This window comes from Pseudarthrobacter sp. NIBRBAC000502772, assembly GCF_006517235.1.
Classification (GTDB): domain Bacteria; phylum Actinomycetota; class Actinomycetes; order Actinomycetales; family Micrococcaceae; genus Arthrobacter.
On sequence record NZ_CP041188.1, the window covers coordinates 57,672 to 112,422 of the forward strand.

Here is a 54,751-nt window from a genome sequence, read left to right on the forward strand (position 1 = left end):
TCGTCAGGACTTTGGACCTGCCCTCGTCCAAGAGACGCCGCTTCGACGCCACTATGGTGCACAGCGAACGAAGTGGTGGGATTGTCGACTACCTCGGCACCCACCAGCATCTGGCCACCGACCTCGAACTGGAGGTCTTGGCCGATGGATCGCTGCACCTCCAATCAGGGGCGCAGCGGTTCTACGAAGGCTTCGCAGGATTCACGTTTCCCGCCGTCTGCACAGGTACTGCTGACCTGTACGAGGGCTTCGATGACATTCGCGGGGTGTTTACGATTCAGATGCAGGTGCGGAACCCCGTCGTCGGATTTCTCTTCGGATACCGAGGAGAGTTCACGTGCACGTATCCGTCTCTTTCCGGCACAGCGATCCCGGCGCACCTCAAGCCGCTAAGGGAGGAAAGCCGCGAATAGCGGCCTGGCGAATATTCCGTTAGGGTACAGCCACCACGGAATCAATCTGCACTTTGGCGCCTAGTGGCAGGGCAGCCACCTGAACAGTGGTGCGGACAGGATACGGTTCGTGCAAACGCCTGGAATAGACGTCGTTGATGGCTTGGAAGTCTTTGTAGTCAGTCAGATAAATGGTGGTTCGCAGTAAATCCTTCAGCGTCAGCCCCTGTTCGTCCAGCAGGACCTGGAGATTCGTCAGCATCGCATCGCACTGCTGGGAGACATCGTCAGAGACCAGCTCTCCAGTATCACGGCGCTGGCCGATGATGCCCGAGGTATATCCGGTATTTCGTTGTTCAACGTAATGGGAAAACGGGGCTGCAGATTGGTAGAGCTGAGGACTGAAGTGATAGCGGGGCATGGATTCCTTCGGGCGACCTCGGTCTGAAGCACGGATATTGTGTCACCAGTGGGGTCCGTCGCCTGCGCCCAACAGCCTACCCACCCCCGAGCAGCTGGCGTCGCAGGTCCTGGTCCGCGAGCCGCGACGCTGGAGCAGCGATCTGCCGACCGGCTACCTGCTGGTGCTGGCGGGAGCGTCGACGTCGGGTCCTGCCAGAGCCTTCAGCCCTTCGATGGTGAGTTCGTCGACGTCGGCCGCGGTGTCCACAAGCTCCCTATCACCGTACGCGGAATTTAGGCCGGACAAATGGAACAGCCAGGAGGACAATTAGGTACTGGTCGGCCTGGCCGTTGGGGATGGACCCTAAGGAACAGGCCTCGCCTCGTACTTCGTTGCTAAAACGGTGCAGGATATGTCGCAGATCAGAGCCCAGATTCCCGAGACCACCCAGCCCCTGACGGCCAGGGAGACCGAGGTGGCGATTCTCCTCGCGGACGGTCTGGACAGCGCCGAAATTGCCGCTCGGCTGAGCATCGCGCCCAGTTCGGTGAAGTGGTATCTACGTCAGGTATTTCATAAGCTCGGCGTCCACACGCGCCAGGATGCGGTACTGCGGGCACGTCAGTTAGCCCTGTCGGTCCCGGAGAACGCACCACTCGAGTCTGCGCCCCATCCTTCCGGCACCGCTCCCAGGCCCCTGACAAGCTTTATCGGCCGGAATCGTGAGACGGCCTCGTTGCTGAGCTGGCTGGATGCTGGTGCCACCCGTTTGCTAGTCGTCACCGGCGCCGCGGGATCCGGTAAAACGCGACTGGCGCTGGCTGTGGCGGCGAAGGCCGGAGAACACTCGAATCGGCAGGTCTACTGGACCGATCTCACGGGCACGGCCAACCCGCAGCTCGTGGCATCCACCATCGCATCAGCCCTCGGCGTCTTCATCAAGCCTGGCCAAGGCGAGATCCCGGCTCTTGCTGAACATTTAGGAGCTACGCCGGCGTTGTTGGTGCTGGACAACTGTGAGCATATCGCCCGGGAGTGCGCCAAAGTCAGTGTGGAACTACTGGCTGGCTGTGCGCGACTGCACATCCTGATTACCAGCCGAGTGCCGCTGCCTCTCGAGGCAGCAAGAACCTGGCAGCTTGACCCTCTGCCGGTGCCGGCATCCGAAGAACTTCCGCCCGCAGAGATCGCCGCGTGTGAATCAGTCAGGCTCTTCACCGAACGCGCCTGCATGGTGGTTCCGGGCTTCGCCGTAACCGCGCAAAACGCTGCCCCTCTGGCACGGGTCTGCCGCCGGCTGGATGGACTCCCTCTCGCCATCGAGTTGGCGGCGAGCCGGATCAAAATGCTGACGACGGCGCAACTCGCTGAACGCCTGGAGCTCGCCTTAGTGCTCCTCACCGGCAGCGGACCAGTCGGCGCACAGAGACATGCCACTCTTCGTGCGGCTCTGGATTGGAGCCACGGGCTCCTCTCTGAGTCCGCGCAGACGCTGTTCAGACGGCTGGCTGTCTTTGCGGGCCGATGGTCCTTGGAAGACGCTGAAGCAATCTGTCCAAGCGGGACGCTGGCGGCGGCGGACATCCTCACCGTGCTCTCCGACCTTGTCGACCAATCCCTGGTGGTGGTGGAACGGCCGCGTGGCGGCGCCCGGCGATTCCGGCTGCTCGAAGTCATCCGCCAGTACGCTGACGAGCAATTGAGGGCGGCGGAAGAAAGATCCTTGCTGCGCAGATCCCACGCAGCCCGGTTTGCTGCCGTTGCGATGGAGGCGCGCGGAGAACTGAACGGCCCAAAGCAGCCCGCCTGGACACTGCGCCTGGAGCAGGACCGGGACAATTTCAGGGCGGCGATGGCCTGGGGCCTCGACGTGCCGGAAGGAATAGAGTCCGGAGCCGAGATCGTTTGCACCCTCTCCCAGGTGTGGCAATTGCGCGGTGAATTCGCGGAAGGGCTGATGTGGTCCCGGCGCTACCTTGCCAGCCCCCATCCAATTCCGCATCAAGTCCTGGCAAGTCTCCACGAATCCACGGGATTCCTCGCAGTCCATGCAGGGCAAATTGATGAGGCGCGAACCCATTGGGAGGAAGCTGCCGCCATTTTCGCTGAGCTGGAAGATCCTGCGGCTGTGGGTCGGCAGCTGCACTATCTGGCCCACGCAACTATGGGCACGGACGCTCCACGGGCCGCGGCTCTGGCGGCACGAGGGTTGGCATTGGAACAGGAGGCAGGTGACCAGTGGTGGACCTCAGCTTGCCTCTTCGCTTTGGGAGATGCCTCGTTCCTGCAGGGAGACGTTGGCAAGGCAGCCGATTGCTACGAGAAAAGCCAGGTGCTCGCCCGCCAGCTGGGCCACTCATTCGCCATTGCACGGCGGTGCGTCCGGCTGGGACAAGTGGCCAGGGCCCGCGGTGACCTCGAAGGAGCCCGCCATCACCTTGGCGAGTCAATGCGGGTGGCACAGGACGGCAATGACGACTGGGGCGTCACCATGGCCTTGGCCGCCTGGGCTTCTGCAGCCGCATCAGTAGGGTCGCCCCGGACATCGGCGTTGCTGCTTGGTGCCGTACAAGGACGGCTCGACCAGTACGGTGCAGTGCTCTGGGCGTTTGACCGGGCCGAATTCGTCCGCACGGCGTCCACGGCCACGGCCCTTCTCGGAGAGGACGCCTTCCGCGAACACCTCGCGGCAGGCCGGACCCTGACGCCGCAGGAGACCGGTTCTTTAGTGAATGACCTGCTGGAGCCGCAGGCGCCTTCAGTTTTGCCAGAATCCCCCGGTTCACCGGCCGTCCGCCTAACACCACGCGAAGTCCAGGTGCTCCACCTCATTGCAGCAGGCGAGACCAATCAGACCATCGCCGTGGGGCTGGGGCTCAGCCTGCGTACGATCGAGAGGCATACCGCCAACGTCTACCTGAAAATTGGAGTGGATGGCCCGGCAGCCCGCACGGCTGCCGCCAACTACGCGTTCCGCCATGGTCTGGGGCCAGAACAGGACACCTTGGCAATCCCCCGCAAAAACCCTCCCCGACGTCACTGATTCCCCCCGCCAATTGGGTGCGTACACGGAGTTGGGCTGTGCCGCATGATCCTAATCTGTGCTTATCCGGAGATTCCCGGATAAGCACCGAAAGGGAAAGTCCAATGACTACTGACCAGAACAAGGAAGTGGTACGCACGTTCTTCCGGGCCTTTGAGGACCAAGACGAGGCCGCGCTCGCCCGCGTACTGTCGCCCAAACTCCAAGCGTACGTGCACGGAAACACTGAACCGGTGGACCGGGACACATTGCTGACGGCCATCAAAGGCTGGAACACCATGTTCAGCGGCACCAGTTTCACCCTGGAAGACCAGATCGCCGAAGGAGACCTGGTCGCATGCCGAGTGACTATGCATGCAGTGCATAGCGGCGGCGAATTCCAAGGGATCGCCCCGACCGGCGCTCCCATTACCAGCGAGAGCCTGACCCTGGAGCGGGTGGTGGATGGACTCATAGTGGAACGCCGCGTGGCGACGAACTGGGAGGACATCAAACAGCAACTCACCGCTGTGCCCTCCCAGGCACAAACCGCGGGCTAACCCCCTGAGTGCCTACTCCTTCCGCCGCACCACCAGGCCCGTGCCGGCGGGAGCACCGCCGTCGGGTCCTGCGAGCGCCTCGAGTCCCTCAATGGTGAGTTCGTCGACGTCGGTCGCGGTGTCCACCAGCACCGTGTCACCGTCCGCGATGTCGCCGGACAGGATTGCTTTGGCCAGGCGGTCGCCGATCTCCTTCTGCACCAGTCGGCGCAGCGGCCGGGCACCGTACGCGGAATCAAAGCCGGACATGGCCAGCCAGGCGCGGGCGCCATCGGACACTTCCAAGCTGAGCCGGCGATCGTGCAGCCGCCTGCCGAGCTCGGCCACCTGCAGTTCCACAATCTCAGCCAGCTCGTCAACGGTCAGGGCTTCAAACAGCACAATCTCGTCCAGCCGGTTCAGGAACTCCGGCTTGAAGGAAGCGTTGACCATGGTCATGACCGCGGTCCGCTTGGCCTGCGCGTCCAGCGACTGGTCCACCAGGAACTGGCTGCCCAGGTTGGAGGTGAGGACCAGGATGGCGTTGCGGAAGTCCACGGTGCGGCCCTGGCCATCGGTGAGGCGGCCGTCGTCGAGCACCTGCAGGAGGATGTCGAAAACCTCCGGATGGGCCTTTTCCACCTCGTCCAGCAGGATCACAGAGTACGGCCGACGGCGGACGGCCTCCGTCAGCTGGCCGCCCTCCTCGTAGCCGATGTATCCCGGAGGGGCGCCCACCAGCCGCGCCACCGAGTGCTTCTCGCCGTACTCGGACATGTCGATCCGCACCATGGCGCGTTCGTCGTCGAACAGGAAATCCGCGAGCGCCTTGGCCAGCTCGGTCTTGCCCACGCCCGTGGGCCCCAGAAACAGGAACGAACCCGTGGGCCGGTTGGGATCGCTGATGCCGGCCCGCGCACGGCGGACGGCGTCGGACACCGCGGCCACCGCCTTGGCCTGGCCGATCAGGCGTTTGCCGATCTCCTCCTCCATGTGGAGCAGCTTCTGGCTTTCACCCTGCAGCATGCGCCCGGCCGGAATGCCCGTCCACGCGGAAATGACCTCGGCAATGTCGTCCGCCGTGACCTCGTCAGCCACCATCGGGGCAGGTTTGTCCGTCACCGCCTCTTCGGCTGCGGCGGCGGCGTTCAGTTCACGTTCCACTGCCGGAATCTCGCCATAAAGGATCCGCGACGCCGTCTCCAGGTCGCCTTCACGCTGCGCCTTGTCCGCCGTGGAGCGGAGCTCGTCGAGCTTGGCTTTCAGGTCGCCCACGCGGTTCAGGCCAGCCTTCTCCGCCTCCCAGCGGGCGTTGAGTGCCGACAGCTCCTCGCCTTTGTCCGCTTTGTCCGCACGGATTGCGGCCAGTCGCTCCACTGAGGCCGCGTCCTTTTCGTTGGCAAGGGCCAGCTCCTCCATGGTGAGCCGGTCCACGGCGCGGCGCAGCTGGTCGATCTCCTCCGGCGCGGAATCGATCTCCATGCGCAGCCGGGACGCGGCTTCATCCACCAGGTCGATGGCCTTGTCCGGCAGCTGGCGGCCCGAGATGTAGCGGTTGGACAGCGTGGCGGCGGCAACCAGGGCGGAGTCCGCGATGGTCACCTTGTGGTGCGCCTCGTAGCGCTCCTTCAGGCCGCGGAGGATGCCGATGGTGTCCTCCACGCTTGGCTCGCCCACGTACACCTGCTGGAACCGGCGCTCCAGGGCCGCGTCCTTCTCGATGTTCTCGCGGTATTCGTCGAGGGTGGTGGCCCCGATCAGCCGCAGTTCACCGCGCGCCAGCATGGGCTTGAGCATGTTGCCCGCATCCATCGAGGACTCGCCAGTGGCACCGGCGCCCACCACCTGGTGGATCTCGTCAATGAAGGTGACGATCTGGCCTTCGGAGTTCTTGATCTCCTCGAGGACTGCCTTGAGCCGTTCCTCGAATTCGCCGCGGTACTTGGCTCCCGCCACCATGGAGGCAAGGTCCAGGGCGATCAGGGTCTTGCCGCGAAGGCTCTCCGGGACGTCGCCTGCCACAATCCGCTGGGCCAGACCCTCCACTACGGCGGTCTTGCCCACACCGGGCTCACCAATGATCACTGGGTTGTTCTTGGTGCGCCGGCTCAGCACCTGGATGATGCGCCGGATTTCGGTGTCGCGGCCGATCACCGGGTCCAGCTTGCCCGCACGCGCCATCGCCGTCAGGTCGGTGCCGAACTTCTCGAGCGACTGGAACGTGTTTTCCGGGTCCGGCGTGGTGACCTTGCGGTCGCCGCGGACACCCGGCAGGGCGGCGAGCAGCGCTTCATGGGAGGCACCGGCGTCGCGCATTAACCGCCCGACGGCGTCACTCCCGGCAGAGAGCCCCAGCAGCAGCACTTCGGTGGATACATACGTGTCACCCAGCCGGTCGGCCTCGTTTTTGGCGTTCTGGATGGCCAGCAGCGCGGGGCGGGACAGCTGGGCCTGCTGTGTGGAGCCGCCCGACGTTGCCGGCAGCGCCTTGATGGCGCCGCTCGCCTGCACGCTGACGGTATCCGGGTCTGCGCCCGTGGCGCGGAGAAGCGCGACGGCGACGCCCTCCCGCTGATCCATCAGCGCCTTGAGCAGGTGGGCCGGTTCCACCTGGGGATTTCCTGCCGTGGAGGCGTTCATGGCTGCTGCCGAAAGAGCCTCCTGGCTCTTGGTGGTGAATTTGACGTCCAAAGAGAGCTCCTTCCGGGGATGCGCATTTTCGCTAAGTTGAGTCTACAACGCTCAACTTTGAGGAGGTGCCCTCTATGCCCCATGTTTGCCGATGGCGAACTGCCTGTCCAGAGCCGCACCACGCCTATGTGGAAATCCGGGTCCACGGACTGGTGTAGCCACAAGATGCTCGCGAAGTGTTGTGCGGAGCTATGGGCAATCGTTAGACTCCACTCACTGCGGTTGGGGCCGCCCGACAAAGAAGCGGAAGGACCCTAACCATGAACCGTTTAACCCGCCTGGTCGTCGCCTCCGGCGCTGGCCTGGCTCTCGCCCTCACTGCCTCGCCGGCGCTGGCCGCGCCGCCGTCCGACCCGGGCAGCAACCGCGCCCAGGTGGAACACACCGAATTCAGCACCCCTGATGGGTCATACACCTATGAGTTCCGCGGCGCGACCCGAAACGTCGACGGCCACTACACGACCAACACCCGCGATCAGACGACTATCGGTCAGTCGTCGTTCGACTATGAAACGCACTACACCCTGACGGACAACGTGACAAAGCTGAGTAGCCAGAACACGTTTACCGAGGATGGCGTGACGTGCCGCGCCAACTCCCAGGTTGTCCTCACGAACGGTGAGACGCGCACGGAGAAGACGCATTCGAGCTGCTAGCACGGACTCCGGAGATCGCTAACTTCCGTAGCGACGATGCTGCACCACAGGTTTCCTCCTGCTGAGGGAAAACTGAGGCCGGCCCCTATGGGATGTAGCCAGCGGTCTGCGGGCGGTTTAGGGCTTTGCCGGATAGCCGGCCGCAGGCTTGGTTTCGATGTAGTTGATCACCAGGAACTCCCCCGCCGGGACGAGTTCCACGTACCAGCGGGTCGGTGTGTCCAGGTCCTCCCAGCTGCCCTGCCCGGCAACGGTGGGCCGGTAGACGGCGTCGAACTTCAGGAACGTGCCGCTGTCCGCGGCGCTCGAATCGATCTCCTGCAGCAGCTCAAACGTGCCGCGCCCGCCCGCCTCCGGCCCGGCAACGCGGACCGCCGCCAGGTTCTGCTGGTTCATCACCTTCACCGCCGCGAAGTATTCCTGCCACGCGACGTCGCTGTGCGTGGTGAACAGCGTGCTCGAATAGGCTTCGGCGTTTCTTGCAGCGAGGTCTGCGACGCAGTTTTCCGGGACGGCCTTGCCCGGGCTCCAGGCCGTAACCAGCTCGGAGCCGGCGTTGAGCCAGCCGCTGTAGGCGTTCAGGACGCTGCCGATGGTTTCGCGCGGCGAGCCCTTGGGGATCCGGACCGGCGACACGTCGTCACGGCCCACAAAGGGGCACTCCGGCGGCAGCACGGACGCGGGCGTTGCCGGGGCGATGTCCGGCAGCGGCGTCGGCAACGGGAACAGGCTGCACCCGGACAGGCCCGCCAGCAGCGCCAGGACGGCAGCCGCCGTCGTAATTTTATTCATGGTTCTCCCCCAATACCGCCGCCGCGTCCGGACGACGCTGACCAGCCTACCCGCGCATTCCGCCTCTTCAGCCGGGGTAGATGGCCACGGCACCGGCCTTGATCACGAAATACACCTGCATGCCCGGCGCCAGCCCGAGATCTACAGAGGCAGCCGGCGTGATGTCCGCGCTCAGCTGCCCGCCCTCCCCGGCGCGGACCCGGATCCCGTCCCCGTGCGGCTCCAGGTCCGTGATGGTCACGGCGAAGGAGTTCCGCGGGCTGCCATGCGCTTCGGTGAGGAAAACGGAAACGGCCGACGGCGGGAAGACAGCCACGCCCGGCTGCCCGGCAGGGAGCGGGGCGGCTGCGTCGTGGTGGCCATAGAGGTTCAGGGCACCGGCCCGCAGACCGTGTTCGGTCAGGTGGCCGGCCACAAAGTTGAGTCCGGCGAGTCCGGCCGCGAACCGGCTGCGCGGGCGCTGGAGGATGTCCCGCGTTGGGCCTTCCTCGCTGATCCGCCCGTTTTCGAGGATGACCACCCGGTCGGCCAGCATCAGGGCGTCGAGGACGTCGTGGGTGATGATGATGGCCCTTCGGCCGGCCAGCACGCGCTTGAGCAGGCGCCGGAGCAGCGGCGCGGCATGGATATCCAGCGCGGCCATCGGCTCGTCCAGGAGGAGGAGCCCGGGGTCGGCGGCGAGCGCCCGCGCCACAGCTACGCGCTGCGCCTGGCCGCCGGAGAGCTCGGCCGGGCGGCGGGCCTGCAGCTCCGTCGCTTCGACTTCCGCGAGCCACCGCAGGGCGGACTCCCGCGCGGCCTGCTTCGAAGCCCCCGCACTCCGGGGCCCGAAGGCCACGTTCTCCAGCACGCTCAGGTGCGGGAAAAGCAGCGGTTCCTGGGCCAGGAGCGCTGTGCCCCGCCGGTGCGGAGCCGTCCACTGGCCGCGCCCGGCGGTGAGGTCAAACAGCCTCCTGCCGTCCAGTTCGGCCGTGCCAGAGTCCGGGTGCAGCAGGCCCGCAATGACGTTCAGCAGGGTGGATTTTCCCGCGCCGTTGGCTCCCATAATGGCCACCGTTTCGGCTGGCCCCACCGCGAGGGAGACGTCGAACCCGCGGCCGGCCACGGCGGCCTGAACCGAGAACGTCACCGGACCGCACCGCCCTCGGCGGGCGCCGTCGTCGTGCGTTCCCAGCTGCCGGACGCAGCCCGTTCGGCGGCGCGGGGACTGCGGTACGCGAGCGCCACCACGGCAACCGCCACCCCCACGAGGACCAGGGCAAGCGCGACGGCGGCATCGGCGTCCGTTTCGCGCTGCAGGTAGATTTCCAGCGGCAGGGTCCGGGTCACGCCCTGCAGGCTTCCGGCGAACGTGAGCGTGGCGCCGAATTCACCCAGGCTGCGGGCGAAGGACAGCACCGCGCCGGACGCCAGTCCCGGCAGCACGAGCGGGAGGGTGACCCTGCGGAGCACCGTGGTGGGCCCGGCGCCGAGCGTCGCCGCCACCGCTTCGTACCGGTTCCCGGCGGTCCGCAGGGCACCCTCAAGGCTGACCACCAGGAACGGCAGGGCCACAAACGTCTGGGCCAGGATGACCGCCGTCGTCGAAAAGGCGATCTGCAGGCCAGCCACTTCCAGCGTCCGGCCCAGCAGCCCCTGCCGCCCGAACGTGTACAGGAGTGCGATGCCGCCCACCACGGGCGGAAGCACCAGCGGGAGCAGGACCAGTGAGCGGAGGAAGCGCTGGCCGGGGAAGCTGCCGCGGGCCAGGACCAGGGCCAGCGGCACACCGAGCACGATGCACAGGAAAGTGCTGGCCGCGGACGTGCGCAGGCTCAGTCCCAGTGCCTGCAGCGACGCTTCCGACGTGATCAGCGGGATGAACTGGGCCCAGTTGACCTTGGCCACCATGGCCGCCAGCGGCAGCACCACGAACAGGCCACCGGCAGCCGCAAGGACGTAAATCCAGCGCGGGACGCCGCCGTATCCGCCGTTCCTGGCCTGTCTCATGATCTCCTTGGGTGCGGCTTACTTACGGGGCGCCGAAGCCGGCCGCGCTCAGGGTTTTCTGCCCGTCGACGCCGGTCATCATGGCGATGAAGGCTGCCGCCAGTTCCTTATTCCGGCTCGAGCCTACTGTGGCGATGGGATACGTGTTGACTGCCTTGCCGGATTCGTCGAACGGGATCCCTTTGACCTTGCCTCCGGCGCCTTTGACGTCGGTGACGTAGACCAGGCCGGCGTCGGCCTCGCCCGAGGTGACCTTGCCCAGGACGTCCGTCACCGATGACTCCTCGCTGACCGGCGAGAGGCTCACGCCCGCGGCCTTTTCCACCGTGTCCGCGGCCGCCCCGCACGGAACCTGGCTGGCGCAGACGACCACCTTGACGCCTGGCTTGGCCAGGTCCGCGAAGGACGCGATCGACGCCGGATTGGACGGCGGGACGGCGATCTCCAGGACGTTGGTGGCGAAGTTCTTCGCGGTCCCGTCCAGGAGCTTGGCATCGGCCAGTTTGGTCATGTTTTTGGTGTCGGCGGAGGCAAAAACGTCGGCCGGTGCGCCCTGGGTGATCTGGGTGGCCAGGTCCGAAGAACCGGCGAAGCTCAACACGAGCTTGGTGCCGGGGTTCTTCGCCTCGAAGTCGCTGGCCAACTCTGTGAACGTGGCCTTGAGCGACGCGGCTGCGAAGACCGTGATGGTCCCGGACACCTGACCGGTGGCGTCCGGGGACTGAGAGGCCGGGGACTGCGCCGCGGCGGACTGCGTGGCCGTGGGCGTCGTAGCCGGTGCGCATGCGACGAGGCCCAGCATGAGGGCGGCTGAGATGATGGCGGGTGACCCGTGTTGGCGGGTGCTCAAATGATGCTCTTTCCCTGCGGCGTTTCGATGATGACTGTGGTTGCTTTGACCACCGCGGTGGCCACGGAGCCGAGTTCCAGGCCCAGGTCCCGGACTGCTTCGCTGCTCATCAGCGACACCACCCGGAACGGCCCGCACTGAAGTTCCACCTGGGCCATGACCTTGTCCGCAGTGATACCCGTGACCAGGCCAACGAACCTGTTGCGCGCCGAACTCCCTGACCGGTGCGGGTCCTCGGGAAGCTGCGCGAGCTTCTGGGCGTGCCGGGCCAGTTCCAGTCCGTCCACGGCCAGCCGGCCGGCGTCGTCCTTGACGGGGGTGAGGCTGCCGTTCTCTGTCCAGCGCCGGACGGTGTCGTCACTGACGCCAAGGAACCGGGCGGCCTCGGATACGCGAATAGTGGGCATTTCATGATTCTAGTCCGCATATGCGGTGTTTCTCAGTAGTTTCCACCGCGGATCCGAAGATGACTTTGCTCCTTCTTTCGCTCCCGCGCGAGGCTCCAGTTGGGCTTCCTCTGGAACGTCCCGGGCCGAAGTCCTACGCTATGGGGAAGGGGAGGGGCTGCAGTCGCTGAGGAGCGTTTGTGATGAAGTGGATCAGGCCTGACAGCCCCGACTATGACCCGGCCCGGAAGGTCTTCAACGCCAGCATTGACCGGCGGCCGGCGGTGATTGCCCAGTGTTCAAATGACGCGGACGTGGCCGAAGCCCTGCGCTACGGCCGGCAGAATTCCCTCGCCGTTGCTGTCCGGGCCGGCGGCCACTCAGTGGCCGGAATGTCCATGAACAATGACGGCCTGGTGATCGATGTCCGGCCCATGAAGTCGATCGATGTGGACCCGGAATCCAGCATCGTCACCGCCGGTGCGGGCCTGACGTGGGGCGAGTTCGACCGCGCCACCCAGGAGCATGCCCTGGCGGTCACCGGCGGACGGGCCTCCACCACCGGTGTGGCCGGCTTTACCCTGGGCGGCGGATCCGGCTGGCTGGAGCGCTCCTTCGGGTTCGCGTGCGACAGTCTCGTCTCGGTGGACCTGGTGACGGCCGACGGCGAGCGTGTCACCGCGAGCGCCCGGGAAAACCCCGAACTCTTCTGGGCGCTCCATGGCGGCGGCGGCAATTTCGGCGTGGCCACGTCCTTCACATTCCAGGCGCACCGGCTCGGCCCCGTGGTGCACGCCGGGATATGGCTGTGGCCCGGTGAAGAGGCCCTGGACGTCTCCCGCGCGTACAGGGACCTGGCCCTCGCAGCCCCCGATGGCGTCGGGGTGGGGCTGCTGTACTTGACCGCTCCGCCCGAGCCGTTTGTGCCTGAGCATCTGGTGGGAAAAATGGCCGTCGCCATTGGCTATGTCTACGCGGGTGAGCCCGAGGAAGGCTCCGAACATGCCCGGCCGTTCCGCGAACTCGGACCCGCCGTCGACCTGGTGGGTGACACAGGCTATGCAGAGTTCAACGGCTCCCTGGATGATCCTCCGGACCATTACAACTACTGGAGCGCGGACTACCACGACGAACTTCCCGATGCAGCTCTGGACCTCTTTGTTGAGTCGGCCCGGAACCTCCCCGATGCCACGTCCCAGCAGCTCATCGCCCGCTGGGGCGGCGCGGTCGGCGGAAGCGCGGGGGCGGCCACGCCCTTGATCAACCGGAATGCGGCCTGGGTGAGCCACCCCTACGGCATCTCCCCCACCCCCGAGGAAGGCGAGCTGGCCAAGGCCTGGGTGAAGGACTTCCGCCAGAAAATTGCGCCCTATGCCTCGGGCGGGGTGTGGCTCAATTTCATCGGCAACGAAGGCCAGGAGCGCATCCGTGCCGCGTTCGGCAACGGGAACTACGCCCGGCTGGCCAGGGTCAAGCGGGACTTCGATCCGCGGAACGTCTTCCAGGGCAACCAGAACATCCTGCCAGCCGGCTCCTGAGCGGGCCTGCAGCGGTTGGCGGCCCCGGCGCAGACCACCGCCGCACTAGACTTCCCCCATGGCGATTTACCTGGATCCGCCGCTCTGGCCCGCCCACGGCACACACTTTTCGCACCTCATCTCGGACACCTCGCTCCCGGAGCTGCACGCCTTCGCCGCCGCGGCCGGCATCCCGGACCGGGCGTTCGACGGCGACCACTACGACGTTGCCGAGCGCCGGTTCGACGACCTCGTCGCCGCGGGCGCCATCGCCGTGGAAGCCCGGATCCTGGTGCGAAAGCTCATCGCCAGCGGGCTGCGCATCCCGGCCCGGCAGCGGAACAAGTCCCTCAAGGTCCCGTTGCTGAACCGCTGGGAAGCCATCATGCCGGGACACGACGCCCTCTTCCTGGACCTGCTGGACCGCTGGAGCGAGGACCACCGCCGGTATCACGGCTGCACGCACCTGCTGGCAGTCTTGGAGGCCATGGACCTGCTCACCGACCCCGACGATCCGCCGCGGACCGTGCTGCTCGCAGCCTGGTTCCACGATGCCGTGTACCGCGGGATCGCCGGCCAGGACGAGGAGGAATCGGCCCGCCTCGCCGAGGAGCGCCTCACGGATGCGGGGCTTCCGGCCGCCGAAGTCGAGGAGGTGGCGCGGCTGGTCAGGCTGACGTCGGACCACCGCCCGGAACCAGGGGACGACGACGGCGCCCTCCTCTGCGACGCGGACCTGTCAGTCCTCGGCGGCGAACCTGAGCCGTACGCCCGGTATGTGGCCGCCGTCCGGGAAGACTATGCGCACATCGGCGACGCCGACTTCGCGGCCGGCCGTGCCGCCGTCGTCCGTCATCTGCTGGAACTGGACCCCTTGTTCCACAGCGACCGCGCACGGGAACTGTGGCTCGATGCCGCCCGCCGGAACCTTCTGGGCGAGCTGGCCTGACTCTTCGCGCAGCCGCCGGAAGCCTTTACGGGCGCCCCGGCCGGTGCAAGACTGCTCGGATGAACCTGCGCATCCAATCTGTCAGCGTCGACTCCACAGACCCCAAAGTGCCCGCCGATTTCTGGGAGAAGGCCCTGGGCTGGCGCCGCACCTATGAGGTGGAAGACGAAATCGTACTGGAACCCCCTGCAGGCAGCCCGGCAGACGGCGTCAGCCCGGACCTGCTGTTCGTGAAGGTGCCGGAGCAGAAGGAGATCAAGAACAGGCTGCACCTGGACTTGCGTCCGGATGACCAGGCCGAGGAGGTGCAGCGGCTGGAAGCCCTTGGCGCGTCGCGCATTTCTATTGGGCAGGGGCCGGAGGTGACCTGGGTGGTCATGGCCGACCCGGACGGCAACGAATTCTGCGTGCTGCGGGCGCTCCGGTCAGAGGAGCTCGAAGCCCAGGGCCTGGTCCCCGGGTTTAGCGAAGCCCCGGGGAATGCCGCCGGCTAACGGTACGCGGTAACGAACGGGCTGTTAGTGGGAACGATCTGCTTGCCCAGCGGCATCAGGCTGACCGGGATGAGCTTGAGGTTGGCGATGGCCAGCGGGATGCCGATGATGGTGACCGCCATGGCAAAAGCTGTGACCACGTGGCCGATCGCGATCCAGATGCCCGCCACCACCAGCCAGATGACATTCCCCAGCAGCGGGAACACGCCCGTGCCGCCCGGTTTGTCCACCACCATGCGCCCGAACGGCCAGAGCGTGTACGCCGCAATGCGGAAAGACGCGATGCCCCACGGGATGGTGACGATGAGCAGGCAGCAGATGATGCCGGCCAGGAAGTAGCCCAGAGCGAGCCAGAGTCCACCGAATACCAGCCAGATGATGTTGAGCAGAGTCTTCATCTGTCCATTGTGCCCCGCGGGGTCTGACAAAAACGTAGGGGTCTGCCCTGATTGGCCCCTGATCTTCGGCCATGGAACTTGGACCCTGGAACTTGGACCCAGAAACCTGGACCGGGCCTCAGCCCTTGGCGGCCTTCACGAAGGCGCGGATCTTCGCCAGGTCCTTGACGCCACGGGAAACCTCGACGCCGGAGCTGACGTCCACGCCCCACGCACCTGAGGCGGCGGTGGCGTGCGCCACGGTGTCCTGGTTCAGCCCGCCGGCCAGCAGCCACTTGCGGTCCTGGAGCGCCGTCACATCCACCATGGAGGCGTAGTCCCAGGCCTCTCCGGACCCGGGCACTGCGGCATCAATCAACAGCATTTCCTCGCCCCAGTTGGCGAACGCGTCCGCAGTGGCTGCCATGGTGACCGCCCTGATCAGCTTCATGCCGGCGTCGTGCACTGTTGTGACGTCCTCCGGGGTGAGGTCTGCATGGAGTTGGACCCACTCGAGTCCTGCGGCACGGGCGATGGCAATGGCATCGGCGACCGGTTCATGCCGGAAAACGCCGATGGCAAGTACCCCATCCGGCACATCGGCCAGAAGAGTGGAAACCTGCGACGGCGAGACCACCCGCGGGCTTGCGGTGAGGACAAAGCCGACGGCGTCCGCCCCGGCGTCTACTGCTTCACGGACGGATTCGGGCGTACTGAGTCCACACACTTTGACGAACATTCCGGCTCCTTCAGGCTGTCTACGCATAGTCCCCCGGGAGGAGACTAACAGGCAAGTACCCGCGGCGCCGATGTTGGCCGGTTCCATTTCAGAAGCCGGAGAGCATACGCTCCACCATGGTGCGGCCGGTCTGTTCGAAGGCGGCGTCGCCCAGCTGGTTGGCCCATACCACCGTGCCGATGGCCTGGTTCAGGTTCTCCAGCCGCCACACGTCAGTCTCGGCCGGGGCCACAGTCTTGCCGAGCCCCGCCTGGAACGCGTCCGCCAGGTCGGGCCTGCCAACGAACCGCTGATGGCTGAGCCGCACCAGATCGTGCACCCACGGACGCGGTTCAGCCCGGCCGAAGTCGATGACCTTGACCTGCCCGTTGTCCTGCAGCCAGTTCCTCGGCTGGTAATCGCCGTGCGTTGCCACCAGCAGCGCCACGCCCGGCCGCAGTTCATGGAGCGCCTGTTCAAAGCTGTCGAGCTGCGATTCGGGCAGCAGCCCGTGGGCACGGTCCATCCACGCACGGGTCTTGGCCGTGAGGGCTGTTGCATAGGTGGACGAGACCCCGGCGGGCCGGTGAATCCTCGCCAGCAGTGCCCCGGCCTGGCGGTACGTTTCCGGATCGTCCTCGGCCGGCGTCCCCTCCACCAACGTTCCCGGCAGGAATTCCGTCACCAGGATCCCGGCATCCGCCGAGGCATGCCGTAACGCCGGAATCCGCCCGTGAAGCCCCTCAAACCCGCCGGCGTGGGCGGCGATCTCGCGGTGGATATGGTGGCTTGTGGTGCTCGCCTTGACGATGAATTCGTCGCCCGACGGCGTGGCAACGTGGAGGACGTTCGTGTCCTGCAGGGGCCACGAGTAGTCCTTCACCACGCTGAATCCCCCGAGCCAGGACGTCAGCAGCCGGCTCTGTTCCTCGGTGATCCCCTGGCGCATTTGCCCAGCATGCCACGCGTGGCGGGGTCGCCCAAACACTGGAGAGGGCGCCCAAACAAACTAGGCTGGTCCGATGGAGATCATCCGCTTCGCAGAACTCAGGTCCGAACCGTGGCGCAACGGCGGCGGGGTGACCCGGGAGCTTGCCAGCCACCCGAAGGCCGCCTCTTCGCAGGACGGCGCCTGGGACTGGCGGGTCAGCATCGCCGATGTCAGCAAGGCCGGGGATTTCTCGGCGTTCCCGGGCATGGAACGTGTGCTGACCGTGATCGACGGCGAGCTGCTCCTTCTCACGGTGGATGGCGCCGAGCACCCGCTGGAAAAGTACCGGCCGTTCAGGTTCTCCGGCGAAGCTGCCGCGCACGGTGCCCTGCCCACCGGGGACATCCGCGACCTGAACGTCATCACCCGGACGGGGTCGTTCAAGGGCTTCACGTCCATCATCGAGCTCTCCAAAAAGCGCGCGCACCCGGTTTTTGAGGGCCAGCTTGCTGTGCTGCTGCAGGGCCAGGCCACCGTCAGCGCGGGCAACCTCAGCGTCAGCGCGGAAGCCGCGGGAGCCGCTGCCGCCGCAGAAGCCGACGCCGACGCCGACGCCGACGCCGACGATGCTGCCCCCAGCCCCACGGAACCCGAGGCACTCAACAGGTATGACGCCGTCGTCGGCTCCGATACCGGGACCCCCGAAATCCTGGGCCGCGGCTTCCTGGCCGTGGTTTCAATCGACCGCGTGACTGCCTGATCCAGCGCTGCAGGCTAGCCTCGCCTTCGTTATCTGAGCCTTCCCACACTGGTCAGCGAAACGCGGCCCTCCTAGACTCTGGCTATGACTTCCACACCCTTCAATGCGCTCCTGTCCACCCAGATCGGCAACGAGTTCGCGGCCTCGCAGCAGTACATTGCCGTGGCCACGTGGTTCGCCAACCAGGACCTCCCCCAGCTGGCCCGCTACTTCTACCGGCAGGCCGTGGAGGAGCGGAACCACGCCATGATGATGGTGCAGTACATGCTTGACCGCGACATTGAATTCACCATCCCGGGCGTCCCCACCGTGCGCAACGACTTCTCCTCCGTGACCGAGCCGCTGGCCCTGGCGCTGGAGCAGGAGAAGGAAGTGACGGCCGCGATCGAGGCCCTGTTCCGCGCCGCCCGTTCCGAGGACGACGCCCTGGGCGAGCAGTTTATGCTGTGGTTCCTCAAGGAGCAGGTGGAGGAGGTCGCCGCCATGACCACCCTCTATAACATCGCCGAGCGCGCGGACAACCTGTTCGACATCGAGAACTTCATCGCCCGCGAAACCGTGGGCAACGGGGGCCGCGACTCCTCCGCTCCGGAAACGGCCGGCGGCGCGCTCTAAAGGTCCCCCCACCCCCGCGGTGAGGTTGGCCACCAACCCGGCCACCCGCCGTCGGGCGTTGCTATGCTGGAAACAAGGCTCCGCACAGGACCCTCCGGACGACGGTTCAGTACCCGGCACGCGACAAGACTGGCCAAAGGATCTGTCATGTCGTGGTTAATCCTCATTCTTTCCGGGGCGCTGGAGGCCGTCTGGGCCGCAGCCCTGCACCGGACATTCCAGGCCTCCGGCCGACGCCGGCTCGCGCCCGCCCTCCTCTTTCTGGTCTCCGTCCTCGCCAGCATGGCCGGCCTCGCAATCGCTATGCAGTCCATCCCCACCGGCACCGCGTACGCCGTGTGGGTGGGCGTGGGCGTGGTGCTGACGTCCGCCTACGCGATCATCACCAGGGCGGAACGTCCGACGACGGCGCGCCTGCTGCTGCTTACCGGCATCGCCGCGTGCGTGGTTGGCCTGAAGGTGGTGGCGTAATGAATAAACGTTCCGCTGCGTGGCTGATGCTGCTGGCCTCCGCCGTGCTGGAAGCCGTCTGGGCCACCGCCCTGGGCCAGTCCGACGGTTTCACCCGCCCCCTGCCCACTCTTGTCTTCACGGTGACGGCCACCCTGAGCATGATCGGCCTGGGCCTGGCCATCCGCAGCATCCCGCTCGGGACGGCCTACGCCGTCTGGGTGGGGATCGGCGCTGCCCTGACGGTGGGCTGGGCGATGGCCACCGGCGTCGAACCCTACAGCGTCCTGAAGGTGCTGTTCATCGCCGGGATTGTGGGCTGCGCGGCCGGGTTGAAATCCCTGCCTGCTGGCAGGAACAATGAGCCAGCCACCGAGGACACGCCGGCGTCTGCCACCTTCGAATAGCCACCGTGCCCGTCAGGCCAGAGCGCCTTTGATGAGCAGGCTCACCCCGGCAACCAGACACAGGCTGAGGGCCGCGGGACGGAGGGCGGCGGCGGAAATCCGCTTCACCACCGGCCGCGATGCCAGCGCCCCGAGGGCAACGCCCGGCAGCAGCCAGCCGGTGAGCAGCAGCTCCTCCGTGCCGAAGGAACCGGCGCCCGCCAGGGCGAGCAACGAGACCAACGACGAAACCAGAAAAAACAGGGAGAGGTTGGCACGGTACCGGGCCGGGTCTTCGCTCCGGTAAACCACCACAAGCGGCGGCCCTGAGGTGGAGGCAACCGTACCCAGGACTCCGCCGAGCAGGCCGGCCGTGAACAGGGAGAAGCGGTCTTGCGGGATGCGGAACCCTGTGAGTCCGGTGAGCACGCTGGCCACCACCAGCCCGCCCACAATCATACCGGTCCATTTGCCGTTCAGCAGGGGCAGCACACACAGTCCGGCAACGGCACCGGGCAGGCACCCGGCAATGGCCAGCTTGAGATCCACGTGCCGCAGCCCCCTCCGGTTCTGCCAGCTCACGAACAGCATGACCACCACCGACACGAGAAGCAGCGGGCCGGGCACCAGCTGCGGGCTGATCATCAGCAGCAGCGGCGAGGAGACGATGCCGAATCCGGACCCGGTGCCGGCCTGTGCCACCACAGCGACGGCAACTATGAGAGCCGCGATGATGAGTTCCGTGGTGGTCATGGTGTCCATTCCTAGATGAATTGCACTCCCACGTAGGCGAGTACACCGATGAGGCCCCAGGAGAGCATGGCGACGACGACCGCCCTGCCGCTGGTGTGAAGAATTGACCGTATTTGCACGGACGCTCCCAGCCCGAACAGCGCCGCAGCGAGCAGAAGGTCCTGCGCGAGCGCAGCACCTTCCAGGACCGCATGCGGCAGGATTCCCAGCGTCCGCAACACGATCATCGCCATGAACCCGGCCACGAACAGCGGGATCAGGGGTGGGAATTTGAGCTTGCCTTCTTCGATGCCGGCGGCCGCCTTGCTGTGCTGGGAACGCTTGCGCCGGGAACGGTTGCGGCAGCGCTGCACCAAAGCGGCAGCGGTGACCATCGGGGCGAGCATCAGGACACGGGTGAGCTTGATGACCAGGGCCCCGGCCAGGGCCGCGGTGCCTGCCGTCTGTGCCGTCGCGACAACCTGCCCCACGTCATGGACGCTGGCCCCCACCCAATGCCCGAACTGCACCCCGTCCAGGCCGAGAGGACCCTTGAGGGCCGGCAGCACAGCGATGGCAAGGGTTCCGCACAGGGTCACGAGCGCGATGGGCACCACGGTCCCGCGGTGATCCGTCCTGGTCACTCCGCTCATGGCCCCGATAGCGGAGGCGCCGCAGATGGAAAAGCCTGCGGCCAGGAGCAAAGGCTGGTCTCCCGGAAGCCTGAAAGCCTTGCCCAGCAGCAAGGTGCCCACGAAGGTCAGCAGCACGATGCCCACCACGATCCCCAGTGTCGCCCAACCGAGGGCCGCGACGTCTATGAGGCTCAGCTTCAGTCCGAGCAGCACGATTCCGAGCCTCATGAACCTCTTGGCGGCCAGCACCAGCCCGGGCTGCATGACTCCTTCGACTGCCGGGCCGATCCCGGGCAGGTTGGCGGAAAGGATGCCCAGGATGACGGCCACCGTGAGGAAGGGGAGCACCGGGACGGCCGCGTGGACAAGCCAGGCGCCGGCCACCGCAGCGGCCGCCAGTGCGAGCCCGGGCAGCCGCCTGTCCCGCAGGCCTCGCGGGAGAAATCCACGCTGTTTGCCGTTTCCTTCCGGCTTGTCGCTTCCTACGGGCGTGGCAACGTCTTGTGTCATGGTCGTCTGCGATCCTCCCGGAGCGGGCTTGCGCCGTGCTCAGGCCGGATCTCCTTTCTTTCGAGTACGGAGAGCGATTGCATGGCGCTCAACAGGCCAACGGACGCGATGTCCCCGGCGCTGCAACCACGGGACAGATCGTTCAGGGGCGCTGCCAGCCCCTGCAGGATCGGGCCCACGGCCACGGCTCCCCGAGCCGTTCGGTGATCTTGTAACCGATGTTTCCGGCGTCCAGGCTGGGGAACACCAGCACATTTGCCTGACCCGCCACGTCCGAGCCGGGTGCTTTCGCCGCCCCGATGGCGGGGACCAGCGCGGCATCAAACTGCAGCTCGCCGTCCACGTGCAGCAGCGGGTGGCGGGTCCGCAGGATTTCCATTGCGGACCTGACCTTGTCCACGTGCGAGTGCATGGCGCTGCCCCGGGTGCTGAAGGACAGCATGGCCACCTTCGGCGGCTGCCCCGTCAGCGCCTGGTGCATGGCGGCTGCCGAGGCTGCGATGTCAGCCAACTGTTCGGCGGAAGGATCGGGAACGACGGCGCAATCGCCGAACGTCAGTTCCCTTCCGTCGGGCAGCAGCATCAGGAACGAGCTGCTCAGGGTGGTGCATCCGGGGTCCAGGCCCACCACGCGCAGCGCGGCCCGGAGCACCAGGGCCGTGGGTGTCCCGGCACCGGCAACACAGGCGTCCAGATACCCGGCCCGCAACGCGGCAGCGGCAACATGGACCGGTTCCTGACTGGCGTGGGGCAGCTGCTCGGGTTTGCGGGCGTAAGCCTCCCCGATCAGCGCGGCGATGCTGCTGTCGCCGGCCAGCCCGCCGACGTCGAGGATGGCGTCGCCGGGCAGCACACAGTCCAGTTCGGCCGCCACCCGCCGGATTTCAGGGCTGCGGCCAATGAGCCTGGGGCTGATGATTCCTTCCGCGGCCAGCGCACTGGCAGCGCGAACGGCACGCTTGTCCTCGCCGTCGGCGAATCCGACCACCCGGCCGCGGCCGGACAGCTCCTGGCGCCAGCGCTCAAACAGCGCGCTTCCCGCGGGCGGCGCTGCCTGCGGAATGCGCTTCTCAACAATCGCCGTCGCCATGGTTGTACCTCTTATCTCGAACCTGCGGAGGCCACATCGGATCCTGCGAAGGCGTCCACGAGGGGGCGCCTCCGCAGGCGAAGAATCGGATGCGGTGGTTAGGGCTGGATGGCCTTCTCGATGTCGGTGAGCATGCCGTCCACACCATGCAGCAGCGCGGACAGGACCTCTGCGTCGGCCACTAGCGGCGGGGAGATCATGATCATGGTGGCACCGCGGTCGTCCCCGCGCAGGATCACCTTGGTCCGCTTGAAGGACTCAGGAAGGACTTCGCGAAGGACCTTCAGCGACTCGGCTTGGGTCAGTTCGCGGCCGCTGAAACTGTCCGCCATGAGTTCGATCGCGTAGAAGAAGCCCGTGCCCCGGACTGCCTTGACGCAGCGGTGCGAGTTCTTCAGGGATTCCAGGGCCTCCATGAGCTTCGGACCCTGTTCCTGGACGTTTCCCAGGACGTTTTCGTCCCGCATGGCGGTGATGTTGGCGACCGCGACGGCGGTGGAGACCGGGTGCCCGCCCCAGGTGGCCCCGTGCGTGAAGACGCCGCCCGTGGAGGAGTTGAACAGCTCCTGGACCAGCTGCTCGCGGACGATCAGGCCGCCCAGGGGTGCGTAGCCGGAAGTGGAACCCTTGGCGAACGTGACCAGGTCCGGGACCACGCCGGTGACGCCGTAGCCGAAGAAGTGGCCAAGCCGGCCGAAGGAGCAGATGACTTCATCGGAGACCAGGAGGATCCCGTACTTGTCGCACAGTGCGCGCAGGGCCGGCCAGTAGCCCTCAGGTGCCACGAGGGCTCCGCGGCCGTTCTGGACCGGCTCGACAAAGATGGCCGCAACGGTTTCCGGGCCCTCTTCGAGGACCACCCGCTCAATGGCGCGGAAGCAGTCGAGCTCCGTGACCGGGCCGCAGTCGCCGGTGAAACCGAGGGTGTTCGGGACGCAGCGGATTCCCGGCAGGAGCTCGCCGAACGGTTCCTTGATCTTGGGCAGCTGCGTGATGGACAGGGCACCCATGGTGGTGCCGTGGTAGGCCATGTCGCGGCTGATGACTTTGGTGCGCTGCGGCTGGCCCTGGCTGCGGAAGTACTGGCGGGCAAACTTCAGGGCCGTCTCCACGGCCTCGGAGCCGGAGTTGACGAAGAACGTGGTGCCCAGGTCGCCGGGGGCCAGATCCGCGATGAGCGCGGCGGCCTCAATGGCCGGCGGGTGTGCCGAGCCCCAGTTGGAGGCGTAGGCCAGGGTGCTGATCTGCTCACTGGCAGCCTTGGCGATGTCCTGGCGGCCGTGGCCCATGTTTACGCAGAAGAGCCCGGCGAGGCCGTCCAGGTAGCGGTCCCCTTCGGTGTCGATGAGGTAGCTGCCTTCGCCCCGGACAAAAATCGGGAACTCGCTGTCCCAGGTGTCCTTGCGGGTGAAATGGGGTCCGAGGTGGCGCCGGGCCTGGGCCCGGAGTGTGGTGGCGTCCAAAACTATCTCCTTCTTGTCGAGGTGAGTAGCGATGATCGAAGCCTAGGCTGGCGGCCACCCCGGGCATCAGTGCCACATCGTGCCCGGCTGATGGGTCCAGTTTGGTCCCGTCAGCCGACGCACATCTGGTGCTTCTGGTCCCATCCTGGACCGGAACATACTTCGATAACGCTGCGCAGCCCGCACGGCGGACTTATTTGCAGAGCACCCATCAACAACATGGAGGTCACAATGAAGATCGGCATCCCGAAGGAAATCAAGTCCCACGAATACCGAGTAGCCGTCACGCCGGCCGGCGTCCACGAGCTCGTCGCCCACGGGCACGATGTGTTTATTGAGGCCGGCGCCGGAGAAGGCTCGTCCATCTCCGATGACGCCTACACGGTAGCGGGAGCCGCCATCCTTCAGACGGCCGACGAGGTCTGGGCCGCCGCCGATCTGCTGCTCAAGGTCAAGGAGCCGATCGCGCCGGAATACCACCGCATGCGGCCGGATCTGACGATCTTCACCTACTTGCACCTGGCCGCCGACGAGGCCTGCACCCGGGCCCTGCTCGACGCCGGCAGCACCTCCATTGCCTACGAGACGGTCCAGCTCGAAGACGGCTCGCTGCCGCTGCTGTTCCCCATGAGCGAAGTGGCCGGCCGGCTGGCTCCCCTGGTGGGCGCACAGTGCCTGACCCGCCCCGAGGGTGGCCGCGGCGTGCTGATCGGCGGCGTCTCCGGTGTGGCACCGGCCCGCGTGGTCATCATCGGCGCCGGTGTGTCCGGCATGAACGCCGTTGCCGTGGCTGCCGGCATGTGGGCGGACGTGGTCCTCTTCGACAAGAACGTGGACAAGCTGCGCGCAGCGGACCGCATGTACCAGGGCCGGGTCCGCACCCTCGCCGCCAACCAGCTCGCCATCGAGCAGGAGGTCATCCAGGCCGACCTCGTCATCGGCGCCGTGCTGGTCCCCGGGGCCAAGGCGCCCAAGATCATCTCCAACGAACTGGTCTCCCGCATGAAGCCCGGCAGTGTCTTGGTGGACATCGCCATCGACCAGGGCGGCTGTTTCGAGGACTCGCACCCCACCACGCACCAGGAACCCACCTTCCGCGTCCACGGCTCGGTCTTCTATTGCGTGGCCAACATGCCGGGCGCCGTACCCCACACCTCCACCTACGCGCTGACCAACGTCACACTGCCGTACGTGCTGCAGATCGCCGACAAGGGTGTGGAGCGGGCCGTGGCCGAGAACGCGGCACTGCGCGCAGGCCTGAGCACCCTGGGCGGGCGCCTGACGAACGCGGCCGTCGGCGCAGCCCACAGCATCGACGTCGCTGATGCACTCGAATCTTTGGCCCGTAGCTAAAGTACAAGGAGTAATTCTTGGCGGGGGAGTTCATACTGAACTCCCCCGCTTCTTTCGGTCCTGATACTTCATCGCGCTGCTTGGGAGGCGAAACGTGCCACGGACACTCATAGAGATTGACCGCAGCTCCAGCGAGCCCCTGTACCGGCAGGTCCGCCGCGTCATCGAGCACGGCATCGCCGTGGGCATCTTCGATTCGCGCCGCAGGCTGCCCAGCTCCCGGGAACTGGCCGCCGAGCTCAAGGTTGCCCGCAACACCATCAACCTGGCGTACCAGGAACTCCTCACCGAGGGCCTGGTACTCAGCCACGAACGCAGCGGAATCTTCGTCAACCCGGAAATGCTGGCCGCGGCGGAAGCCGACGTGCCGGCCACGGATTCGATGATCGATTGGTCCTCCCGGATGCGCCGCTACGCGGACGAGGGCGTCCCGGAGGTGGAAAAGAACGCGGACTGGCACACATATCCGTACCCGTTCGTCGCCGGCCAGGTGGACGTCCACAGCTTCCCCGCCACGGCCTGGATACGGAGCCTGCGCGAAGCCCTGTATCAGCCCCACCGTTTCGCCAGCCTCCAGGACAGCGTGGGCGCCGACGACCCGATGCTGATCGAGATGATCCGCCGCCAGATCCTGCCGGCACGCGGCATCGAGGCCGGTGCGGACGAAATTCTGATCACGGTCGGATCCCAGCAGGGACTGGACCTGCTGGCCAGGACACTGCTGGGCCCCCACCAGCGCGTGGGTATCGAGAACCCCGGCTATCTGGACGCTCGTCACATCTTCCTGCGCACCGGCGCACAGGTCTACGGGATCGACGTCGACCAGGACGGGCTCTGCCTCCCCGGGACCCTCAGCGGCACCGCCTTGCTCTACGTCACCCCCAGCCACCACCACCCCACGAATGTCACGCTGAGCATGGAGCGCCGCCGTCGCCTGCTCAAGCTTGCCGCCGCGTCGGGAACGGTCCTCATCGAAGACGACTACGACAGCGAGTTCCGGTACGAAGGCAGCCCCAGCCCCGCGCTGAAGGCCCTGGATTCCACCGGCGACGTGCTGTACCTGGGCACGTTCTCCAAGTTCCTCTCCCCCGGGCTGCGGCTCGGGTTCCTGGTAGGACCCGCAGAACTGATCACGGAACTGCGGCGCGTGCGGCGATACCAGGTGCGCCACCCTCCCGGGCACATGCAGCGCGCCCTCGCCCTGATGATCGACAGCGGCGATTACCACCGCGCCCTGCGCCGTCACCGGCGGCAGCTGAAGACGCGCTGGGAGACGGTCACCGAGATCTCCGCACTGTGCCTCCCCTGGGAGCAGGGCCCGTACCCGCCCGGTGGCGTCAGCCTCTGGATGGAGGGGCCGGCCCGGCTCGATGCCGTGGAGCTCGTGCGCCGTGCCGAAAAGCGCGGTGTGCTGATCGAGCGCGGGGACGTCTTCTTCAGCCAGGAAAATGCGCCGCGGAACTGCTTCCGGATCGGCTTCGGCGCCATTCCCACGCGCTCCATCCCGGAGGGCCTGGCCCGCGTGGGCGAGGTGGCCACGAAGCTGCTCGCCGAGGGGTAGTCCGGTCCCGTGGCGCTGGACCAGGCGCCGGTAACGGTCCGGCCTCTAAGCACCGGCAAAGCCAAAGACTCCCCGGACCTTTCGGTCCGGGGAGTCATGTGTCAGCTACGACCGGCTGTCCGGTCTACACGTAGTCCTTGTACTTCTCGAGCGTGCGGACCGGCTTCGCGAGGGCATCGCGGCGGAAGGGGTCTCCCAGTTCGCGGGTGCACATAATCTCGATGACCGTGGTCTTGCCCTCTTCCATCTGGGCGGCGAGCGCGCGCTTGAGCGCGGGGCCCACCTCGTCGAGCTGGTCGACCACGATGCCTTCGGCTCCCATGGTCTGGGCCATGGCGGCGAAGCTCTCGCCGTTGTCGAGTTCTCCGGCGATGAAGCGGCGGTTGTAGAACTCCACCTGGTTCTTCTTCTCCGCACCCCACTGGCGGTTGCGGAAGACGACGGCGGTAACCGGGATGTCGTGCCGCACGGCGGTGAGGACTTCGCCCATGCTCATGGCCCAGGCACCGTCGCCGGCGTAGGCCACGGCGGGACGGTCCATGGCTGCAGCCTTGGCGCCAATCATGGTCGGCAGGGCGTAGCCGCAGTTGCCGAAGCTCATCGGGGCGAAGAAGCTGCGGGGTTTCTCGAAGCGCAGGTAGCTGTGGGCCACGGAGTTGATGTTGCCGATGTCCGTGGAGATCATGACGTTCTCCGGCATCGCCTTCTCCAGCTCGCGGAGCACCTGGCGCGGGGACAGCCAGTTGCCGTCCTCGTTCTTGTGCTCCTCGAGCATATCGAGGCTGTACTCATCCTTTTCGTGCGTCCACGCGGTGAGTTCCTCTTCCCAGCTTTCCTTCTCCGCCTTGATGGTGGCGGCACGCCCGGCCTTCGTGGCGTCGCAGGCGAGGGTGAGCTGGTCCAGGCGCTTGCTCAGCTCGAGTGCCACGGCTTTGGCATCGCCGCAGATGCCCACGCTGATCTTCTTGACCAGGCCCAGCATGGTGTGGTCGGCGTCGATCTGGATGATCTTCGCTTCGGTGGGCCAGTACGCCTGGCCGTACTGCGGCAGGGTGCCGAACGGGCCCAGGCGGGTGCCGAGGGCGATCACGACGTCGGCCTGGGAGATGAGCTTCATGCCTGCCTTGGATCCCTGGTAGCCCAGCGGACCGGCCCAGAGCGGGTGGCTGGCCGGGAAGGAGTCGTTGTGCTGGTAGCTGTTGACCACCGGGGCGCCCAGGCGTTCGGCCAGGGCTTTGCATTCCTCGACGCCGTCGGCCATGACCACACCGCCGCCGGAGACAATCACGGGGAACTTGGCCGTGGCGAGCAGGGCTGCTGCCTCGTCCAGGCTCTTGGTACCGCCGGCGCCTCGATCCACGCGGCGCGGCTGCGGGATCTCGACAGTTATCTCCCCGTAGAAGTAGTCACGCGGGATGTTCAGCTGCGTGGGTCCGTTTTCAGACATGGCGCGGTCGAAGCAGCGGCCGGTGAATTCGGCCATGCGGGCCGGGTGGGTCACGTGGCCCTGGTATTTCGTGAATTCCTGGAACATGGGCAGCTGCTTGGCCTCCTGGAAGCCGCCGAGGCCGATGCCCGTGGTGCCGGCTTCCGGCGTCACGATGACCACGGGGCTATGCGCCCAGAATGCCGCGGCGATGCCGGTGACGCAGTTGCTGATGCCCGGTCCATTCTGGCCGATGACCACGCCGTGGCGTCCGCTGGCACGGGCATAACCGTCAGCCATGTGGGCTGCCCCCTGCTCGTGGACCACCGGAACCAGGCGGATGCCTGCGGGGGCGAAGATGTCCATGGCGTCCATAAAGGCTGAACCCATGATGCCGAAAATGTCGGTGACGTCGTTGGCGACCATCGTCTCCACGAAGGCCTCCGACGGTGTCATTTTCTGCACGCCCTTGGCGACTTCGCGGGCGGCCTTGGCCGGTGCTGCCTGGGCCGGGGCGTCTTTGCCCTGCCCCGCGGATGAGTCGGTGACGAGCGCTTCTGCCGTGCCGTCGTTGGCAACGGATGAGAGTTCGACGGTGTCTTGGCTCATGATGATTGCTCCTCCTCCAGGATTTCACCTAGATACGTTTGACTGTAAAAAATGGAACGTAGCGTTCCTGTTTTGGTGCTGATGCCGAGATTATGGCAAAAGAACAACAACGTCAACGGGTATTTCAATTATTCGGAACACTGCGTACGATATTCTTGAACCAGGCGCCAATTTCGGTGCGGCTTGATCACGTGGAGGACAAAAGATGGCTGAGATTCACAGGCTGGGCGAGCCCGCCCTGCAGGCGCCGACGGAGCTGGCCGGGGACACCCCCACCATGCGGCTGTTCTCCCTGCTGGAACTCATCGCCACCAAGGACCAGCTCTTCACCCTTCAGGGGCTGGTGGAGGAAACCGGCACACCCAAGCCCACGCTGCACCGCATGCTGCATCAGCTGGAAAGCTCCGGCCTTCTGATCCGGGAGAACAATGGCCGGCACTACGGCACCGGGGTCCGGCTGCGGCGCATGGCGGAGAATCTGCTGATCAATGACATGCACCACGGCGCACGCCACGCGGTGCTGCGGAACCTGGTCGCGGAACTGGGCGAGAGCTGCAACGTGACGGCGGTGTCCGGCAGCGAAGTGGTCTACCTGGACCGCATCGAAACCTCCGAACCGCTGCGGATCACGCTCCAACCCGGCTCCCGGGTGCCGGTGCACTGCTCGGCCAGCGGGAAGATGATCCTCTCCCAGCTCAGCCCGGCACAGCGCAGGCGCCTCATTGCCGCCGCGCCGCTGGAACGCTACACGAACAAGACCGTGACGGACCCCGAGCTGATCGAGGAGGAACTCCAGCGCGTCCGCCGGGACGGCTACGCGATCGACGACGAGGAATTCCTCCCAGGCATGGTGTGCGTGGCCGTGCTGGTTCCCACAGCGAACACCGTGTCCAACCTTTGCGTCGCCGTCCAGGCGCCGATCATGCGGCTCACCCCCGAGAAGGGACTGAAGCTGCTCCCGGCCCTGCAGCGTGCCGCAGCGGCGATCGGTCTGATCGAGGCCGAGGCCGGTTCCGGCACCGAGGAAGGAACCGCCGACCGCGGCAGCACGACCGGCGGCAGCACTGCCGGGGCGGCCGGGATCGACGCGGGCCGCACTGACGGCCTGGAGGACGAGTTGTGGACGAGCTGAGCCGCCTGATGCCGGACGAGATGGTTTCAGTCCGCGAGGTGTTCAATCTCGATTCGGACCTCAAAGTGGCGGCCTTCCGGGAAGCCGACGAGCATGTCCCCGAGGTGGACCCCGCCTACCGTTTCAACCACGACGTCACCCTGGCCATCCTGGCCGCCTTCACCAGGAACCGGCGGATGCTGCTCCAGGGCCTGCACGGCACAGGCAAGTCCACGCACATCGAGCAGGTGGCCGCGCGGCTGAACTGGCCCTGTGTGCGGGTGAACCTGGACGGCCACATCAGCCGCCTTGACCTGGTGGGCCGCGACACCGTGGTGTTGAAGGACGGCAAGCAGGTCACCGAGTTCCAGGAAGGGATTGTCCCCTGGGCCATCCAACGGCCGGTTGCCTTGATCCTGGACGAGTACGACGCCGGCCGCCCGGACGTGATGTTCGTGATCCAGCGGCTCCTGGAACGCGACGGCAAGCTGACCCTGCTGGACCAGAACCGGGTCCTTGACGTGCACCCCGGGTTCCGGCTCTTTGCCACGGCCAACACCGTGGGACTGGGAAACCTCAACGGCATGTACCACGGCGTGCAGCGGCTCAACCATGCGCAAATCGACCGCTGGAACATCGTCGCCGCCCTGAACCATCCTCCGGCGGAGGACGAGATCGGGATCGTGCTGGCGCGGGTCCCTGAGCTGGACGACGCAGCCGGCCGGAAACTGGTGGCGTCCATGGTGGCCGTGGCCAAGCTGACGCGGGACGGTTTCCGGGTGGGCGATCTGTCCACCCTGATGTCCCCGCGCACCGTCATCACCTGGGCCGAGAACATCGGGATCTTCGGCGATCCCGGCAAGGCGTTCCAGCTGTCCTTCGTCAACAAGTGCGATGAAGCCGAGCAGCCGCTCATTGCCGAATTCTTCCAGCGCTGCTTTGACCGGGAGCTGGAAGCGCCACGGACCTCGGGGTACCTGCCCGCCGAGCTGGCGCCAACCCGCGCCTTCGCTGCCGCCGCGGCCAGCTAAGGGCCGCCCATGGCCTCCCTGGCGGAACAGACGGAGCAGGCGGAGAGGGAACGGGCGGAGACCGCCTCCCGGCAGCTCGCAGCCACATCGCTGCGCCGCCGCAAGCAGACCCTTGAACTGTGCGCCGCAGCCATGCGCGGGCTCAGCGGGCAGGGCGGCCTGCACTTCCGCGGCCCCGCGCTGTACCGGGAGAGCACCCCGGTGGCCATGCCCGCACCCCATGTCCACCCGGGAACGGACGCCGTTACATTGGACGCCTTCCGCGGCGCGGCGGACGGCATGGCGCTGCGGCTGCAGCACAGCGATGCCGCTCTGCATGCGGAGTTCTGCCCCGCAACGCCGGCACGAATGCTGGTGTTTGAGATGCTCGAACAGTTCCGTACCGAGTCGCTGGCCGACGGCGCCATGCCGGGGGTCCGGGCCAACCTGAACCGCCGCTTCCAGCAATGGTCCCGGGATTTCGAGGCGTCCACGCTGGCGGACACGGACCTGGGACTCATCCTCTTCACCGTGGCCCAGGTCTGCCGGGCGAGGATCACCGCGGAGCCGATGTCCCCGGACTTCGAGGACCGGATTGAATCCACCCGGGCCGAGCTTGCCCCGCACGTCGGCACGCATCTGGCCGCCCTGCGGCTGGAACGGTTCTCCCAGCCGAGCTTCGGCCGCCATGCCCTCGCCATCGCGGAGACCGTCGCCGCCATCAGCGAGCACCTGGAAGCCCGGGAAGCGCGGCCCTCCCGTTCCGGCGGCCGCGTGCCGCAGTTCCAGCTGCTCTTCGATCAGGACAGCAACGACGACGCCGTCCCCACCGCGGGGTATGGGCGCAGCGATGCGCTGGAAGCCGGAGGCGACGGCTACCGAAAGTTCACCACGGCCTATGACCGCGAGCTCCAAGCCACGGACCTGGTCCGCGCCGAACTGCTGCGCGGTTATCGGCAGCAGCTGGACGACGACATTGCCAGGCAGGGCATCAACGTGCCCCGGCTGGGCCGTGCCCTGGGCGCGGCGCTGTCCACGGCCGTCCACGACGGCTGGGACGGCGACGCCATTGAGGGCCGGCTCGACGGCAGCAGGATCGCCCGGCTGGTCACGGCATCCGGGGACCGCAGGGTGTTCCGGACCGAACGAATCGAACTCCGGACCGACGCCACGGTGACGTTCCTGGTGGACTGCTCCGGTTCCATGAAGGAGCACAGCGCCGCCGTGGCCGCGCTGGTGGACGTCTACGCGCGCGCCCTGGAACTGGCGGGGGCCCGATGCGAAGTCCTGGGCTTCACCACAGCCGCCTGGAACGGCGGCCGTGCCGGGAAGGACTGGATCCGTACCGGTAGGCCCCCGCATCCGGGGCGGCTCAACGAGGTGCGGCACCTGGTCTTCAAGGACGCAGACACCCCGTGGCGGCGGGCCCGCCCGGCCATTGCCGGGCTCATGAAGAAGGACCTATTCCGTGAAGGAGTCGACGGCGAGGCGGTGGACTGGGCCTGCGCGAGGCTCGCCGATGCCGGGAACGGCACGGGGAACTGCGGCACGTCGAGCAACAGCTCCGAACGGCGGATCCTGCTGGTGGTGTCCGACGGGAGCCCGATGGACGGCGCCACCGCCCTGGCCAACGACGGCCACTACCTGGAACAGCATCTCCGGGATGTGGTGGCGGCGCACGAAGCCGCCGGCAACGCGGAGATCTTCGGACTCGGCGTGGGGCTGGATCTCTCGCCGTACTACCGCAGGAACATCACACTGGACCTCTCACGCGGAAGCAGTGCCGCCGTCGTCGGGCAGGTCCTGGCCATGCTTGCCGGACGCCGCTGACGCTACGCCCGTGCGGCGAAGCCGCTTAACGCAAGAGCCCGCCGCGGGGACGTGCCTCCATTGGCACTTCCCCGCGGCGGGCTTTACGGACCGGACGGACATCCGGCCTGAAGATCAGGGGCGGGCCGCCACCGGCTGCTTGTCGGGCTCCTCCTCGAGCCCTTCAGCCGAGGGGTCCAAGGACGGATCCCCCGGAAGGTCGGCGGCGTCGTTGCCGGCTTCTTCTCCTGGCTTGCGGCCGTAGCGCCGGCGTAGCTCGTAGCTGAGCAGGATGATCACGAGCGTCACGCCGCTCATCACGAACTGGGTCTGGGTGCTGGGCAGCAGGGCCATGGCGGCGATGACCAAGAGCATGAGCGCGATGGTTGCGTAGCTCAGCCATGGAAACAGCCACATCTTAAGCTTCAGCGCCCCGGGGTCGTCGCGGTCCAGTCTCTTGCGCAGCACCACCTGTGACAGTGCGATCGCCAGGTAGACGAAGAGCGCCACGGCACCGTAGGAGTTCACCAGGAAGGCGAACACCACATCACCCCACACGTAGACACAGACCACCGAAACGTAGCCCACGGTGGTGCCCAGCAGGATGGCACGGCGCGGAACGCCGCTCCGTGACAGCTTGGTGAAGAACTTGGGGGCATCGCCGTTGCGGGTGAGCGCAAACAGCATGCGCGAGGTGGTGTACAGGGCTGAGTTCAGGCACGAGAGCACTGCCGTGAGGACAATGAAGTTCATGATGGTGGACACCGCCGGGATACCCAGGACGTCCAGCACCGCCGCATAGGGGCTCACGCCGACGCTCTCGGCATCCCACCTCTGGATCGCCACCACCACGAAGATCGAGCCGACGTAGAAGGTCACCACCCGGGCCACGATGGAGCGCATGGCCTTCTTGACCGAACGCTCGGGGTCTTCGGACTCGGCGGCCGCGATGGTGATGATTTCCGCGCCGGTATAGAAGGCCACACAGGGAACGACGGCGGCCAGCACGGCACCCCAGCCCAGCGGAGTGAACCCGCCGTGGTCAAACAGGTTGCCGATGCCCGGCGTCGACTCGGGCCACAGGCCGGTGATCCACAGTACGCCCAGCCCCAGGAACAAGACGATGGCCACCACTTTGATGGAGCTGAACCAGTATTCGAACTCGCCGAAGGAGCGGGCCGAAGCCATGTTCGTGGCGCTCAGTACCACCATCAGGCCCAGGCTGAGCATCCACAACGGAACCATGGGAAACCACAGCTGGATGATCCGGCCACCGGCAATCGCCTCGACTGCCACCACAATCACAAAGAAGTACCAGTACATCCAGCCGGTGGCGAATCCGGCCCGCTGCCCCAGCGCCTGGCGTGCGTAGACATAAAAAGAGCCCACCACCGGACGCGCTACGGCCATTTCGGCCAGCATCCGCATGAGGAGCAAGGTGATGACACCTGCGATCGCAAACGAGACGATGGCCGCCGGGCCGGTGCTGCTGATAACAACGCCACTGCCGACGAACAACCCGGCACCGATGACGCCCCCAATGGCGATCAAATTCATGTGTCTGTTCTTGAGGCCCTTGCTAAGGCCGGCGTTGTCGGCCTGCCGGGGTTCGGCTTGATACACGTTTCCTCCAAGATGCTCTGACGAAACCCGTTGAAGTGCACTTCGGTGCCCGCGCCACGAAGCGCGAAGCCAGGTCCACCGGAGGTTCGGACCGTACTGCAATCACTGAGTGATTCAGATCACTCCTCCTGGTGTAGCCATAAACCTACGGAGCCGACGTAGGGGGTGCACAGGGCCAGATCAAGCGGAAAAGAGGGAGCCAGCGGTGAAAGCGTGGGTCCACGAAGTCTCTCATGGCTGCAGTCCGGTCCGAAGATGACTCTTGGGCTCGGACCCCGGCGGTGAGGTTGGCCACCAACCCGGCCACCCGCCGTCGGGCGTTGCCATGCTGGAAACAAGGCTCGGCACACGACCCTTCGGACGACGGTTCAGTACCCGGCACTCGACAAGACTGGCCAAAGGATCTGTCATGTCGTGGTTAATTCTCATTCTTTCCGGGGTGCTGGAAGCCGTCTGGGCCACCGCGCTGGGCCAGTCCGACGGTTTCACCCGCCCCCTGCCCACTCTTGTCTTCACGGTGACGGCCACCCGGAGCATGATCGGCCTGGGCCTGGCCATCCGCAGCATCCCGCTCGGGACGGCCTACGCCGTCTGGGTGGGGATCGGCGCTGCCCTGACGGTGGCCTGCGCGGCCGGGTTGAAATCCCTGCCTGCTGGCAAATCCGCGAGCGCTACGCCTCGCTCTTCTCCGTAATCCACCAGCCGATACCGAGGGGAATCAGGTACCAGAGGGTTAGGGACGACGCCACTTCCAGCGCCGTGGGTGCATCCGGTCCGCCCAGCAGTGCACCGACGGCCGTGATCGTGCTGAGGTAGCCACTGGCATCCGGGAGGAGGCTGAGGATAAGGCCGTTTCCCACCAGGCTGACCAGGATGACGGTGGTGATTGCCAAGGCGGTCCGGCGGATCGCTGCGGCAATGGCCACCCCGAACATGGTGCTCAGGAGGCACGATGCCAGCCCGTCCCACAGTTCCTGCCCCGCACCGTCGAATGCTCCAGCCCCGCCGCCCAAGGCTGCCGCCACCACGGCCGAGAGCAGGAACACGAAGAACTGCAGAGCGGCGGCAAGGAGGGCAGCAGCCAGGACCTTGGCCCAGAATTGCCCGGCCCGCCCCCGCAACAGGGGGTAGTAGACCAGCGTGGTGCGGTGCGCCGTGTCGGAGGTCATTCCCATGATTCCGATGAGTGGCATCGCCAAGGTGGTGAAAAGACCGATGCTCCCGGCAAGGCTGGCGAACGTGACGGGGGTGCCCTGGTTTGTACTGATCACGGCGAATCCGACCACCAGAGCCAGGGCAATGAACGCGAGTACTGCGAAGATCGCCAGGGAACTGCGGGTGTCCGCCAGCTTGCGGATTTCGACGGCAACCAGGCGCGTAAAACCGACCTGCCGGGTGTTCTGGTGGAGGGGTGCCGGCTGGAGGGTGGACTGGCTCATCGGATCTGCTCCAGGGTGTTGTTGCGGCTGTTGAATTCGCCGGAAGTCAACGCGAGGAACTTCTCCTCAAGCGCCGACTCCGTGATGTTGGACAGGTGCGTCAGCACCACGCCGTGCTCCAGGCAGGCCCGGCTGATCTCCTCGGGCGTCGCATCGATGAGAAAGTCCCTCCCCGAGAGATGGAAGGTCCACGCGCGCCTATTACAGACGTCCGCAAGGCGGTCCGGTTCGACGGCGGCGGCTTTGGTCCGGGAGCTGACGCTGAACTCCGCAGCGGTACCGGACGCTACGACCCGTCCGCGGTCAATCATGACGATGTGATCGGCCACGGCCTGCATGTCACGGAGGAGGTGGCTCGAAAGCAGCACGGTGCCGCCCTGGGCGCTGAAGTGCTTTAGGTAGTTCCGGACCCAGAGGGCGCCGTCGGCGTCGAGTCCGTTGGTGGGCTCGTCCATGACCAAGAACTGCGGCCCGGCGAGGAGGGCCAGGCCCAGGACCAATCGCTGCCGCATCCCGAGGGACAGCGATCCCACACGCTTTTTCCGTACCGTGTCGAGGCCCGCAAGGCTGAGCGCCTCCGCGACGGCGGAATGCGGCAGATCCAGCAGCATCGCGTTCAGCTTCAGGGTCTCCTGCAGCGAGCGGCCGGGGTGGAGGGCCGTGGGGTCCAGCACGAAGCCGATGGTTCGTCCCGGACGTTCCAGGTCTTCGCGCCGTCGGCCGTTGAAAAGGACTTCTCCCGCGTCAGCACGGGTCAGGCCGGCCGCAATCCGCAGCGTCGTGGACTTGCCCGCACCGTTCGGCCCGAGGAACCCGGTAATGGATCCGGGCGGGCAAGCGAAGCTGACGGAGTCCACGACGTTCCGGCCCGCATATGCCTTGGTGACTCCCGCGAAGGAAATCCCTGAACCGGCCTCAGACGCAAACCCCAATGGACAATCTCCTTCATACACGCAGGCGCATCCCCTATGGCCCCGTTGAAGGTACCACTAAAACCGATTTATTAAACGGAAATCCTATGACTTGACCGCCGCGCGCTCCTCCCCGCCGCCTGCCCGGGGCCGGGGAGAACCGGCTGCCGGTTTAGGCTTTTGCCATGGACTCCCCCGAAGTACAGCAGGCACTCGACGCCCTGCAGCACAGGCTCGACGGCGGCCGGCGGACGCTGCTGGGCATCACAGGCGCACCGGGCTCGGGAAAATCGACCTTTGCGGTCTGGCTCCAGCAGCAGTTCGGCGCCGAGCTGGCGGTCGTGGTGCCGATGGACGGCTTCCACCTGGGCAACGCGATCATTGAAGGCACGCCGCTGCGGCAGCGCAAGGGTGCCATGGACACGTTCGACGTCGGCGGGTACCTGTCGCTGCTGCAGCGGCTGGTGCGGCGGGACGAGGCAGTGGTGTACGCGCCCGAGTTCCGGCGGACTTTGGACGAACCGGTGGCCGCGTCCATCGCAGTCCCCGCGTCCGTGCCGCTGGTGATCACCGAAGGAAACTACCTCCTGGCGGAGACGCCTGGGTGGAAGGATGTCGGGGCGCAGCTGGATGAGGTCTGGTTCATGGATTCCCCTCCCGCGCTGCGGCTGGCCCGGCTGGCGGATCGGCACGTGGAGTTCGGTATGGAGCGGGCCGCAGCGGAGGCATGGGCGGCGGGCCCGGATGAGGCCAACGCACTGTTGATCGAGGCCACGCGGCAGCGAGCGGACCGGATCATCCCCTGGGGCTAGGAACCCGGAATAGTCCGGCCGAGACCGGGGTTCTTGGCTGGGACGAGAATCCACAAACAGATGGAGAGCACTCATGACTGCACCATTGGTACACCTCGGCGACGGCCTAAACGTCAGCCCCCTCGGCTTCGGCGGCATGGCCCTCACCCCGGTCTACGGCGAGGTTGACCCGCACGAGGCCCTCAAAACCCTGCACCATGCGGTGGATGCCGGCGTCAGCTTCATTGACACCGCGGACATCTACGGCGGCGGCAGCAACGAGCAACTCATCGCGCAGCTGCTCAGGGACCGGCGGGGTGAAGTGCAGCTCGCCACCAAGTTTTCCCTGGTGGGCTCGCCGGCTGATGGCTACACGGATGTCCGGGGAGATGCCGCCTACGTCCGGCAGGCCGTCGACGCCAGCCTGAAGCGGCTTGGCACGGACGTGATCGACCTCTACTACATGCACCGCCGTGACCTCCGCGTTCCGATTGTGGAAACCGTGGAGGCCATGGCGGGGCTGGTGCAGCAGGGCAAGGTCAAGCACCTTGGCCTGTCAGAGGTGACCGCGCAGGAGCTGGCCGAAGCCCACTCCGTGCACCCCATCGCCGCGGTCCAAAGCGAATGGTCCATCTGGAGCCGCGACGTGGAACGCAACGTGGTTCCGGCCGCGGCCAGCCTGGGCGTGGGCTTTGTGCCGTATTCGCCACTGGGCCGGGGATTCCTCACCGGCACGGTGGACGCTTCGAGTTTGGGAGCCAACGACTTCCGACGCCGGATCCCCCGGTTCGCCGCGGACGCCTTTGACGCGAACCAGGGAGTCGTGGCGGCCGTGCGGTCGGTCGCGGCCGAGCTGTCCGCTACGCCCGCCCAGGTTGCACTCGCGTGGCTGCTGGAGCAGGGCAAACGGCGGGGACTGGCCGTGGTCCCCATCCCCGGCACGCGCAAGACGCACCGGATCGACGAAAACCTGGGCGGACTGTCCCTGGACCTGACCCCGGCGCAACTGGAGGCGCTGGACCAGGCCGCGGACGCCGTCGTCGGCTCCCGCTCGGCGGACCCCAACTGGGTGTCCCAGGGCCGTGAATAGACTGAAGCCCATGGACACGCTCATTCACGACCTACGCGACATCACCATCCGCAGCATCTCCGTCAGCGAGATGAACAACAACGTGTACCTGCTGACCGCGAAGGCCAGTGGCGCGCAGCTGCTGATTGATGCCGCAGAAGACCTTCCGGCCATCCAGGCGATGCTGCGGGACGCCGCTGCGGATACCGCGGCCACAACCAGACTGGCGCAGATTGCAACGACGCACCAGCATTGGGACCACGTCCGGGCACTGCCGGCGTTGGTGGAAGCGACCGGCGCCCCAACCGTTGCCGGAAAGGACGACGCCGAGGCGCTGCCGGTACCCGTGGACCGGGCCCTGGAGCATGGGGACACCTGCGCCGTGGACGGCTTCGAGCTCACCGCCGTGCACCTGCGCGGCCATACTCCGGGATCAATCGCGTTTGTGTATCAGGACCCGGAAGGTCCTGCCCACCTTTTCAGCGGGGATTCGTTGTTCCCGGGCGGCGTGGGCAACACCCAGAATGATCCTGAGCGGTTCACGTCGCTGCTGGACGATGTCACCGCGCGGTTGTTCGAGGCCTACCCGGACGACACCGTGGTGCACCCGGGCCACGGCAGCCCCACCACCCTCGGCGCGGAACGCCCGCATCTTGAGGAGTGGCGCGCCCGCGGCTGGTAGGGCTTAACTCATCGAGTGCTCCATTACTGCCGTTATGAACCTTCTAAACGGCGGTTACGGAGCACTCGATGGCGGTTAAGGCTGGCTAGCGGCTGCGGCGTTCGTTGGAGGCCGGGGCCGACGCGCGGCGGGGACCGCTGCGTGCCGGACGGCCACTGCCGCCACCGTTGCCGCCACCGTTACCGGCGTACGAGCCACCGGACGTGCCGCCGGTGTTGGAGGACCAAACAGCCTTGTTCCCGGCGTTGCCGCCGTTGGCTGCACCAGCACCTGCAGAGCGCTGGCCTCCGCCTGTCCGAGCACCTGCACCTGCAGCGGCGCCCGCAGTGCGGGCCCCGGCTGCGCGCTGGCCCGTTGCCGGACGTCCGCCGCGCTGTCCGCCGGTGGTAGCCGGGCGGCCCGTGCCGCCACGGGGGGCATCGCTGCGGGTAACGCGTGAATCAGAACGGCCGTCTGAACCGCGGCCGGCCGCTGCACGGCCACCTGCTGCGGGGACGTCGTTGCGGTGCGTGGAGCCTGTGGCGCCGTGGCCGCGGGAATTGCGGCGAGCAGCAGCTGCTGCAATGGCGCGGTCCTCGTTCTGCTCAGCTACCCGGTCAAATGCTGCCCGTGCCTCGGTGCGGCCTTCGTAGGCAACAGCGCGGCGCTCGGCCCGCGGAAGATCGGTGCGGGTCGGCTCAGCGGAGACGCGTCCGCGTCCACCACGGCCGCCACGGCCACCGGCGGTGGGGCCTTCCTGGCTGCGGCGGGCGCGCTTGCGCTCGGCGTTGGCCCCCGTGGAGGTGCCGCCACCCTGCGTTGCGGACTTCTTGGCGAGAAGAGCGGCGCGGGTGCGCGGATCGATCTTGTCGGCCATTTCGCCCACGAGCTCAGCAACCAGCGGGGAGTTGGCGGTGACGCGCTCGAAGTTGACCTCGACGCCGGCAGCCTTCATCAGCTTCTTGACGTCGGACTGCTGCTCCGGGAGGGTCAGCGTGACAACGGTGCCGTCCGAACCTGCGCGGGCCGTACGGCCTGAGCGGTGGAGGTACGCCTTGTGCTCTGTGGGCGGATCCACGTGGATCACGAGTTCGACGTCGTCCACGTGGACGCCGCGGGCTGCGACGTCGGTGGCCACCAGGACGCGGACGTCACCGGAGGAAAACTCGGCCAGGTTGCGGTCACGGGCGTTCTGCGAGAGGTTGCCGTGCAGGTCGACGGCGGGGATCCCGGCGTCGGTCAGGGTCTTGGCCAGCTTGCGGGCGTGGTGCTTGGTCCGCATAAAGAGGACGCGGCGGCCGGCACCCGAGGCGAGCTCAACGATCAGCTGCTTCTTGACGGTCTGGTCATTGACCACCAGGACGTGGTGCTCCATGGTGGTCACCGCGGCCTGTGATTCGTCCACGGCGTGGGTCAGCGGGTTGGACAGGTAGCGCTGGACGATCTTGTCCACGCCGTTGTCCAGGGTCGCGGAGAACAGCAGGCGCTGGCCCTGGCTGGGGGTCATGTCCATGAGCTTCTTGACCACCGGGAGGAAGCCGAGGTCGGCCATGTGGTCGGCCTCGTCCAGCACGGTGATCTCGACGCCTTCGAGGGTCAGGATGCGCTGGCGGATCAGGTCCTCCAGGCGGCCCGGGCAGGCGATGACGATGTCGACGCCGGCGCGCAGTGCCTTTTCCTGGCGGGCCTGGGAGATGCCGCCGTAGATCACGGTGGTGGTCAGGCCCATGGCCTTGGCCATCGGCTCGATGGTGGCGTTGATCTGGGTGGCGAGCTCGCGTGTCGGTGCGAGGACCAGGCCCATGGGGCGGCCGGGCTTGCGGAAGTGCTTGGCTTCCCGCTCAGCGAGTCGTGCTACAAGCGGGATGGCGAAAGCGATGGTCTTGCCGGAGCCGGTGCGGCCGCGGCCCAGGACGTCGCGTCCGGCCAGGGTGTCCGGGAGGGTCTTGACCTGGATGGGGAACGGCTCAACAATTCCCTGGGCGGTGAGGGTGTCGGCAAGTTCTTTGGGCGTGCCGAGGGCAGCAAAAGTAGTCATATATTTCATGGTCTTTCAGGCGGTATCCGTGCGGATATCGGCCCCCGATGCCGGTTGGCTCAAGGGTTTCGCCGAAGAAAAGTCAGGTGATCAACCGTGCTGCTGCCCAATTCAGGGCGGCGGCTGGGACCAAATGGAACGCGTTCATCGACGCAGGATGTGCCTCTCACATGAAAAAACCCGCTTCCCAAATCAAGGGACGAGCGGGCATCACTGCACATCAAGTCCCCTAAGCGTACCATCCCCGCGCCTCGGCCTCTTTCAAGCACGTGGTGCAGGTGGTGCGGGCGTTGCCTTTGGGTGCCCGGCAGGCGCAGGCTTGAGGCATGACTGAACAGGGTGCCGACCACCACCACTCAACGGACGACGGCGACACGCGGCTGGGGGATGCACCGCAGCGCAGTGCCGCCGAGGCGTGGGACGAAACGTACCGGACCAAGCCGAAATTCTGGAGCGGGAAACCCAACCCGCAACTGGTCCGCGAAGGCGCCGGGCTGAAGCCGGGCAAGGCTCTGGACCTGGGCTGCGGCGAAGGGGCCGACGCCATCTGGCTGGCCCAGCAGGGCTGGACCGTCACCGCCGTCGATGTGTCCGCCGTCGCGCTGGAACGGGCGCTCGGCCACGAAAAGGCGGCCCTGGACCGCGAGAGTGTGCACGCGCAGGGAGCCGGTGAAATTCCCAGCCGCATCCACTGGGAACAGTGTGACCTGGAGGAGTGGCAGCCCGCGGCCACCTACGATCTGGTGTCTTCGCAGTTCCTGCATTCGCCGCACCTGGCGTGGCAAGGTCCGCTGCGGATGGCGGCTGCGGCGGTCAAGCCGGGCGGCACGCTGCTGATCGTGGGCCACCATCCGGACCACCTGCCGCCGTGGGGAAACCACACGAGGCCGGAGATGTTCTACACCCCGGCGCAGCTCGTGGCGGAGCTCGGCCTGGACTCGCCGGACTGGCAGCTGGAAGTCAACACCACACGGGAGCGCACGGCTTCGGGTCCGGACGGCGAGGAAGCCATCATCGGCGACACCGTGCTCCGCGCCACCCGGCTGGCTTGAGTTCTTGTCCAGATAAAGCGCCTTCCCGGGCGTGCAACTCGGATTATCTGGACAAAAACTCCGGGGGTTAGCGGGAAACCCGCGGCGCCACCGCAACCGCGGCGAGGGCCACAACCGCCGTCAGTGCGAAGACCCCCGCGAACGATTCCGCCGTCGTCGTAAATGCCGCGAACACGATGCCCGTGGCGGCGAGCGCCAGCGCCCCGCCCAGCGAGTCCGAGATGGACATCGCCGAGCTGTTGAAGCCTTCGTTTTCCTTGGTGGACAGGGCGAGCGTCATCACGCTGAGCCGCGGATACAGCAACCCCATGCCGCCGCCGGCGAAGAGCCAGCCGGCAATCGCGACGGCGGCCGGCCAGTGGAGCGCCGACGTCGCCAACGTGAGGAGAATGGCTCCCAGCACCAGCGCTGAGCCGATGCGCACCGCCACCCGGTGCTGCAGCCGGGTGCCGAGGCGGCCCTGGATGGCGGCAGCGGCTGCCCACGACAACGCGCCTCCGGTGAGCGCCAGGCCGGCGAACGTCGGCGGGAACTGGTACTCCTCGATCAGCAGGTACGGCAGGTAGACCTCGGCACCGAAGAATGCGGCAGACGCCAGGCCGCGGGTCAGGATCACGCTGGGCAGGCCGCGGCGCGCGAGCAGCGTTCCACGGGGAACCAGGGGCCGCACGGCCAAGAGGGCAATCACGACGGCGGCCGCGGCCACGAGTGCCGGGGCTGCGGGAACGCCCGCGATAGTGACTCCGGCGGAGAGGTTCAGCCCCAGCACAGCGAGCGCGGCGAGCGCCGCCCAGGCCAGGCGGCCCAGCGCCCAGGGCGGGACCGTGGCCTGCTCAGAAGGCCGGTCGATGCCGCGGAGCACCGGAACAATCATCACCACGGCGGGCACCACCAGGCCCACCACGCCCAGGAACACCCAGTGCCAGCTCAGGACCTCCGCCACGATGCCGGCTGCGAACGGGCCCACCAGTGACGGGATCACCCATGCGGCCGAGAAGGCGGCAAAAATCCCGGGGTGCAGGACGGCCGGGTAGACGCGGGCCACCACCACGTAGAGCGCAACCGTCAGCGCGCCGCCGCCAAGCCCCTGCACCAGGCGGCCGGCAACCAGCATGGGCATGGACACGGCCGTGCCCGCGATGATCAGGCCCAGCACGAACAACGCCACGGAGGCGTACAGCGGGACTGTTGGGCCGCGGCGGTCCGACCAGTTGCCGGCCGCCACCATCCCGATCACGCCGGTGGCCAGCGGCCCGGCGAAGGCCAGCGCGTACAGGCTTGCGCCGTCGAGTTCGCGGCTGACGACAGGCATGATGGTGGTCACGGCGAGCGATTCGAAGGCCGCGAGGAACACCAGGGCACATGCGCCGACGGTCACCCACAGGTACGGTCGCTGCAGGATCCCGGCGGTGGCGGCGGAATGCGTGGCCGGCAGGGCGGGTTCCTGCACGCTAGTGGCCCGACCGGCTGGAGCCGCCGATGTAGCGGTTCCGGCCCGCGCGGTAACCGAACACCGCGGCCAGCGAACCGACCACCAGGAACAGCACCCCGGCGGCCGTGAACGATCCCGTGGCCTGGTGCAGCTGGCCCACCATCAGCGTGCCGGTGGAACCCAGCCCGTAGCCCACGCCCTGCATCATCCCGGACAGGTGCGCGGCGGTGTGCCCGTCGCGGGTCCGCAGCATGATCATGGTCAGGGCCACCGCGGTGAGGCTTCCCTGGCCCAGGCCCAGCAGCGAGGTCCACACCCAGATGAGTTCCAGGGGTCCGAAGATGCTCAGCGCAAACCCGCCGCCGGTCATCAGCGCCACCACCACAGCGATGGCCCGCTGGTCACGGAACCTCGCCGCCAGTGCAGGGGCAAACAACGAACCCGTCATCTGGAGCACGATCGAAACAGAGACCATCAGGCCGGCCGTGCCGCCGTCCACGCCGCGTTCGCGCAGGATCGGCGCCAGCCAGGCAAAGACGCTGAAGGACATCATGGCCTGCAGCACCATAAAGATGGTCACCTGCCATGCCACCGCCGAACGCCACACGTTGACGCCGAGGTTGGCGGCCTGGTGCCGGACGGGGTGCTGGCGCAGCGCCACCGGGAGGAACAGCAAAAGTACGACGGCGGCAGGAACGGCCCAGAACCACAGCGCCGAGGTCCACTCCCCCGTCGCCGTGAAGACCGGGTAGGTAAAGCCGGCTCCGAGGGCGGCCGACGCGCAGATCGCCGTGGTGTACAGGCCGCCCATGAGGCCCAGCCGGTGCGGGAAGTCGCGCTTCACCAGCCCTGGCAGCAACACGTTGCACAGGGCGATGGCGGCACCGCAGGCAGCGGTTCCCGCCATCAAGGTAGGCAGGTGGCCGGCACCGGGCACCAGGCCGCCGATGTCCGCGGGCCGCAGCAGCAGCCCAGCTGTGAGCACTGCCATGGCGCCGAGCAGGACGCGTTCGGCGCCGAACCGGCGGGCCAGGACAGGGGCCAGCGGTGCGAAGACACCCAGGAGCGTCACGGGCACGGTGGTGAGCACCACGACGGCCCAGCCCGGTATGCCGGCGTCGGACGTGATCTCCGGAAGAACTGCAGCGAAACTGGAGAACACCGTGCGGAGGTTCAGCCCGATGAGCACCAGGCAGAGGCCTAGGTACACGAGCGCGCGTCGGCTGCCCTGCGGGCTCTCCGGACCGCCGCCCGACTGGCCCGGAAGGCGCGTGGGGGCTGCTGGGGGGATGTCGTCGATTTCGGCGTCGACCAGCAGTCCAGGCACTTCAACGTTGTCAGCACGGGTCACGGGACCCATTCTGTCATTGCGCGTCCTTGAGCCCTGACGCCCGGACTTGCCTTGGCGCCAGCCGGCCCTTGCGAAGTTATCCACATAGGCCAGAAAGGGCCTGGTGACCCGCCTGGAGCGAACCTAGTTTGGGATCAGCAAGCGGTATCCAGCCACAGCATTCGGGAGAAACCATGAGCCTCGCACCGTTGCACGATCCGTCCATTGCGCCAGCCCCGGCCTCGCCGAAGGCCCACGGCAGCGGCGAAGGGACAGCCAGCCTCGCCTTCAGCCTCATTGCGCCCGCCAGCATGTATTTGACTGGGCCTCTCAGCCTATTGGCGGCCCTCTTCACGAGGCCTTCCGAGGGCCCTGGGCGGCTGGACTGGGTTGCACCGTTGGTGCTGTGGAGCTATCCGGCGCTGTTTGGCCTGCTCGCAGTGACGCTCGGCATTGTTTCGCTCCGCGTATTTGTGCGTCGGTCAAACGGTTGGCGGGCTGGTGTGGCTGCGTTGTGGATATCGGCGGCCGAGGTTGCAGTGGGCCTGGTGCTCGTGCTCAGGGACGGGGACTTTATGATCCTCTTCTGAGATTTCATGTCTGCCTTGCAGAGCGGCCATTTCGAATTTCCGTCGCGTCCCGTTCGTGGCTCAGGTGAGTTCCCAAGCCGTGCGCGTGGGCCCCGGGTATTCTGGAAGGGATGAGTGAATCCCCAGAATCTCCCCAGCCTCCGCATGTCCCGCGCCCGGTAACGCCCGGTACCCAGGCGTCTTTCGGCACGTACGGCGGCAGGCCGGTGAGCTTTGTGCGCCGCGGAACCCGCCTCCAGGGGCGCCGCCAGACGGCGTGGGAAGAGCACTCGGACCGGTGGGCGCTGGACGTGCCCCGGCACATCGCGAACACGTCGGTCCACCCGGACTACACTTTCGACGCCGAGGCCGAGTTCGGCCGCAAGGCACCGCTGATTGTGGAGATCGGTTCGGGGCTGGGCGATGCCATCTGCCACGCGGCCGAGGAGAACCCGGACACGGACTTCCTGGCGGTCGAGGTCTATACACCGGGGCTGGCCAACACCATCATCAAAATCAACAGCCGCGGGCTGAACAACGTCCGGGTGGTGGAAGCCAACGCGCCCGAGGTCCTCGCCACCATGCTGCCGGCAGGATCCGTCAGCGAGCTGTGGGTGTTCTTCCCCGATCCCTGGCACAAGTCACGGCACCACAAGCGCCGCCTCATCCAGCCGGAGTTCGCCGAGCTGGCGGCACGGGCACTCACCAAGGGCGGACTCTGGCGGGTCGCCACGGACTGGTCCAACTACGCTGTCCACGTCCGCGACGTCCTCGCGGACTCGCCGGACTTCGAAAACCTCCACACCGGCGAGCGCCACGGCCCGGAAAGCCCGCTCACCCAAGTGTGGCAATCCGGCGTCGAAACCCTGGTGGGCGGCGCGCCCGTCCGCGAAGGCCGGGCGCCGGTGAGTACCGCGCATACAGGCCCCAACGAGGGTGTTGATGAAACGGGCGGCTGGGCGCCACGCTTCGAAGGCCGGATCCGCACGAGTTTCGAGGCGAAGGCCCACGAAGCAGGCCGGCTGATCTTCGACCTCTGCTACCGCCGGCGCTGAGCCACGGAAACCGGGTAGCAGCAGGTGCCGTTTTGAGCCGTCATTACGACACTTAGTGCTAGTTAGTTGGGGTCAGTTCACGCTGATGGAGGCGACGATCTCCTTGAGCATCCCCAGCCGCGGCTCGACCTCCGGGTTCACGTACGGCCAGATCACCACAACACCGATGAAGCGGCTGTTCTCCCAAACACCCACAGTGGCCGCGACCCTCGCCTCGCCTGCCGGATCCGTGTATCCAACCACGACGGCGTACGAGGACTTACCGGGTACGTTCAGTTCGCCTTCGGTGAGGATGGTCCCGGCCCGGTCTTCAAGGTAGAAGCCTGACATCAGGTGCGCCCAGCCGTTAGCCTGCGCGGCGCCGGTCACGGAGGTGTCGTCCTTGATGACCGTCACCAGGACACCGCCCAGCAGGCCATACTGCTCGGTGTTTGGCCCGGCGGCGGAGTCCTCCAGAACCTGGGTGTGCTCGGGGAAGTCTGCCGTGAATCCCAGCGGGGACTCGATATGAACTGACATGGTTGCTCCTTAGCGGTAAGTCTTGGCTGGGCTGGCTGGAACGTGCTGATCCGGCACGGGTCGTCAGAGCTTCTCGAGCTTGGTGTCGTTCGGGACCTTATAGTACGTGGACACGTTGGTGGTTGCCTTGTTCTCGGTTTTGACCTCCACCTCGCCGGCCTTGAGGTCAACGCCGAACTCGTTGGACGCTGTCACCACACTGTTCACCTGGACTGTGGCGGAACCTGCCGCGTAGAGCTTGGCGGCGTCGTGGCCGGCCGCAACCGTGTCTCCCAACGCCATATTGCGCATGTAGCTATCGATCACAGGCGCGTTCTCCGGCGAGTACTCAACGTCGATCTTCACGGTGCCCTGAGTGCCCACTGTCACGCTGGACTCAGCCTTTGCGCCCTGGAGGTCGGCACCCGCGCTGGCGCCCTCCGCAACCGTGCCCTCCATGGATACGGCGACCGATTCCATGTTGCCGTTCTTATCCAGGTTCACTTCCAGGCCGCCCTTGCCCGAGGCCTCGAACACCTTGCCGTCAAGGTCCAGCTTGCCCTGGGCCGACACCTCGGCGCTGGCGGTGGCCGTGCCGTCCGTCAGGTTCCGCTCGTAGGCAAGATCCAGCTTCGCCGAGCCCGAAGCCGGGCCGGATTCACCTTTGGCTTCGAGGGAGAGGGTTCCCTTGGCTTTGTCGTCGTGGCCGGTGGAGCCGTTGTCGTCCGCAGCATCGTTGATGGTCTCCAGAATGTAGCCGGGCGGGTTGCCCGCCGCGTCCTTGATCTCACCGACGCTGTCCGGCGGGAGATCCGTATAAATCTGGTTGCGGGCGGCCATGGCCTCTTCCAGGCTGCCGAATTTGTATTCGCGCGAGGCCTCTCCGTTCAGCGTGACCCCTGCCGTGCCGGTGGTGTCGTTCACCCCTACGCCCACGTTCCCGTGGACCTTCATGGTGGCCGAACCGTCTGCATTCTCTACGACGACGGTGCCCACCTCCGCGCCGGCGTGGAACCAGGCAACCCGGGCATCAAGGGAGGCCTTGCCAGACTCCGTGTATACAGGAGTTTCCGTCTTGGCGAGTTCCCGGAGGTGGGCGCTCGCCTGATCCTGGGCGGACTGGGGAATCCCGCCGTCCATCCTCATGAGGTCCTCGGCGAACGGGCCGTTCTCGTCTTCGCCTTCGATCAGGTATTTCCGGTCCGCCTCGGACAGGCTGGCCCACCACTTGGCTTGCTCTTCCGGGCTGGCCTTGAGCATGTCATCCATGCCCTGCATCAGCTCCTGGCGATGGGCCTCAGCCGCTGCCGCCTTCGCTACCTGTTCCTCCAGCCAGTTCTGGGCGCGGCTGCCCAGGTCCTTGATTTTGTCCAGGACGCGGGTCCCGCCACCGCCACTGCCGCCGCCGGTCGCGGCAGAGGACTGTTCCTGTTCGTTTGCGTGCTGCAGGAGCAGCTTGGAGTTGTGGCGGAGGCTGGATGCCACCCGCTCCAGGCTGGGGCGGTGGTTGCCGGACCAGTCCTGCCGGAACAGCTCGCCGTCGGCACCCTTCCATGGCGCGGACTGGATCTGGCCCTGCAGGGAGCTGGCCCGGCTGCTGAGCAGCGCGGCCGCCTTGTCAACGGCCCTCGCCAGCTCCCGCAGCTGGCTGACGTCCGCGCCGTAAAAAGTCATGGTGTCTCCCCCGGAGAGTATTAAGAGTTAGTTCTATCGCTGGACATATCGTCGCATGGTGGCAATTCTCCCGCGATGGGGAACACTCCCCATCGCCGGGCACACCAACGCACACGCAGTTAATGTCGGTCCGCGGTGCGCAAAGTTGGTACTGTTCGCGGCCGGCGCCGCGTGGCACGATTGGGGTTGTGCGGGGGGGCACACAAATCTGCGCCCGTGCGGCGCTGGCCCGAAGGAAGCGCCATCAAAAGAGAACTCAAAGACGCCGCAGGCGCGGCGGAGGACGTCACCAACTCGCGGGCCCTGGAATTGCTGGCGAGGGTCGGTTTCGCGGTAAGCGGCCTATTGCACTTTCTGGTGGGCGCCATCGCAATCCGCCTTGCCATGGGCGGTTCAGGGAATGCTGACTTCAGCGGGGCTGTTTCCGAACTGGCCAGCCAGCCCGCCGGGCCGTTCCTCCTGTGGGCAAGCTTTGCCGCCTGCGCGTCCCTTGCCGTCTGGCAGGCCAGCGACGCCGTCTTCGACTACAACCGACTGCCCACCAAGGACAAAGTCGGTAAGAAGGCCAAAGCGGCAGCGCAGGCCGTGGTGTTTGCCGGGCTCGCCGCGACCCTGGCCAGCTTCGCCATGGGCACGGGGTCCGGAGGCGACAACCAGCAATCGGCGAGCGACCTCACCGTCGCCGTCATGAAGGCCCCCGGCGGCGTAGCACTGCTGGTCCTCGTGGGTCTGGGCATGGCCATCACCGGGATCATCTACGGCATCCGCGGCATCAAGAAGACCTTCGAGAAACACCTCACGATGCCCGTTTCCCGCCCTGCCCGGACGGCCGTCTCCACCTTGGGCGTGACCGGCTACGTCGCCAAAGGCATAGTCCTGCTGCTGACCGGAATGCTCATCACCATCGCCACCCTGCAGGCCCATCCGGGTGAATCCACGGGCCTGGACGGTGGGCTCAGGGCCCTTCGCGACCAGCCCTTCGGCGTTTACCTGCTGGCCGCCGTGGGCGCCGGCCTCATCTGCTACGGCGTGTACATGGTGGTCCGGGCTCGCCTGGCCAAAATGTAGGGGGCGCCATCACCGGGCCCCACCTGGAACACCCGGCCCAGCGCGGAACACCCGACCTCCGGTTAGGGTGGGTCCATGCCCCAGGTACGCGCCGAACGCCTCATCCGCCTCGATCCGGAGACAGTTTTTTCCCTCTCCCAGACCACGGGTGCGTTCCGGCTCCAGTGGGACCCGTTCATCTCCTCCCAAGGATTCCTGGACGGCGCAACGTCCGCCGGAAAGGGCGTCCGGACACGGACCGTGTCCCGCCTGGGCCTGGTGATGGTGAGCGAGTACGTTTCCTATGCGCCACCCAGGAACGTGGGTATGACCATGGTGTCCGGACCGTGGTTCTTCGGGAATTTCGGCGGCGGCTGGCGTTTCACCGCGGACGACGGCGGCACGCGCGCCGTCTGGAAGTACACCTTTTCGTGCCGCCCGGCCTGGTTGCGGCCGGTGGCGGAGCGGTTGGGCGCCTGGCTCCTGGGCCGTGAGATCAATATGAGGATCGAAGCGTTTGCCCGCGCCTGCGAAAACCCAGCTCTGGTGGCCGAGCTCCGCGCCCTCCAAGCGCCGTAACCACAGAGCCGTAACCACAGCGCCGTGACCACAGAGCAGTAACCAAAGAGCCGTGATCACAGAGCCGTAATCTCCGGCAAAGAGATCACGGCAAAGAGATCACGGCACCGTAATCACAGCCACGGCGTGCTGGGTTTCGTCCCGCAGTTCCAGGCTGGCGATGCTGGCCAGCTGAACGGGAGTGGCGCCCATGACCTTCACCCTCCCGCTCGGCGTCGCGGTCCAGGCACATGCCCGGTCCTCGCCGCCGTCCCGGTCCCGGATCCAGAGCGAGAGGGTTCCGTCCAGCGGCAGTTTGCTGCCGTTCACGGCCAGCTCGGTGCCCCATGTTTTCCGGGCAAGGTCGATGCTGAACTGCAGGCCGTTGCCGGACTGGACCGAGTAGCTGGCGTCCGGCTCCGGCGGCTGGCTGAGCAGCGGGGCCGCGGCCACCCCCAAGGCGAGGGACGCCGCGGCGACGGCGCCCACCACGGCCGCCCACCGCCGTCGTAATTTACGACGCCGGGTGGCCAGTTCATCCAGGACCCTGCGCGGCACGGAGCTGGCTGGCTCGGGCGCCACCCCGGGGCGGGCGCTCCCGGTGAGCGCCACCGCGTCCGGGACGGGAAGCGCATCCAGCAGGGCCGGCAGGCTTTCAAGCTCGGCGAGTTCGGTCCGGCAGTCCGCGCAGTCCTTGAGGTGGGCTTCGAAACGTTGCGAATCCGCGGGGTCAAGCCCGCCGAGCACGTAGGCGCCCAGCAACTGGTGCAGCTCAGAGGCGTTCACCGCTCCACCCCCATCTCATCGAGGATGGTCCGCAGCGCCCTAACGGCGTAATAGGCCCGGGACTTCACGGTTCCGCTGGGGATGTTCAGCTGCACGGCGGCCTCGTTGACGGTGAAACGGCGGTAGTGGAGGGCGACGAGGACATCGCGGTGTTCGGTACTGAGCCGCAGCAGCGCCTCTTCCATCAGCACGCGGTTCAGGAGTTCATCCACGCGTTCCACGGCCTCGGCGGGATCGGCGAGTTCGCGTTCCATCACTTCGGCGGGGCGCCTTTGGGCTTTGCGGTAGTTGTCGATCATGATGTTCCGCGCTGTACGGAACAGGTAGCTGCGGAGGCTCCCGGTGATGTCCGGGGCCTGCTGCCAGACGCGCAGCACGGTCTCCTGGACCACGTCCTCTGCCAGCTGTGGGTCGCGGGAGGCGCTGAGCACAAAACGGCGGAGGGCGGAGCCGTGTTCGCGGTAGATCGCAGCCACCACGTCCTCGTCCAGCGGCATGCCGCCCTCCTGTCCCTGATCCTGTCTGCGGTTACAAATGCGCGACTACGTTACAAATGCGCGACTACAACGACGCTGAAGCTCCGTGCACTCATGCGATATAACGTCGGCGGACGGAAAACGGTTCACTTTGAACCATTCTTCACCCTGGTGCGTCGTACGGGTTAGCGTCCGGTGACCTACGCCGGGCCCCAGCCGAGGAGCATCCCATGAAACAGCATTTGTGCACAGGTCTTGCCGCAGCGGCTCTCATAGCCGCACTTTCCGGCTGCGGCGGCAGCCCCGGAACCACCGCAACCACTCCGGCGGCCACCAGCCCGGCCACCACGTCCGCCGCCCCGACCACCGGCTCCCCCACCGCAGCGGCCGCCGTCGACCTCAAGACAGCATCCTCCAGCGCCGGCAACATCGTGGTGGACGCCGCGGGCATGAGCGTCTATTTCTTCACCAAGGACGTGAAGGATTCCGGTACCAGCGCCTGCACGGGAGCGTGCCTGACCGCGTGGCCACCGGTCCTCACCACCGCGGCCAAGCCTGCCGCCGAAGGCGTCACCGGCACGCTGGGGACAATCACGACGCCGGACGGGGCCAAGCAGGTGACCCTGAATGGACTGCCGCTGTACTACTTCGCGCAGGACAAGAAGCCCGGCGACGTGCTGGGGCAGGGCGTCAACGGCGTCTGGTACCTGGCCTCGCCGGCCGGGGAAATGATCCGGACAGCGGCGTCAGGCTACTGATAGTTCTGGCTACTTGACGGTTCCGGCTACTGGCGGTTCTGGCTACTGGCGGTTGTGGCGCTTACGGATCGACCGCCCACGGACGAACCGCCTACCGATTGACCGCTTAAGGGTGGAGGCCCGGCAGCGGGACTGGAGGCGTGGCCGGCAGGGGCAGAGCCGGGGGCTGTCCCTGGCCGTTCAGCGGCCCACCCGGCATACCCGGTGTGACGTTTTCGGGGAGGGGAAGGTCTGGCAGGGGCACTGCCGGCGCTGAACCTGAAGGGGCCGGAGCGGGCTCCGTGGCCTGGCTGGAACCGGATCCCGGTACGGCCGGAACTGGCACAGTGTCAGCCGTCCCGGTGGGTCCTACGGCAGGGACGGCGGGCTGGCCCGGTCCCGGAGCCGGGGTCTCCACCGGCGCGGGCGCAGGCCCGCCGCCAACGGTGGACACGAAGGATGTAACTGCGTGGTTGACCTGGCCGAGGGAATCCCGGATCCCCTGGTCGGAGGCCACAGCAACGGCGCCGCCGGCCGCCAGCGAGACGGCCACGGACAGGGTGGTGAAGGTGATCCTGCGCTTGGCACGACGGCGGGCGGCAAGCTCGTCGGTGGCCGCCGTGACCTGGCCGGTTGCCTCGGCGGGGGCTACGGCGGGCTCTGATTGAGGGGATGCCGCCACCGCCAGGTGACGGGTCGGTGCCGCGTGGCTCGGTGCAGGCGTCGGGACAACAGTCTGTGCCACGACAGGAGTCTGTGTCACCGCAGGAGTTTGTGTCACCGCAGGAGTTTGTGTCACTGCAGGCCTCATAAGCGCGGCAACCGCCTCGGAAGGTACCGGCTGCTCGGCTGCGAGCGCCCGGAGCTCCAGCAGAACGGGGCGGAGGCCGCCGTCGTCGTCCAGCCCTGCCTCCAGCAGCAACCGGTCAACAGACGCGTCCTCGCGGGAACCGTTGCGTGAGCCTGCGGTGTCACTCATGATCTGCCTGGTTTCTTCTAAGAGTCTGGTCCTTGAGGTTTTGCAGCGCCCTGCGTTGGAGCTGCTTGATGGCACCCTGGGACTTGCCCATGATGCCGGCCACCTGTTCGATGGAAAGGTCGGCCACCACCCGCAGTGCCAGCACCTCGCGGTGTTCATCGGCGAGGCCTTCAAGCAGGGCAGCCGCGCCGCCGCTGTGGCCCAGGGCGTGGTCCTCCGCGGACGCCGTGCTGCGCCCGTCCTGCAGGGGGTCGTACGGAGTGAAGTCCGGCCGGCGTTCAACCCGCCGGTAGTAATCCACCATCCGGGCGTGGGCGATGGAGAACACCAACGACTTGGCGCCCTGAAGGCCGCCAGTCAGCTCACCAATCTTGGGGAAAAACGCCAGGAACACATCCTGGGTGACAGCCTCGGGATCATCCACGCCACGGGCCTTGAGGTAACCCAGGACCGCTCCGGACAAGGTTCGATAGACAGCGCCGAAGAGCACAGCCGGATCAGCACCGGCTGTGTCTGCAAAAGTATCTATGTCTTCTTCGGCCAAAGTGTCTAGCACCAGTGGCTCCTCCATCCCGGGCAGCGTAGTCGCTCATCCCGGTATTCGGCGCGGCGTGCTCCGCTGCTGTCGGTCAGCTGCGGTCGGTCAGCTATCTGGCTGCCATGTGGACTGCGGGAATCCGGTCCGTCCTGAGCCGGTTCCCGCAGTCCACACTAGCTGAGCAGGTCCTAGTGGCCGGAAACGGCGGGAACGTCTACAACGTCGCCCGGTACGGCGGGAACAGCAGGAACGGCGGGAACGGAAGGCTCGCCGTCGACACCCGGAACTGCCGGTACGGCGGGGACTGCTGGCACTGCGGGCAGTTCGGGGCGCTCAGCCTTTACGGCGGCGGAACCCTCGCCGGAAGCGTCGGCGTCAGCGGAACCGGCACCCTTCGCAACAACATCAGCGCAGAAGGCGTCAACGTTGGTTTCGCCCTCAGCGGCGATGACCAGCGAGGAGAAACCCTCGGAGGCTTCGTTCAGTCCACCGTGGGTGAAAGCGGTGCAGAGGCCAAAGGCTGCGGCGCCAGCTGCGTCCACTGCGGTGCCGGCAGCGGCGGAGGCGTTGGCCTCGGCTGCGACCTCATCGTCGGAGACGGCTGCTTCGCCGGTTACTGCTGCATCGCCGGAAGCGTTTGCGGAAGCCGACTCGGTGGCGTCAGCGGCCAGCTTGGGGGCGGGGGCGCCGAGCAGTTCGTGGGCGGTCTGCTGTGCATCGGCCGGGAGGACGCCGGAAGCAGCTGCGACGCCGGTTCCACCGACGGCCAGGGTGCCCGCGGCGAGTACTCCGGCGGCGATTTTGCTGGTGGCGAGAACAGTGAACAACGACATATGACACTCCAAAACCTAGAGAACAATTCAGATCCGGCTCCGTGAGGAACCCTTCACCCCCTTCATCGCTGGCCGGACCGGGAAAGTTACGGCTGCCCCAAAATTCCTTCAACAGGTGCCCCAGTCCGCCACTACGATCGAAGCATGCCCAACACCCAGGGACCCCGGAAATCGGCCAAGACCTGGCAGACCATGGTGGACAGCAACAAAGCCCTGCTCCTTCGAAAGACGGGGCACGACGTCGGGTACTGGGCCGAGCAGGCACGCTCCGCAGGCTTGAGGAACGACGCCGAGCTATGCCACTGGATGCGCGACGAGCACGGCGTCACAGGCTATGCGCAGTACGCCGTCTCGTGGGAGCTGTTCGGCTACCCGGAATTTATGCTGCGCGACGCCGACGAGCTCATCGACGGCCAGTACATCAACCAC

At 66.7% G+C, this 54,751-nt stretch carries 54 protein-coding genes, 1 pseudogene and 2 riboswitches (2 of these 57 only partly in view); of the genes and pseudogenes, 27 read left to right on the forward strand and 28 right to left on the reverse strand.

The genetic code is table 11. From position 1 onward, the window contains the following. Positions 1 to 413, forward strand: partial view of a DUF4166 domain-containing protein gene (locus NIBR502772_RS00325; protein WP_141138606.1) — the 3' portion only. 271 nt of this gene lie to the left of the window's left edge; the window shows 413 of its 684 coding nt (coding positions 272-684); its start codon lies beyond the left edge, outside the window; its stop codon occupies positions 411 to 413. Positions 414 to 432: 19 nt separating this feature from the next. Here NIBR502772_RS00325 and NIBR502772_RS00330 read toward each other — a convergent pair whose 3' ends face one another. After that, the gene (locus NIBR502772_RS00330; RefSeq protein ID WP_141138607.1) at positions 433 to 813 is read right to left on the reverse strand and encodes a RidA family protein; all 381 of its coding nucleotides are present in this window, start codon (positions 811 to 813) and stop codon (positions 433 to 435) included. Positions 814 to 1,207: 394 nt separating this feature from the next. Here NIBR502772_RS00330 and NIBR502772_RS00340 point away from each other — a divergent pair, with 394 nt between their 5' ends. Both NIBR502772_RS00340 and NIBR502772_RS00345 read left to right on the forward strand, forming a co-directional pair. After that, positions 1,208 to 3,838 (forward strand): LuxR C-terminal-related transcriptional regulator, encoded by a 2,631-nt coding sequence (locus NIBR502772_RS00340; RefSeq protein ID WP_141138609.1) that lies wholly within the window; start codon positions 1,208 to 1,210, stop codon positions 3,836 to 3,838. A gap of 104 nt (positions 3,839 to 3,942) precedes the next feature. Next, positions 3,943 to 4,377, forward strand: coding sequence for an ester cyclase (locus tag NIBR502772_RS00345; protein ID WP_141138610.1), 435 nt, complete (start codon positions 3,943 to 3,945; stop codon positions 4,375 to 4,377). Between the two features lie 12 nt (positions 4,378 to 4,389). Here NIBR502772_RS00345 and clpB read toward each other — a convergent pair whose 3' ends face one another. Next, positions 4,390 to 7,047 (reverse strand): ATP-dependent chaperone ClpB, encoded by a 2,658-nt coding sequence (gene clpB, locus NIBR502772_RS00350; RefSeq protein WP_141138611.1) that lies wholly within the window; start codon positions 7,045 to 7,047, stop codon positions 4,390 to 4,392. Between the two features lie 260 nt (positions 7,048 to 7,307). Here clpB and NIBR502772_RS00355 point away from each other — a divergent pair, with 260 nt between their 5' ends. Continuing rightward, a complete protein-coding gene (locus NIBR502772_RS00355; RefSeq protein ID WP_141138612.1) occupies positions 7,308 to 7,703 on the forward strand; it encodes a hypothetical protein in 396 nt (131 codons plus the stop codon). A 117-nt stretch (positions 7,704 to 7,820) separates the two neighbouring features. Here the strand turns inward: NIBR502772_RS00355 and NIBR502772_RS00360 are convergent, their stop codons facing one another. From NIBR502772_RS00360 to NIBR502772_RS00380, 5 genes are all read right to left on the reverse strand, one after another. Further along, positions 7,821 to 8,495 carry a hypothetical protein gene (locus tag NIBR502772_RS00360; RefSeq protein WP_141138613.1) on the reverse strand — a complete coding sequence of 225 codons (675 nt, stop codon included), beginning with the start codon at positions 8,493 to 8,495 and terminating at the stop codon, positions 7,821 to 7,823. Positions 8,496 to 8,562: 67 nt separating this feature from the next. Next, positions 8,563 to 9,624, reverse strand: a complete 1,062-nt coding sequence (locus NIBR502772_RS00365; protein ID WP_141138614.1) for a sulfate/molybdate ABC transporter ATP-binding protein — start codon at positions 9,622 to 9,624, stop codon at positions 8,563 to 8,565. Further along, positions 9,621 to 10,484, reverse strand: coding sequence for an ABC transporter permease (locus NIBR502772_RS00370; RefSeq protein ID WP_141138615.1), 864 nt, complete (start codon positions 10,482 to 10,484; stop codon positions 9,621 to 9,623). The genes NIBR502772_RS00365 and NIBR502772_RS00370 overlap by 4 nt, the downstream gene beginning before the upstream one ends. A 22-nt stretch (positions 10,485 to 10,506) precedes the next feature. Further along, positions 10,507 to 11,286, reverse strand: coding sequence for a molybdate ABC transporter substrate-binding protein (modA, locus tag NIBR502772_RS00375; RefSeq protein WP_141141862.1), 780 nt, complete (start codon positions 11,284 to 11,286; stop codon positions 10,507 to 10,509). Positions 11,287 to 11,330: 44 nt separating this feature from the next. Beyond that, entirely contained in the window at positions 11,331 to 11,741 is a 411-nt protein-coding gene (locus NIBR502772_RS00380) for a molybdopterin-binding protein (protein WP_104061539.1), read from the reverse strand. Between the two features lie 182 nt (positions 11,742 to 11,923). Between NIBR502772_RS00380 and NIBR502772_RS00385 the strand changes: the two genes are divergently transcribed. From NIBR502772_RS00385 to NIBR502772_RS00395, 3 genes are read left to right on the forward strand one after another with little or no spacing between them, the layout of a single operon-like run. Beyond that, positions 11,924 to 13,258, forward strand: coding sequence for an FAD-binding oxidoreductase (locus NIBR502772_RS00385; RefSeq protein WP_141138616.1), 1,335 nt, complete (start codon positions 11,924 to 11,926; stop codon positions 13,256 to 13,258). 58 nt (positions 13,259 to 13,316) lie between these two features. Further along, positions 13,317 to 14,186, forward strand: coding sequence for a DUF4031 domain-containing protein (locus tag NIBR502772_RS00390; RefSeq protein WP_141138617.1), 870 nt, complete (start codon positions 13,317 to 13,319; stop codon positions 14,184 to 14,186). Between the two features lie 59 nt (positions 14,187 to 14,245). After that, positions 14,246 to 14,680 (forward strand): VOC family protein, encoded by a 435-nt coding sequence (locus NIBR502772_RS00395; RefSeq protein WP_141138618.1) that lies wholly within the window; start codon positions 14,246 to 14,248, stop codon positions 14,678 to 14,680. Here NIBR502772_RS00395 and NIBR502772_RS00400 read toward each other — a convergent pair. The 3 genes from NIBR502772_RS00400 to NIBR502772_RS00410 form a co-directional block, all read right to left on the reverse strand. Next, complete coding sequence (locus NIBR502772_RS00400) at positions 14,677 to 15,078, reverse strand: YccF domain-containing protein (protein WP_104061535.1); 402 nt, start codon at positions 15,076 to 15,078, stop codon at positions 14,677 to 14,679. The two genes, NIBR502772_RS00395 and NIBR502772_RS00400, sit on opposite strands and share 4 nt — an antisense overlap. Positions 15,079 to 15,196: 118 nt before the next feature. Next, the gene (locus NIBR502772_RS00405) at positions 15,197 to 15,796 is read right to left on the reverse strand and encodes a phosphoribosylanthranilate isomerase (RefSeq protein WP_141138619.1); all 600 of its coding nucleotides are present in this window, start codon (positions 15,794 to 15,796) and stop codon (positions 15,197 to 15,199) included. Positions 15,797 to 15,884: 88 nt separating this feature from the next. Beyond that, positions 15,885 to 16,724 (reverse strand): aminoglycoside phosphotransferase family protein, encoded by an 840-nt coding sequence (locus NIBR502772_RS00410; protein WP_141138620.1) that lies wholly within the window; start codon positions 16,722 to 16,724, stop codon positions 15,885 to 15,887. Positions 16,725 to 16,797: 73 nt separating this feature from the next. Here NIBR502772_RS00410 and NIBR502772_RS00415 point away from each other — a divergent pair, with 73 nt between their 5' ends. The 4 genes from NIBR502772_RS00415 (at position 16,798) to NIBR502772_RS00430 (ending at position 18,938) form a co-directional block, all read left to right on the forward strand. Further along, positions 16,798 to 17,466, forward strand: a complete 669-nt coding sequence (locus tag NIBR502772_RS00415) for a HutD family protein (protein ID WP_141138621.1) — start codon at positions 16,798 to 16,800, stop codon at positions 17,464 to 17,466. Positions 17,467 to 17,550: 84 nt separating this feature from the next. Then, the gene (locus NIBR502772_RS00420) at positions 17,551 to 18,081 is read left to right on the forward strand and encodes a ferritin (protein WP_141138622.1); all 531 of its coding nucleotides are present in this window, start codon (positions 17,551 to 17,553) and stop codon (positions 18,079 to 18,081) included. Positions 18,082 to 18,153: 72 nt separating this feature from the next. Further along, positions 18,154 to 18,219, forward strand: a riboswitch (guanidine-III (ykkC-III) riboswitch). A 9-nt stretch (positions 18,220 to 18,228) separates the two neighbouring features. After that, the gene (locus NIBR502772_RS00425) at positions 18,229 to 18,552 is read left to right on the forward strand and encodes a multidrug efflux SMR transporter (RefSeq protein WP_141138623.1); all 324 of its coding nucleotides are present in this window, start codon (positions 18,229 to 18,231) and stop codon (positions 18,550 to 18,552) included. Continuing rightward, positions 18,552 to 18,938, forward strand: coding sequence for a multidrug efflux SMR transporter (locus NIBR502772_RS00430; RefSeq protein WP_141138624.1), 387 nt, complete (start codon positions 18,552 to 18,554; stop codon positions 18,936 to 18,938). Before NIBR502772_RS00425 ends, NIBR502772_RS00430 begins: the two co-directional genes overlap by 1 nt. A 12-nt stretch (positions 18,939 to 18,950) precedes the next feature. Here NIBR502772_RS00430 and NIBR502772_RS00435 read toward each other — a convergent pair whose 3' ends face one another. The 4 genes and pseudogenes from NIBR502772_RS00435 to NIBR502772_RS00450 all read right to left on the reverse strand — a co-directional run bounded on the left by NIBR502772_RS00435 (position 18,951) and on the right by NIBR502772_RS00450 (position 23,347). After that, entirely contained in the window at positions 18,951 to 19,670 is a 720-nt protein-coding gene (locus NIBR502772_RS00435; protein WP_168223463.1) for a sulfite exporter TauE/SafE family protein, read from the reverse strand. Between the two features lie 11 nt (positions 19,671 to 19,681). Further along, complete coding sequence (locus NIBR502772_RS00440; RefSeq protein ID WP_141138626.1) at positions 19,682 to 20,794, reverse strand: YeiH family protein; 1,113 nt, start codon at positions 20,792 to 20,794, stop codon at positions 19,682 to 19,684. Beyond that, positions 20,791 to 21,884, reverse strand: a pseudogene (locus NIBR502772_RS00445) (phosphotransacetylase). The gene NIBR502772_RS00440 and the pseudogene NIBR502772_RS00445 overlap by 4 nt, the downstream one beginning before the upstream one ends. Positions 21,885 to 21,982: 98 nt before the next feature. Then, the gene (locus NIBR502772_RS00450) at positions 21,983 to 23,347 is read right to left on the reverse strand and encodes an aspartate aminotransferase family protein (protein WP_141138627.1); all 1,365 of its coding nucleotides are present in this window, start codon (positions 23,345 to 23,347) and stop codon (positions 21,983 to 21,985) included. Positions 23,348 to 23,578: 231 nt separating this feature from the next. Between NIBR502772_RS00450 and ald the strand changes: the two genes are divergently transcribed. Together ald and NIBR502772_RS00460 are read left to right on the forward strand one after the other, a co-directional pair. Next, positions 23,579 to 24,700, forward strand: coding sequence for an alanine dehydrogenase (gene ald, locus NIBR502772_RS00455; RefSeq protein ID WP_141138628.1), 1,122 nt, complete (start codon positions 23,579 to 23,581; stop codon positions 24,698 to 24,700). A 94-nt stretch (positions 24,701 to 24,794) separates the two neighbouring features. Next, on the forward strand, positions 24,795 to 26,261 hold the full coding sequence (locus tag NIBR502772_RS00460; RefSeq protein WP_141138629.1) for a PLP-dependent aminotransferase family protein: 1,467 nt from the start codon (positions 24,795 to 24,797) through the stop codon (positions 26,259 to 26,261). A gap of 124 nt (positions 26,262 to 26,385) precedes the next feature. On the opposite strand, the gene xsc is transcribed toward NIBR502772_RS00460, so the two are convergent. Beyond that, positions 26,386 to 28,296, reverse strand: a complete 1,911-nt coding sequence (gene xsc, locus NIBR502772_RS00465; RefSeq protein WP_246848640.1) for a sulfoacetaldehyde acetyltransferase — start codon at positions 28,294 to 28,296, stop codon at positions 26,386 to 26,388. Between the two features lie 205 nt (positions 28,297 to 28,501). Between xsc and NIBR502772_RS00470 the strand changes: the two genes are divergently transcribed. From NIBR502772_RS00470 to NIBR502772_RS00480, 3 genes are read left to right on the forward strand one after another with little or no spacing between them, the layout of a single operon-like run. Continuing rightward, positions 28,502 to 29,428, forward strand: a complete 927-nt coding sequence (locus tag NIBR502772_RS00470) for an IclR family transcriptional regulator (RefSeq protein ID WP_141138630.1) — start codon at positions 28,502 to 28,504, stop codon at positions 29,426 to 29,428. Beyond that, the gene (locus NIBR502772_RS00475) at positions 29,416 to 30,438 is read left to right on the forward strand and encodes an AAA family ATPase (protein WP_246848641.1); all 1,023 of its coding nucleotides are present in this window, start codon (positions 29,416 to 29,418) and stop codon (positions 30,436 to 30,438) included. Before NIBR502772_RS00470 ends, NIBR502772_RS00475 begins: the two co-directional genes overlap by 13 nt. Before the next feature lie 9 nt (positions 30,439 to 30,447). Beyond that, complete coding sequence (locus NIBR502772_RS00480; RefSeq protein WP_141138631.1) at positions 30,448 to 32,247, forward strand: cobalt chelatase; 1,800 nt, start codon at positions 30,448 to 30,450, stop codon at positions 32,245 to 32,247. Between the two features lie 114 nt (positions 32,248 to 32,361). On the opposite strand, the gene NIBR502772_RS00485 is transcribed toward NIBR502772_RS00480, so the two are convergent. Further along, positions 32,362 to 33,783: an amino acid permease gene (locus NIBR502772_RS00485; protein ID WP_141138632.1), complete on the reverse strand. Its 1,422-nt coding sequence runs from the start codon at positions 33,781 to 33,783 to the stop codon at positions 32,362 to 32,364. A gap of 400 nt (positions 33,784 to 34,183) precedes the next feature. Next, a riboswitch (guanidine-III (ykkC-III) riboswitch) is annotated at positions 34,184 to 34,249 on the forward strand. Positions 34,250 to 34,258: 9 nt separating this feature from the next. On the opposite strand from NIBR502772_RS00485, the gene NIBR502772_RS00490 reads away from it, so the two are divergent. Continuing rightward, positions 34,259 to 34,543 carry a multidrug efflux SMR transporter gene (locus NIBR502772_RS00490; RefSeq protein ID WP_141138633.1) on the forward strand — a complete coding sequence of 95 codons (285 nt, stop codon included), beginning with the start codon at positions 34,259 to 34,261 and terminating at the stop codon, positions 34,541 to 34,543. Here the strand turns inward: NIBR502772_RS00490 and NIBR502772_RS00495 are convergent. Beyond that, positions 34,521 to 35,288, reverse strand: a complete 768-nt coding sequence (locus tag NIBR502772_RS00495; protein ID WP_141138634.1) for a hypothetical protein — start codon at positions 35,286 to 35,288, stop codon at positions 34,521 to 34,523. The genes NIBR502772_RS00490 and NIBR502772_RS00495 overlap by 23 nt on opposite strands. Next, the gene (locus NIBR502772_RS00500; protein ID WP_168223464.1) at positions 35,285 to 36,220 is read right to left on the reverse strand and encodes an ABC transporter ATP-binding protein; all 936 of its coding nucleotides are present in this window, start codon (positions 36,218 to 36,220) and stop codon (positions 35,285 to 35,287) included. Before NIBR502772_RS00500 ends, NIBR502772_RS00495 begins: the two co-directional genes overlap by 4 nt. A gap of 164 nt (positions 36,221 to 36,384) precedes the next feature. On the opposite strand from NIBR502772_RS00500, the gene NIBR502772_RS00505 reads away from it, so the two are divergent. From NIBR502772_RS00505 to NIBR502772_RS00515, 3 genes are all read left to right on the forward strand, one after another. Next, positions 36,385 to 37,011 (forward strand): nucleoside/nucleotide kinase family protein, encoded by a 627-nt coding sequence (locus tag NIBR502772_RS00505; RefSeq protein WP_141138636.1) that lies wholly within the window; start codon positions 36,385 to 36,387, stop codon positions 37,009 to 37,011. 73 nt (positions 37,012 to 37,084) lie between these two features. Beyond that, on the forward strand, positions 37,085 to 38,080 hold the full coding sequence (locus NIBR502772_RS00510; protein ID WP_141138637.1) for an aldo/keto reductase: 996 nt from the start codon (positions 37,085 to 37,087) through the stop codon (positions 38,078 to 38,080). Positions 38,081 to 38,090: 10 nt separating this feature from the next. After that, positions 38,091 to 38,741, forward strand: coding sequence for an MBL fold metallo-hydrolase (locus tag NIBR502772_RS00515; protein WP_141138638.1), 651 nt, complete (start codon positions 38,091 to 38,093; stop codon positions 38,739 to 38,741). An 85-nt stretch (positions 38,742 to 38,826) separates the two neighbouring features. Here the strand turns inward: NIBR502772_RS00515 and NIBR502772_RS00520 are convergent, their stop codons facing one another. Beyond that, positions 38,827 to 40,758, reverse strand: coding sequence for a DEAD/DEAH box helicase (locus NIBR502772_RS00520; protein WP_141138639.1), 1,932 nt, complete (start codon positions 40,756 to 40,758; stop codon positions 38,827 to 38,829). Positions 40,759 to 41,084: 326 nt separating this feature from the next. Between NIBR502772_RS00520 and NIBR502772_RS00525 the strand changes: the two genes are divergently transcribed. Further along, entirely contained in the window at positions 41,085 to 41,810 is a 726-nt protein-coding gene (locus NIBR502772_RS00525; RefSeq protein ID WP_141138640.1) for a cyclopropane-fatty-acyl-phospholipid synthase family protein, read from the forward strand. A 67-nt stretch (positions 41,811 to 41,877) separates the two neighbouring features. Here the strand turns inward: NIBR502772_RS00525 and NIBR502772_RS00530 are convergent, their stop codons facing one another. Then, positions 41,878 to 43,260, reverse strand: a complete 1,383-nt coding sequence (locus tag NIBR502772_RS00530) for an MFS transporter (protein ID WP_141138641.1) — start codon at positions 43,258 to 43,260, stop codon at positions 41,878 to 41,880. A 1-nt stretch (position 43,261) separates the two neighbouring features. After that, complete coding sequence (locus tag NIBR502772_RS00535) at positions 43,262 to 44,602, reverse strand: MFS transporter (protein ID WP_141138642.1); 1,341 nt, start codon at positions 44,600 to 44,602, stop codon at positions 43,262 to 43,264. A 164-nt stretch (positions 44,603 to 44,766) separates the two neighbouring features. Here NIBR502772_RS00535 and NIBR502772_RS00540 point away from each other — a divergent pair, with 164 nt between their 5' ends. Together NIBR502772_RS00540 and trmB are read left to right on the forward strand one after the other, a co-directional pair. After that, entirely contained in the window at positions 44,767 to 45,162 is a 396-nt protein-coding gene (locus NIBR502772_RS00540; RefSeq protein ID WP_141138643.1) for a hypothetical protein, read from the forward strand. Between the two features lie 110 nt (positions 45,163 to 45,272). Beyond that, positions 45,273 to 46,196, forward strand: a complete 924-nt coding sequence (gene trmB / locus NIBR502772_RS00545) for a tRNA (guanosine(46)-N7)-methyltransferase TrmB (protein WP_104063208.1) — start codon at positions 45,273 to 45,275, stop codon at positions 46,194 to 46,196. Positions 46,197 to 46,268: 72 nt separating this feature from the next. On the opposite strand, the gene NIBR502772_RS00550 is transcribed toward trmB, so the two are convergent. Continuing rightward, entirely contained in the window at positions 46,269 to 46,715 is a 447-nt protein-coding gene (locus NIBR502772_RS00550) for a hypothetical protein (RefSeq protein WP_141138644.1), read from the reverse strand. 63 nt (positions 46,716 to 46,778) lie between these two features. Beyond that, positions 46,779 to 48,368 carry a hypothetical protein gene (locus NIBR502772_RS00555; RefSeq protein WP_141138645.1) on the reverse strand — a complete coding sequence of 530 codons (1,590 nt, stop codon included), beginning with the start codon at positions 48,366 to 48,368 and terminating at the stop codon, positions 46,779 to 46,781. Positions 48,369 to 48,584: 216 nt separating this feature from the next. Here NIBR502772_RS00555 and NIBR502772_RS00560 point away from each other — a divergent pair, with 216 nt between their 5' ends. Both NIBR502772_RS00560 and NIBR502772_RS00565 read left to right on the forward strand, forming a co-directional pair. Then, positions 48,585 to 49,436 (forward strand): DUF1206 domain-containing protein, encoded by an 852-nt coding sequence (locus NIBR502772_RS00560; RefSeq protein ID WP_141138646.1) that lies wholly within the window; start codon positions 48,585 to 48,587, stop codon positions 49,434 to 49,436. Between the two features lie 75 nt (positions 49,437 to 49,511). Beyond that, positions 49,512 to 49,994, forward strand: coding sequence for a type II toxin-antitoxin system RatA family toxin (locus NIBR502772_RS00565; protein WP_141138647.1), 483 nt, complete (start codon positions 49,512 to 49,514; stop codon positions 49,992 to 49,994). 99 nt (positions 49,995 to 50,093) lie between these two features. Here the strand turns inward: NIBR502772_RS00565 and NIBR502772_RS00570 are convergent, their stop codons facing one another. Then, positions 50,094 to 50,759 carry an anti-sigma factor gene (locus tag NIBR502772_RS00570; RefSeq protein ID WP_141138648.1) on the reverse strand — a complete coding sequence of 222 codons (666 nt, stop codon included), beginning with the start codon at positions 50,757 to 50,759 and terminating at the stop codon, positions 50,094 to 50,096. Beyond that, on the reverse strand, positions 50,756 to 51,256 hold the full coding sequence (locus tag NIBR502772_RS00575) for a sigma-70 family RNA polymerase sigma factor (protein ID WP_058930911.1): 501 nt from the start codon (positions 51,254 to 51,256) through the stop codon (positions 50,756 to 50,758). Before NIBR502772_RS00575 ends, NIBR502772_RS00570 begins: the two co-directional genes overlap by 4 nt. 209 nt (positions 51,257 to 51,465) lie before the next feature. Here NIBR502772_RS00575 and NIBR502772_RS00580 point away from each other — a divergent pair, with 209 nt between their 5' ends. Continuing rightward, entirely contained in the window at positions 51,466 to 51,993 is a 528-nt protein-coding gene (locus tag NIBR502772_RS00580; RefSeq protein WP_141138649.1) for a hypothetical protein, read from the forward strand. A 106-nt stretch (positions 51,994 to 52,099) separates the two neighbouring features. Here the strand turns inward: NIBR502772_RS00580 and NIBR502772_RS00585 are convergent, their stop codons facing one another. The 3 genes from NIBR502772_RS00585 to NIBR502772_RS00595 all read right to left on the reverse strand — a co-directional run bounded on the left by NIBR502772_RS00585 (position 52,100) and on the right by NIBR502772_RS00595 (position 54,322). Further along, the gene (locus NIBR502772_RS00585) at positions 52,100 to 52,951 is read right to left on the reverse strand and encodes a hypothetical protein (RefSeq protein WP_141138650.1); all 852 of its coding nucleotides are present in this window, start codon (positions 52,949 to 52,951) and stop codon (positions 52,100 to 52,102) included. Further along, positions 52,944 to 53,522, reverse strand: coding sequence for an RNA polymerase sigma factor (locus tag NIBR502772_RS00590; RefSeq protein WP_141138651.1), 579 nt, complete (start codon positions 53,520 to 53,522; stop codon positions 52,944 to 52,946). Before NIBR502772_RS00590 ends, NIBR502772_RS00585 begins: the two co-directional genes overlap by 8 nt. Before the next feature lie 155 nt (positions 53,523 to 53,677). Next, positions 53,678 to 54,322: a protein tyrosine phosphatase gene (locus NIBR502772_RS00595; RefSeq protein ID WP_141138652.1), complete on the reverse strand. Its 645-nt coding sequence runs from the start codon at positions 54,320 to 54,322 to the stop codon at positions 53,678 to 53,680. Positions 54,323 to 54,466: 144 nt separating this feature from the next. Here NIBR502772_RS00595 and NIBR502772_RS00600 point away from each other — a divergent pair, with 144 nt between their 5' ends. Then, on the forward strand, positions 54,467 to 54,751 hold the beginning of the coding sequence (locus NIBR502772_RS00600; RefSeq protein WP_141138653.1) for a DUF5655 domain-containing protein. 324 nt of this gene lie beyond the right edge of the window; the window shows 285 of its 609 coding nt (coding positions 1-285); its start codon is at positions 54,467 to 54,469; its stop codon lies beyond the right edge, outside the window.

Excerpts from the sequence above, each read along its gene's own strand:
- NIBR502772_RS00330 (WP_141138607.1), bottom strand. The coding sequence starts at position 813 with ATGCCCCGCTATCACTTCAGTCCTCAGCTCTACCAATCTGCAGCCCCG.
- NIBR502772_RS00340 (WP_141138609.1), top strand. The coding sequence starts at position 1,208 with ATGTCGCAGATCAGAGCCCAGATTCCCGAGACCACCCAGCCCCTGACG.
- NIBR502772_RS00345 (WP_141138610.1), top strand. The coding sequence starts at position 3,943 with ATGACTACTGACCAGAACAAGGAAGTGGTACGCACGTTCTTCCGGGCC.
- NIBR502772_RS00355 (WP_141138612.1), top strand. The coding sequence starts at position 7,308 with ATGAACCGTTTAACCCGCCTGGTCGTCGCCTCCGGCGCTGGCCTGGCT.
- NIBR502772_RS00360 (WP_141138613.1), bottom strand. The coding sequence starts at position 8,495 with ATGAATAAAATTACGACGGCGGCTGCCGTCCTGGCGCTGCTGGCGGGC.
- NIBR502772_RS00370 (WP_141138615.1), bottom strand. The coding sequence starts at position 10,484 with ATGAGACAGGCCAGGAACGGCGGATACGGCGGCGTCCCGCGCTGGATT.
- modA (WP_141141862.1), bottom strand. The coding sequence starts at position 11,286 with ATGCTGGGCCTCGTCGCATGCGCACCGGCTACGACGCCCACGGCCACG.
- NIBR502772_RS00380 (WP_104061539.1), bottom strand. The coding sequence starts at position 11,741 with ATGCCCACTATTCGCGTATCCGAGGCCGCCCGGTTCCTTGGCGTCAGT.
- NIBR502772_RS00385 (WP_141138616.1), top strand. The coding sequence starts at position 11,924 with ATGAAGTGGATCAGGCCTGACAGCCCCGACTATGACCCGGCCCGGAAG.
- NIBR502772_RS00390 (WP_141138617.1), top strand. The coding sequence starts at position 13,317 with ATGGCGATTTACCTGGATCCGCCGCTCTGGCCCGCCCACGGCACACAC.
- NIBR502772_RS00395 (WP_141138618.1), top strand. The coding sequence starts at position 14,246 with ATGAACCTGCGCATCCAATCTGTCAGCGTCGACTCCACAGACCCCAAA.
- NIBR502772_RS00400 (WP_104061535.1), bottom strand. The coding sequence starts at position 15,078 with ATGAAGACTCTGCTCAACATCATCTGGCTGGTATTCGGTGGACTCTGG.
- NIBR502772_RS00405 (WP_141138619.1), bottom strand. The coding sequence starts at position 15,796 with ATGTTCGTCAAAGTGTGTGGACTCAGTACGCCCGAATCCGTCCGTGAA.
- NIBR502772_RS00410 (WP_141138620.1), bottom strand. The coding sequence starts at position 16,724 with ATGCGCCAGGGGATCACCGAGGAACAGAGCCGGCTGCTGACGTCCTGG.
- NIBR502772_RS00415 (WP_141138621.1), top strand. The coding sequence starts at position 16,798 with ATGGAGATCATCCGCTTCGCAGAACTCAGGTCCGAACCGTGGCGCAAC.
- NIBR502772_RS00420 (WP_141138622.1), top strand. The coding sequence starts at position 17,551 with ATGACTTCCACACCCTTCAATGCGCTCCTGTCCACCCAGATCGGCAAC.
- NIBR502772_RS00425 (WP_141138623.1), top strand. The coding sequence starts at position 18,229 with ATGTCGTGGTTAATCCTCATTCTTTCCGGGGCGCTGGAGGCCGTCTGG.
- NIBR502772_RS00430 (WP_141138624.1), top strand. The coding sequence starts at position 18,552 with ATGAATAAACGTTCCGCTGCGTGGCTGATGCTGCTGGCCTCCGCCGTG.
- NIBR502772_RS00435 (WP_168223463.1), bottom strand. The coding sequence starts at position 19,670 with ATGACCACCACGGAACTCATCATCGCGGCTCTCATAGTTGCCGTCGCT.
- NIBR502772_RS00440 (WP_141138626.1), bottom strand. The coding sequence starts at position 20,794 with ATGACACAAGACGTTGCCACGCCCGTAGGAAGCGACAAGCCGGAAGGA.
- ald (WP_141138628.1), top strand. The coding sequence starts at position 23,579 with ATGAAGATCGGCATCCCGAAGGAAATCAAGTCCCACGAATACCGAGTA.
- xsc (WP_246848640.1), bottom strand. The coding sequence starts at position 28,296 with ATGAGCCAAGACACCGTCGAACTCTCATCCGTTGCCAACGACGGCACG.
- NIBR502772_RS00470 (WP_141138630.1), top strand. The coding sequence starts at position 28,502 with ATGGCTGAGATTCACAGGCTGGGCGAGCCCGCCCTGCAGGCGCCGACG.
- NIBR502772_RS00480 (WP_141138631.1), top strand. The coding sequence starts at position 30,448 with ATGGCCTCCCTGGCGGAACAGACGGAGCAGGCGGAGAGGGAACGGGCG.
- NIBR502772_RS00485 (WP_141138632.1), bottom strand. The coding sequence starts at position 33,783 with ATGAATTTGATCGCCATTGGGGGCGTCATCGGTGCCGGGTTGTTCGTC.
- NIBR502772_RS00490 (WP_141138633.1), top strand. The coding sequence starts at position 34,259 with ATGTCGTGGTTAATTCTCATTCTTTCCGGGGTGCTGGAAGCCGTCTGG.
- NIBR502772_RS00495 (WP_141138634.1), bottom strand. The coding sequence starts at position 35,288 with ATGAGCCAGTCCACCCTCCAGCCGGCACCCCTCCACCAGAACACCCGG.
- NIBR502772_RS00505 (WP_141138636.1), top strand. The coding sequence starts at position 36,385 with ATGGACTCCCCCGAAGTACAGCAGGCACTCGACGCCCTGCAGCACAGG.
- NIBR502772_RS00510 (WP_141138637.1), top strand. The coding sequence starts at position 37,085 with ATGACTGCACCATTGGTACACCTCGGCGACGGCCTAAACGTCAGCCCC.
- NIBR502772_RS00515 (WP_141138638.1), top strand. The coding sequence starts at position 38,091 with ATGGACACGCTCATTCACGACCTACGCGACATCACCATCCGCAGCATC.
- NIBR502772_RS00520 (WP_141138639.1), bottom strand. The coding sequence starts at position 40,758 with ATGACTACTTTTGCTGCCCTCGGCACGCCCAAAGAACTTGCCGACACC.
- NIBR502772_RS00525 (WP_141138640.1), top strand. The coding sequence starts at position 41,085 with ATGACTGAACAGGGTGCCGACCACCACCACTCAACGGACGACGGCGAC.
- NIBR502772_RS00535 (WP_141138642.1), bottom strand. The coding sequence starts at position 44,602 with ATGGGTCCCGTGACCCGTGCTGACAACGTTGAAGTGCCTGGACTGCTG.
- NIBR502772_RS00540 (WP_141138643.1), top strand. The coding sequence starts at position 44,767 with ATGAGCCTCGCACCGTTGCACGATCCGTCCATTGCGCCAGCCCCGGCC.
- trmB (WP_104063208.1), top strand. The coding sequence starts at position 45,273 with ATGAGTGAATCCCCAGAATCTCCCCAGCCTCCGCATGTCCCGCGCCCG.
- NIBR502772_RS00550 (WP_141138644.1), bottom strand. The coding sequence starts at position 46,715 with ATGTCAGTTCATATCGAGTCCCCGCTGGGATTCACGGCAGACTTCCCC.
- NIBR502772_RS00555 (WP_141138645.1), bottom strand. The coding sequence starts at position 48,368 with ATGACTTTTTACGGCGCGGACGTCAGCCAGCTGCGGGAGCTGGCGAGG.
- NIBR502772_RS00565 (WP_141138647.1), top strand. The coding sequence starts at position 49,512 with ATGCCCCAGGTACGCGCCGAACGCCTCATCCGCCTCGATCCGGAGACA.
- NIBR502772_RS00575 (WP_058930911.1), bottom strand. The coding sequence starts at position 51,256 with ATGCCGCTGGACGAGGACGTGGTGGCTGCGATCTACCGCGAACACGGC.
- NIBR502772_RS00580 (WP_141138649.1), top strand. The coding sequence starts at position 51,466 with ATGAAACAGCATTTGTGCACAGGTCTTGCCGCAGCGGCTCTCATAGCC.
- NIBR502772_RS00585 (WP_141138650.1), bottom strand. The coding sequence starts at position 52,951 with ATGAGTGACACCGCAGGCTCACGCAACGGTTCCCGCGAGGACGCGTCT.
- NIBR502772_RS00590 (WP_141138651.1), bottom strand. The coding sequence starts at position 53,522 with ATGGAGGAGCCACTGGTGCTAGACACTTTGGCCGAAGAAGACATAGAT.
- NIBR502772_RS00595 (WP_141138652.1), bottom strand. The coding sequence starts at position 54,322 with ATGTCGTTGTTCACTGTTCTCGCCACCAGCAAAATCGCCGCCGGAGTA.